Annotated in this window: 53 protein-coding genes (1 of these 53 only partly in view); 28 read left to right on the top strand and 25 right to left on the bottom strand. The window is 60.4% G+C overall.

The window, feature by feature from the left end:
- The first annotated feature begins 65 nt into the window (after positions 1–65).
- From H7847_RS09565 to H7847_RS09545, 5 genes are all read left to right on the top strand, one after another.
- Positions 66–1,073 carry an AAA family ATPase gene (locus H7847_RS09565; RefSeq protein WP_227269251.1) on the top strand — a complete coding sequence of 336 codons (1,008 nt, stop codon included), beginning with the start codon at positions 66–68 and terminating at the stop codon, positions 1,071–1,073.
- A gap of 5 nt (positions 1,074–1,078) precedes the next feature.
- Positions 1,079–1,975: a DUF58 domain-containing protein gene (locus tag H7847_RS09560; RefSeq protein WP_264479530.1), complete on the top strand. Its 897-nt coding sequence runs from the start codon at positions 1,079–1,081 to the stop codon at positions 1,973–1,975.
- On the top strand, positions 1,972–4,749 hold the full coding sequence (locus H7847_RS09555) for a DUF4159 domain-containing protein (RefSeq protein ID WP_227269249.1): 2,778 nt from the start codon (positions 1,972–1,974) through the stop codon (positions 4,747–4,749). Before H7847_RS09560 ends, H7847_RS09555 begins: the two co-directional genes overlap by 4 nt.
- Positions 4,746–6,788: a hypothetical protein gene (locus tag H7847_RS09550; RefSeq protein WP_227269248.1), complete on the top strand. Its 2,043-nt coding sequence runs from the start codon at positions 4,746–4,748 to the stop codon at positions 6,786–6,788. The genes H7847_RS09555 and H7847_RS09550 overlap by 4 nt, the downstream gene beginning before the upstream one ends.
- 117 nt (positions 6,789–6,905) lie before the next feature.
- Positions 6,906–9,152: a response regulator gene (locus tag H7847_RS09545; RefSeq protein WP_227269247.1), complete on the top strand. Its 2,247-nt coding sequence runs from the start codon at positions 6,906–6,908 to the stop codon at positions 9,150–9,152.
- On the opposite strand, the gene yaaA is transcribed toward H7847_RS09545, so the two are convergent.
- The 3 genes from yaaA to H7847_RS09530 all read right to left on the bottom strand — a co-directional run bounded on the left by yaaA (position 9,134) and on the right by H7847_RS09530 (position 12,408).
- Positions 9,134–9,916: a peroxide stress protein YaaA gene (gene yaaA, locus H7847_RS09540; protein ID WP_227269246.1), complete on the bottom strand. Its 783-nt coding sequence runs from the start codon at positions 9,914–9,916 to the stop codon at positions 9,134–9,136. The two genes, H7847_RS09545 and yaaA, sit on opposite strands and share 19 nt — an antisense overlap.
- Positions 9,917–9,967: 51 nt before the next feature.
- Positions 9,968–12,010 (bottom strand): DNA helicase RecQ, encoded by a 2,043-nt coding sequence (gene recQ, locus H7847_RS09535; RefSeq protein ID WP_227269245.1) that lies wholly within the window; start codon positions 12,008–12,010, stop codon positions 9,968–9,970.
- 110 nt (positions 12,011–12,120) lie between these two features.
- On the bottom strand, positions 12,121–12,408 hold the full coding sequence (locus H7847_RS09530; RefSeq protein WP_227269244.1) for a YggT family protein: 288 nt from the start codon (positions 12,406–12,408) through the stop codon (positions 12,121–12,123).
- Between the two features lie 155 nt (positions 12,409–12,563).
- Here H7847_RS09530 and H7847_RS09525 point away from each other — a divergent pair, with 155 nt between their 5' ends.
- From H7847_RS09525 to H7847_RS09465, 13 genes are all read left to right on the top strand, one after another.
- Complete coding sequence (locus H7847_RS09525; protein WP_227269270.1) at positions 12,564–13,928, top strand: MFS transporter; 1,365 nt, start codon at positions 12,564–12,566, stop codon at positions 13,926–13,928.
- Between the two features lie 44 nt (positions 13,929–13,972).
- Positions 13,973–14,854 carry a penicillin-insensitive murein endopeptidase gene (gene mepA / locus H7847_RS09520; RefSeq protein ID WP_227269269.1) on the top strand — a complete coding sequence of 294 codons (882 nt, stop codon included), beginning with the start codon at positions 13,973–13,975 and terminating at the stop codon, positions 14,852–14,854.
- Positions 14,827–15,750, top strand: a complete 924-nt coding sequence (locus tag H7847_RS09515; protein ID WP_227269243.1) for an esterase-like activity of phytase family protein — start codon at positions 14,827–14,829, stop codon at positions 15,748–15,750. Before mepA ends, H7847_RS09515 begins: the two co-directional genes overlap by 28 nt.
- 69 nt (positions 15,751–15,819) lie before the next feature.
- The gene (locus H7847_RS09510) at positions 15,820–16,440 is read left to right on the top strand and encodes a queuosine precursor transporter (RefSeq protein WP_227269242.1); all 621 of its coding nucleotides are present in this window, start codon (positions 15,820–15,822) and stop codon (positions 16,438–16,440) included.
- 274 nt (positions 16,441–16,714) lie between these two features.
- Complete coding sequence (locus tag H7847_RS09505) at positions 16,715–17,071, top strand: VOC family protein (protein WP_227269241.1); 357 nt, start codon at positions 16,715–16,717, stop codon at positions 17,069–17,071.
- Positions 17,072–17,076: 5 nt separating this feature from the next.
- Positions 17,077–17,499: an alternative ribosome rescue aminoacyl-tRNA hydrolase ArfB gene (gene arfB, locus H7847_RS09500; protein ID WP_227269240.1), complete on the top strand. Its 423-nt coding sequence runs from the start codon at positions 17,077–17,079 to the stop codon at positions 17,497–17,499.
- A gap of 219 nt (positions 17,500–17,718) precedes the next feature.
- Positions 17,719–18,333 carry a ribonuclease D gene (locus tag H7847_RS09495; RefSeq protein WP_227269239.1) on the top strand — a complete coding sequence of 205 codons (615 nt, stop codon included), beginning with the start codon at positions 17,719–17,721 and terminating at the stop codon, positions 18,331–18,333.
- Positions 18,330–19,292, top strand: a complete 963-nt coding sequence (locus H7847_RS09490; RefSeq protein WP_227269238.1) for a KpsF/GutQ family sugar-phosphate isomerase — start codon at positions 18,330–18,332, stop codon at positions 19,290–19,292. The genes H7847_RS09495 and H7847_RS09490 overlap by 4 nt, the downstream gene beginning before the upstream one ends.
- Positions 19,293–19,322: 30 nt before the next feature.
- Positions 19,323–19,907: an LPS export ABC transporter periplasmic protein LptC gene (lptC, locus tag H7847_RS09485; RefSeq protein ID WP_227269237.1), complete on the top strand. Its 585-nt coding sequence runs from the start codon at positions 19,323–19,325 to the stop codon at positions 19,905–19,907.
- 3 nt (positions 19,908–19,910) lie between these two features.
- Positions 19,911–20,402, top strand: a complete 492-nt coding sequence (gene lptA / locus H7847_RS09480; RefSeq protein WP_406675980.1) for a lipopolysaccharide transport periplasmic protein LptA — start codon at positions 19,911–19,913, stop codon at positions 20,400–20,402.
- Positions 20,402–21,160, top strand: coding sequence for an LPS export ABC transporter ATP-binding protein (gene lptB, locus H7847_RS09475; protein WP_227269236.1), 759 nt, complete (start codon positions 20,402–20,404; stop codon positions 21,158–21,160). Before lptA ends, lptB begins: the two co-directional genes overlap by 1 nt.
- Positions 21,161–21,408: 248 nt before the next feature.
- Entirely contained in the window at positions 21,409–21,975 is a 567-nt protein-coding gene (hpf, locus tag H7847_RS09470) for a ribosome hibernation-promoting factor, HPF/YfiA family (RefSeq protein ID WP_227269235.1), read from the top strand.
- 38 nt (positions 21,976–22,013) lie between these two features.
- Complete coding sequence (locus H7847_RS09465) at positions 22,014–22,478, top strand: PTS sugar transporter subunit IIA (RefSeq protein WP_227269234.1); 465 nt, start codon at positions 22,014–22,016, stop codon at positions 22,476–22,478.
- A 3-nt stretch (positions 22,479–22,481) separates the two neighbouring features.
- On the opposite strand, the gene H7847_RS09460 is transcribed toward H7847_RS09465, so the two are convergent.
- The 8 genes from H7847_RS09460 to cysQ all read right to left on the bottom strand — a co-directional run bounded on the left by H7847_RS09460 (position 22,482) and on the right by cysQ (position 31,570).
- On the bottom strand, positions 22,482–23,906 hold the full coding sequence (locus H7847_RS09460) for a nodulation protein NodH (protein WP_227269233.1): 1,425 nt from the start codon (positions 23,904–23,906) through the stop codon (positions 22,482–22,484).
- A gap of 3 nt (positions 23,907–23,909) precedes the next feature.
- The gene (locus H7847_RS09455) at positions 23,910–25,610 is read right to left on the bottom strand and encodes a beta-1,6-N-acetylglucosaminyltransferase (protein WP_227269232.1); all 1,701 of its coding nucleotides are present in this window, start codon (positions 25,608–25,610) and stop codon (positions 23,910–23,912) included.
- A complete protein-coding gene (locus tag H7847_RS09450) occupies positions 25,607–26,593 on the bottom strand; it encodes a glycosyltransferase family 2 protein (RefSeq protein WP_227269267.1) in 987 nt (328 codons plus the stop codon). Before H7847_RS09450 ends, H7847_RS09455 begins: the two co-directional genes overlap by 4 nt.
- Before the next feature lie 192 nt (positions 26,594–26,785).
- Entirely contained in the window at positions 26,786–27,808 is a 1,023-nt protein-coding gene (locus H7847_RS09445) for a glycosyltransferase family 2 protein (RefSeq protein ID WP_227269231.1), read from the bottom strand.
- Positions 27,809–27,849: 41 nt separating this feature from the next.
- Positions 27,850–28,833: a UDP-glucose 4-epimerase GalE gene (gene galE, locus H7847_RS09440; protein WP_227269230.1), complete on the bottom strand. Its 984-nt coding sequence runs from the start codon at positions 28,831–28,833 to the stop codon at positions 27,850–27,852.
- Positions 28,834–28,853: 20 nt separating this feature from the next.
- On the bottom strand, positions 28,854–29,747 hold the full coding sequence (galU, locus tag H7847_RS09435; protein ID WP_227269229.1) for a UTP--glucose-1-phosphate uridylyltransferase GalU: 894 nt from the start codon (positions 29,745–29,747) through the stop codon (positions 28,854–28,856).
- 222 nt (positions 29,748–29,969) lie between these two features.
- Positions 29,970–30,770: a 3-deoxy-manno-octulosonate cytidylyltransferase gene (locus H7847_RS09430; protein WP_227269228.1), complete on the bottom strand. Its 801-nt coding sequence runs from the start codon at positions 30,768–30,770 to the stop codon at positions 29,970–29,972.
- Positions 30,770–31,570, bottom strand: a complete 801-nt coding sequence (gene cysQ / locus H7847_RS09425; RefSeq protein ID WP_227269227.1) for a 3'(2'),5'-bisphosphate nucleotidase CysQ — start codon at positions 31,568–31,570, stop codon at positions 30,770–30,772. The genes H7847_RS09430 and cysQ overlap by 1 nt, the downstream gene beginning before the upstream one ends.
- 116 nt (positions 31,571–31,686) lie before the next feature.
- On the opposite strand from cysQ, the gene H7847_RS09420 reads away from it, so the two are divergent.
- Both H7847_RS09420 and H7847_RS09415 read left to right on the top strand, forming a co-directional pair.
- Positions 31,687–32,511 carry an ABC transporter permease gene (locus H7847_RS09420; protein WP_227269226.1) on the top strand — a complete coding sequence of 275 codons (825 nt, stop codon included), beginning with the start codon at positions 31,687–31,689 and terminating at the stop codon, positions 32,509–32,511.
- A 41-nt stretch (positions 32,512–32,552) separates the two neighbouring features.
- Positions 32,553–33,458: a glycosyltransferase gene (locus tag H7847_RS09415; RefSeq protein ID WP_227269225.1), complete on the top strand. Its 906-nt coding sequence runs from the start codon at positions 32,553–32,555 to the stop codon at positions 33,456–33,458.
- A 34-nt stretch (positions 33,459–33,492) separates the two neighbouring features.
- Here H7847_RS09415 and H7847_RS09410 read toward each other — a convergent pair whose 3' ends face one another.
- Positions 33,493–34,095: an alpha-ketoglutarate-dependent dioxygenase AlkB family protein gene (locus tag H7847_RS09410; protein WP_227269224.1), complete on the bottom strand. Its 603-nt coding sequence runs from the start codon at positions 34,093–34,095 to the stop codon at positions 33,493–33,495.
- 207 nt (positions 34,096–34,302) lie between these two features.
- On the opposite strand from H7847_RS09410, the gene dnaK reads away from it, so the two are divergent.
- From dnaK to radC, 3 genes are all read left to right on the top strand, one after another.
- Positions 34,303–36,210 carry a molecular chaperone DnaK gene (gene dnaK, locus H7847_RS09405; protein WP_227269223.1) on the top strand — a complete coding sequence of 636 codons (1,908 nt, stop codon included), beginning with the start codon at positions 34,303–34,305 and terminating at the stop codon, positions 36,208–36,210.
- Between the two features lie 78 nt (positions 36,211–36,288).
- On the top strand, positions 36,289–37,443 hold the full coding sequence (dnaJ, locus tag H7847_RS09400) for a molecular chaperone DnaJ (RefSeq protein WP_227269222.1): 1,155 nt from the start codon (positions 36,289–36,291) through the stop codon (positions 37,441–37,443).
- Positions 37,444–37,581: 138 nt separating this feature from the next.
- The gene (gene radC, locus H7847_RS09395; protein ID WP_227269221.1) at positions 37,582–38,343 is read left to right on the top strand and encodes a RadC family protein; all 762 of its coding nucleotides are present in this window, start codon (positions 37,582–37,584) and stop codon (positions 38,341–38,343) included.
- 4 nt (positions 38,344–38,347) lie between these two features.
- Here radC and H7847_RS09390 read toward each other — a convergent pair whose 3' ends face one another.
- From H7847_RS09390 to secA, 3 genes are all read right to left on the bottom strand, one after another.
- Positions 38,348–39,907, bottom strand: coding sequence for a substrate-binding domain-containing protein (locus H7847_RS09390; RefSeq protein ID WP_227269220.1), 1,560 nt, complete (start codon positions 39,905–39,907; stop codon positions 38,348–38,350).
- 22 nt (positions 39,908–39,929) lie between these two features.
- A complete protein-coding gene (locus H7847_RS09385; protein ID WP_227269219.1) occupies positions 39,930–40,991 on the bottom strand; it encodes a hypothetical protein in 1,062 nt (353 codons plus the stop codon).
- Positions 40,992–41,097: 106 nt separating this feature from the next.
- On the bottom strand, positions 41,098–43,809 hold the full coding sequence (gene secA, locus H7847_RS09380) for a preprotein translocase subunit SecA (RefSeq protein ID WP_227269218.1): 2,712 nt from the start codon (positions 43,807–43,809) through the stop codon (positions 41,098–41,100).
- 173 nt (positions 43,810–43,982) lie between these two features.
- Here secA and H7847_RS09375 point away from each other — a divergent pair, with 173 nt between their 5' ends.
- From H7847_RS09375 to H7847_RS09365, 3 genes are read left to right on the top strand one after another with little or no spacing between them, the layout of a single operon-like run.
- Entirely contained in the window at positions 43,983–44,837 is an 855-nt protein-coding gene (locus tag H7847_RS09375; protein WP_227269217.1) for a peptidylprolyl isomerase, read from the top strand.
- A 6-nt stretch (positions 44,838–44,843) separates the two neighbouring features.
- Positions 44,844–46,070 carry a bifunctional glutamate N-acetyltransferase/amino-acid acetyltransferase ArgJ gene (gene argJ, locus H7847_RS09370; protein WP_227269216.1) on the top strand — a complete coding sequence of 409 codons (1,227 nt, stop codon included), beginning with the start codon at positions 44,844–44,846 and terminating at the stop codon, positions 46,068–46,070.
- A 17-nt stretch (positions 46,071–46,087) separates the two neighbouring features.
- Positions 46,088–46,486, top strand: a complete 399-nt coding sequence (locus tag H7847_RS09365; protein WP_227269215.1) for a (deoxy)nucleoside triphosphate pyrophosphohydrolase — start codon at positions 46,088–46,090, stop codon at positions 46,484–46,486.
- A gap of 333 nt (positions 46,487–46,819) precedes the next feature.
- Here H7847_RS09365 and infB read toward each other — a convergent pair whose 3' ends face one another.
- From infB to pip, 6 genes are all read right to left on the bottom strand, one after another.
- Positions 46,820–49,300, bottom strand: a complete 2,481-nt coding sequence (infB, locus tag H7847_RS09360) for a translation initiation factor IF-2 (RefSeq protein WP_227269214.1) — start codon at positions 49,298–49,300, stop codon at positions 46,820–46,822.
- Between the two features lie 9 nt (positions 49,301–49,309).
- Complete coding sequence (locus H7847_RS09355; protein ID WP_227269213.1) at positions 49,310–49,930, bottom strand: RNA-binding protein; 621 nt, start codon at positions 49,928–49,930, stop codon at positions 49,310–49,312.
- Positions 49,931–49,952: 22 nt separating this feature from the next.
- The gene (gene nusA, locus H7847_RS09350; RefSeq protein WP_227269212.1) at positions 49,953–51,575 is read right to left on the bottom strand and encodes a transcription termination factor NusA; all 1,623 of its coding nucleotides are present in this window, start codon (positions 51,573–51,575) and stop codon (positions 49,953–49,955) included.
- A complete protein-coding gene (rimP, locus tag H7847_RS09345; protein ID WP_227269211.1) occupies positions 51,576–52,166 on the bottom strand; it encodes a ribosome maturation factor RimP in 591 nt (196 codons plus the stop codon).
- A gap of 144 nt (positions 52,167–52,310) precedes the next feature.
- On the bottom strand, positions 52,311–53,204 hold the full coding sequence (locus H7847_RS09340; RefSeq protein WP_227269210.1) for an ABC transporter substrate-binding protein: 894 nt from the start codon (positions 53,202–53,204) through the stop codon (positions 52,311–52,313).
- Positions 53,201–54,172 carry a prolyl aminopeptidase gene (pip, locus tag H7847_RS09335; protein WP_227269209.1) on the bottom strand — a complete coding sequence of 324 codons (972 nt, stop codon included), beginning with the start codon at positions 54,170–54,172 and terminating at the stop codon, positions 53,201–53,203. The genes H7847_RS09340 and pip overlap by 4 nt, the downstream gene beginning before the upstream one ends.
- 48 nt (positions 54,173–54,220) lie before the next feature.
- Between pip and ubiG the strand changes: the two genes are divergently transcribed.
- The gene (gene ubiG / locus H7847_RS09330; RefSeq protein WP_227269208.1) at positions 54,221–54,967 is read left to right on the top strand and encodes a bifunctional 2-polyprenyl-6-hydroxyphenol methylase/3-demethylubiquinol 3-O-methyltransferase UbiG; all 747 of its coding nucleotides are present in this window, start codon (positions 54,221–54,223) and stop codon (positions 54,965–54,967) included.
- Here ubiG and H7847_RS09325 read toward each other — a convergent pair.
- Genes H7847_RS09325 through H7847_RS09310 form a run of 4 tightly spaced genes read right to left on the bottom strand, consistent with a single transcriptional unit; the run spans position 54,964 to position 57,283 of the window.
- Positions 54,964–55,407, bottom strand: a complete 444-nt coding sequence (locus H7847_RS09325) for a MarR family winged helix-turn-helix transcriptional regulator (RefSeq protein ID WP_227269207.1) — start codon at positions 55,405–55,407, stop codon at positions 54,964–54,966. The two genes, ubiG and H7847_RS09325, sit on opposite strands and share 4 nt — an antisense overlap.
- Positions 55,408–56,238: a carbon-nitrogen hydrolase family protein gene (locus H7847_RS09320; RefSeq protein ID WP_227269266.1), complete on the bottom strand. Its 831-nt coding sequence runs from the start codon at positions 56,236–56,238 to the stop codon at positions 55,408–55,410.
- Complete coding sequence (gene grxC, locus H7847_RS09315) at positions 56,238–56,495, bottom strand: glutaredoxin 3 (protein ID WP_227269206.1); 258 nt, start codon at positions 56,493–56,495, stop codon at positions 56,238–56,240. Before grxC ends, H7847_RS09320 begins: the two co-directional genes overlap by 1 nt.
- Positions 56,496–56,533: 38 nt before the next feature.
- Positions 56,534–57,283 carry a ComF family protein gene (locus H7847_RS09310; RefSeq protein ID WP_227269205.1) on the bottom strand — a complete coding sequence of 250 codons (750 nt, stop codon included), beginning with the start codon at positions 57,281–57,283 and terminating at the stop codon, positions 56,534–56,536.
- Here H7847_RS09310 and H7847_RS09305 point away from each other — a divergent pair.
- Positions 57,282–57,671: the start of a methyltransferase domain-containing protein gene (locus H7847_RS09305; protein WP_227269204.1), read on the top strand. 429 nt of this gene lie beyond the right edge of the window; only the first 390 of its 819 coding nucleotides appear in the window; it begins with the start codon at positions 57,282–57,284; its stop codon lies beyond the right edge, outside the window. The genes H7847_RS09310 and H7847_RS09305 overlap by 2 nt on opposite strands.

The following is a 57,671-nucleotide window of genomic DNA, read 5'->3' as shown; positions in this document are numbered from 1 at the left end:
TTTGCCATTCCCTTAGAGCGCGATAGATTTACATTGAAGGATATAAACCATCGGAGTGCATTGTCATGAGTGAAGCAGAGGATATGGTCACAGAGATCGAGGCCCTGGGCGAAAAGCTGTCCGAGGCCAAGGCCTCGATCACCAAACGTTTCATCGGACAGGAGCGCGTGGTGGAGCTGACGCTGACAGCGCTCTTGTGCGGTGGTCACGGCCTGCTGATCGGTCTGCCGGGGCTGGGCAAAACGCGGCTGGTCGAGACGCTCTCGACCGTGATGGGATTGCAGGGCAACCGGGTGCAGTTCACCCCCGACCTGATGCCAGCGGATATCCTCGGCTCCGAGGTGCTGGATACAGCATCAGATGGCAGCCGCGCGTTCCGATTCATTCAGGGCCCGATCTTTTGCCAGCTTCTGATGGCCGACGAGATCAACCGCGCCTCACCCCGGACCCAATCGGCGCTGCTGCAGGCGATGCAGGAAAAGACAGTCACCGTTGCGGGTGAAAACCGCAGTCTTGGGTCACCCTTCCACGTGCTGGCGACACAGAACCCGATCGAACAGGAGGGAACCTATCCGCTGCCCGAAGCGCAGCTTGACCGGTTCCTCGTACAGATCGATGTGCAGTACCCGGACCGCGATACCGAACGCGATATCCTGCTGGCCACGACGGGCGAGGCCGAGGAGTCCTCCACCGGCGTGTTCACCGCCGACGAGCTGCTTGCCGCGCAGACCCTGTTGCGGCGCATGCCCGTGGGCGAAAGCGTGGTGGAGATGATCCTCGACCTTGTCCGCGCCTTCCGCCCCGAAGAGGAGACCGCCAGTCAGCAGGTGCGCGAGACCGTGGCGTGGGGTCCGGGGCCCCGTGCTGCACAGGCGCTGATGCTGACGGTGCGCGCGCGCGCCTTGCTGCAAGGGCGGCTCGCCCCCTCGGCAGAGGACGTGATCGATATGGCCCGCCCGGTGCTCAGCCATCGGATGGCGCTGAACTTTGCTGCCCGCGCGCGGGGCGACAGCCTCACCGATCTGATTGAAAGCACCGCCAACGCCCTGTCCGGAGCGAAGGCCGCCGCGTGAGCCGCTTGTCCGCCCTTCCTGAGCCTGCCCGGCCCACGGCGCTGCGCGCGGATGCCGAGACGCAGGCCGCCAAACTGCCGCCGCTGCTGGCCCGCGCAGAGCATCTGGCCGGCGCGGTGCTGCTGGGCGACCATGGGCGCCGGCGGTCGGGGATGGGCGATGATTTCTGGCAGTACCGCCCGGCGCAACCGGGCGACAGTCGCCGGTTGATCGACCACCGCCGCTCGGCCATGGGCGACATGGAATTCGTGCGCGAACGCGAATGGCAGATTGCGCAATCCGTCATGCTCTGGGTCGATCAGGGGGCCTCGATGCGGTTTTCCAGCACCGATGACCTGCCGCAAAAAGCCGACCGCGCGCGGCTTCTGGCGCTGGCCACGGCGATCCTGCTGGTGCGGGGCGGCGAACGCGTCGGTCTCACCGGCACTACCCTGCCGCCCCGGCGCGGCAACGCACAGATCCTGCGTCTGGCGGAGATGTTCACGGCGGATGCCGAGGAAGACTACGCCCCGCCGGAGCACCGCGCGATGATCCCGTCGGCCCGCGCGCTGTTCATCTCGGACTTCATGGGCGATGTGGACGAGGTCAAACTGGCCCTCACAAAGGCCGCGGATCGCGGCGTGCGCGGTGTGCTCCTGCACCTGCTCGACCCCTCGGAGGAAGAGTTCCCCTTCAAGGGTCGGACGATTTTTCAAAGCGTCGGCGGCACGCTCCGCCACGAGACGCTCAAGGCCAACGATCTGCGCGACAGGTATCTCGACCGGCTCGCCGCCCGCAAGGCCGAGTTGCAGAACCTCTGCAACGTGACCGGCTGGCAATACGGCACCCATCACACCAATGCCTCGGCCCAATCTGCCCTGCTCTGGCTTTACACGGCGCTTGATACCGGGGGGCTCAGATGACGGTTCTGGGAGGCATAGGCTTTACCGCGCCATGGCTGCTGCTGACGCTGCTGGCGCTGCCAGTGCTGTGGCTGATCCTGCGGGCGATCCCGCCTGCCCCGATCCGCAGATTGTTTCCAGGTGTTGCCCTCTTGCTGGGGTTGCAGGATGATGAAAGCGTCTCTGACCGGACACCTTGGTGGCTGCTGCTGCTGCGCATCCTGGCGGTGGCTGCGATCATTCTGGGTCTCGCGGGCCCGGTGCTGAACCCCAACGAAGATCAGGCCGAGGGGAACGGTCCGCTGTTGATCGTGCTGGATGGCAGTTGGGCCGGGGCCACCACCTGGGCCGAACAGACCCAGGCCATCGAGGCGCAGCTGACCCGCGCCAGCCGCGCAGAGCGTACGGTTGCCTTTCTCAACATGGCCAGACCTCAGCCGCCCGTCTTTCAGGCCGCCGACACCTGGCGGAACCGCCTGCCGGGCTTTGCCCCCTCGGCCTGGCAAGCAGATGCGGCCCGAACAGCCGAAGCGGTCTCCATGATCGAGGCGCTGGAGGGGTTCGATACGCTGTGGTTCAGCGACGGGCTGGACTACGCGGGGCGGTCCGAGGCGCTTGCGGCTTTCGAGGCAAAAGGGGTGGTCGAGGTCTACCAGACGGCGGCAAATGTGATCGCCATGGCACCTGCGGGGTTCGACGACGGGGCGGTACAACTGACGGCGCGGCGCGCGGCCCCCGGTCCGGAACGGGAGGTCACGCTGCAGGTGCAAGGGCGCGACCCGGTGGGCAATGCGACCTTGTTGGCTGCCGCGACCGCCACTTTCGAGGAGGGTGCCACCACGGCGGAAACAGCCCTGACCCTGCCCGCGGAATTGCGCGCGCGGATCACACGTTTTGACGTACAGGGTCAACGCTCCGCCGGGGCCACGACGCTGGCGGATGATGCGCTGCAGCGCCGCGAGGTCGCGTTGATCGCGGGACGCGAAGACCGCGAAGGGTTGCAGCTTTTGTCACCGCTTCACTATCTCGAACAGGCCCTGGCCCCCAATGCCGATCTGATAAAGGGCGGGCTGACAGACGTGCTGCCTGCGAACCCGGATGTGATTGTTCTGGCGGATGTGGCGACACTTTCGGAGGCTGAAATGGACGGTCTTGGCGCGTGGATCGACGAAGGTGGCATGCTGGTGCGCTTTGCCGGGCCGCGTGTCGCAGCCAGTGACATCAGCCGGGTCGATCAGGACCCGATGATGCCTGTGCGCTTGCGCAGCGGCGGCCGCACGGTCGGCGGCGCGATGAGCTGGGGGGAGCCGAAATCCCTGGCCCCGTTCCGCGAAAACTCGCCGTTCTTTGGCCTGGAGATTCCACCCGATGTGCAGATCACCAGTCAGGTGATGGCACAGCCCGATCCCACGCTTGCGGCGCGGGTGATCGCGGAACTGACAGACGGCACGCCGCTGGTCACGCGTGTGGCGCGTGAACAGGGGCAGATCGTGCTCTTTCACGTCACGGCCAGCGCGGATTGGTCCACCCTGCCGCTCTCGGGTCTCTTTGTGCAGATGCTGGAGCGTCTCGCCGTCTCCTCCTCCACCAGCCGCCCCGAGGCCACCCAGCTTGAGGGCACCACCTGGACACCCGATCAGGTGATGGATGGTTATGGCACCCTGTCGGATGCGGGCAACCTGCCCGGTGTGCCCGGCCCTGATCTGATAAGCGCCCCGCCCAGTCCCGAGATGCAACCCGGGATCTATGCCTCAGGCGACCGCCGCCTCGCCCGGAATGTGGTGACCGCTGAGACAAGCCTGCAGCCTGCCGTCTGGCCTGCGCGCATTCCCGTCACCGGGTTTTCCGTCCCGCCGGAACAGCCGATCGCCGGCTGGCTGCTGAGCTTTGCCATCGTGGCACTCCTGGCCGACGTTCTGGCGTCGCTGGTGCTGACGGGGCGGCTGATGGGCCAGTCCCGGCGCACCGCTGCGGTGCTGCTTTTCCTCGTGCTTCCGGTTGGGATGCCAACGCCGGGCTCCGCGCAAACCACCGATGACGATGCCTTTGCCCTCGACTCTACGGAGGAGATGGTACTGGCCTATGTGATGACCGGCAACAGCGGCGTGGATGACATCTCTTATGCCGGTCTGTTCGGCCTCTCGCAAACACTGACCTTCCGCACATCGGTGGAACCGGCGCTGCCTGTGGGCGTCGATCTGGAACAGGACGAGCTGGCGTTCTTTCCGATCCTCTACTGGCCGATTACGCCGGATCAGCCGCGCCCCTCCTCCGAGGCCTATGCCAAGCTCAACGCCTACCTGCGCTCCGGTGGTCTGATCCTCTTTGATACACGCGATGCCGATATTGCCCGCTTCGGGGCGGCCAGCCCCAATGGGCGCAAACTCCAGGATCTTGCAGCGTCGCTGGACATCCCACCGCTGGAACCGCTGCCCGCGGACCACGTGCTGACGCGGACATTCTACCTGCTGCAGGACTTTCCGGGCCGCCACATCAGCCGTGATGTCTGGGTCGAGGCCGCCGCCCCCGACGCAGAGCAGGTGGAGGGCATGCCCTTCCGCAACCTCAACGACGGGGTCACGCCGGTGGTCATCGGTGGGAACGACTGGGCCGCGGCCTGGGCCATGGCTGAAAACGGCACCGCCATGGTCCCGATCGGGCGGGGTTTTTCGGGCGAACGGCAGCGTGAGCTGGCGTATCGGTTCGGCGTCAACCTCGTGATGCATGTGCTGACCGGCAACTACAAATCAGATCAGGTCCACGTCCCGGCCCTGCTGGATCGGTTGGGCCAATGACCGGACAGGTGATCTTTGACCCGCTGATCCCGTGGGAAATGCTCGCCCTTGTGGCTGTGATCGCCGTTGCCGGCGTTGTTCTGGCGGTGGCGCGGGGTTTGAGCGGCTGGGCCTTGCGCGGACTGGCTGCCCTCGTGGTGCTTGGCGCGCTGGCCGGACCCAGCTACCAGCAGGAGAACCGCACCCCGCTGAGCGACATCGTCATTCTGCTGGAAGATGAAAGCGCAAGCCAGCGCCTCTCCGACCGGCCCGACCAGACCGGGAGCGCTGCAGACACGCTGGCAGAGCGGATCGCCGCGCGGGCCAACACCGAAGTGCGCCGGGTCACGGTGCCCGATGGCGAAGGGGATGCCGGCACACAGCTGATGACGGCCGTGTCAAAGACGCTGGCCGAAGAGCCACGCGGCCGGGTCGCAGCCATCGTCGCTTTCTCGGACGGGCAGGTGCATGACGCCGATCTGCCGCTCGATCTGCCCGCCCCTTTCCACCTGATGCTGTCAGGCAAAAGCACGGATTGGGATCGGCGGCTCAGCATCCGCAACGCCCCCGCGTTTGCCATCATCGGGGAGCCCGTGACGCTGACACTGCGGGTCGAGGACATGGGGGCTGCCCCCCCCGGTTTCGTGGTTGCGCCGCTGGAAATCTCTATCGATGGCGCCGCGCCGCAGCAATACGAAGTGCCGCTGGGACAGGACATCGAACTGCCCGTCACCCTGCCCCACGGCGGGCGCAACGTGATAGAATTCTCCGTCCCTGCCGAAGAGGGCGAGCTGACAGACCGCAACAACACAGCACTTATTCAAATGAACGGTGTGCGGGATCGCCTGCGCGTCCTGCTGGTCTCGGGAGAGCCCCACCCCGGTGGGCGCACATGGCGTAACCTATTGAAATCAGACAGTTCTGTCGATCTGGTGCATTTCACCATCCTGCGCCCCCCGGAAAAACAGGACGGCGTGCCGGTCAGTGAACTCAGCCTGATCGCCTTTCCCACCCGCGAACTGTTTCTGGAAAAGATTGATGACTTCGACCTGATCATCTTTGACCGGTACAAACGTCGCGGCATCCTGCCGTCGCTCTACCTCGATAATGTTGCCGAATACATCCGTCAGGGCGGGGCCGTTCTGGTGGCCGCCGGACCGGATTTTGCCGGGGCGGACAGCATCTACCGCTCTCCGCTGGGGCCGGTGCTGCCGGCCGCGCCAACCGCGCGGGTGCTGGATCAGCCCTATCGGCCCACCGTCACGGAGATCGGAGAACGCCATCCGGTCTCCACCGATCTGCCGGGCGGCGGCGACTGGGGGCGGTGGCTGCGGCAGATCGATGTCACCCTGCCCACCGGGAATGTAGTGATGTCAGGGATCGATGACAGGCCGCTGCTGGTCCTGAACCGCGAAGGAGAAGGGCGCGTGGCGCTGCTGGCCTCCGACCATGCCTGGCTTTGGAACCGCGGGTACGAGGGCGGCGGCCCACAACTGGAATTGCTGCGCCGTCTGGCTCATTGGATGATGAAAGAGCCCGAGCTGGAAGAAGAAGCGCTCACCGCGCAGGCCACCGGGCAGACCATGCGCATCCAGCGGCGCACATTGGGCGAGGATGTACCGCCTGTCACGATCACGGACCCGTCCGGCAATGTCACCGAACTGCCCCTGAGGCAGATCCGACCGGGCCTTTTCGAAGAGGTGTTCGAAGGACCCGACATCGGCCTTTACCGGCTTGAAAACGGGGATCAGATGGCGGTGATCGGCCTCGGCCCCGCCGCGCCGCGCGAATTCGAGCGCACAATCGCGACGCCAGAGGTTCTGGCGCCGGTGGTATCGAGCCTACGGGGCGGTACGGTGCTGCTCGAAGACGGGTTGCCGCGCCTGCGCGATGTGCGGGTAGGTCGCCCCGCCGCCGGGCGCGGATGGATCGGCCTGACCCCACGCGATGCCTATGAAACCCGGGATGTCCGCCAGATGGCCTTGCTGCCTGGATGGCTGGTGCTGCTGTTGTCTGCAGGTCTGATCACCGCCGCCTGGCTGCGCGAGGGCCGGCGGTAGGAGTGCTGCACGGCAGCGGCACGCCGCCGCTTTACGCATGTCTTAAATTAAACAGATATTCACTCAAATAGTGCATGTTCCTGCGGCAATCGGCGGGATGACCATGCAGGTATTTTGATGAGCTTGGCCAATAAACTGGCCCAGGAAAGGCGCAGCAGGCTGGCTGCGGAACGGCTGCTTGAACTTAAGCAGGCCGAACTTTTTGCCGCCAATCGCAAACTTGGCCAGCACGCCCGGCAACTGTCAGATGAGATCGTCGAAACCCGCGCCGAAGTGGCAAATGTCCGCGACGAAAACCAGCGCGTAAAATCCGATCTGTCCGCGGCACACAAGCAGATCGAACGCGTCGAACGCAGATTGTGGCAATCGATCGAGACGATCAACGACGGGTTTGCCTTTTACTCGCCAGACCTTGAAATGATCATGGCAAACCGATCCTATCTGGCGGTCTTTGATGGGCTGGAGGACATCAAACCCGGCGTCAGCTATGTCACTGTGCTGCAAATTTTGACCGAAGAAGGGATCGTCGACATCGGCGATCTGCAGCCCGCAGCCTGGCGCCAGAAGATGATCGAACGGGTCCAGCTGCCGGAGCCCGAGCCGGTTGTTATCCGGCTCTGGAACGGGGAATACATTCGCATGATCGACCGCCGCGGGCCCGATGGTGATATCATCTCGCTCGGTCTGAACATTACCGAAACGGTCAAATACGAGGAAATGCTGGAAGCCGCCCGTGCAAATGCCGAAGCCGCCAACCGCGCGAAATCGGCCTTTCTTGCCAACATGAGCCACGAGATCCGCACACCGATGAATGGTGTCGTGGGCATGGCTGACGTGCTGATCGACACGACTTTGTCAGAAGAACAGCGGCTTTATGTCGATACCATAAAGAATTCGGCCGAGGCGTTGCTGGTCATCATTAATGATGTGCTCGATTATTCCAAGATCGAAGCCGAGCGCCTCCAACTCCACCCTGAACCCTTCGATCTGGAGAAATCGATCCATGAGGTGCTCAGGCTGTTGCAGTCGACCGCACGCGACAAAGGCATCGCCCTGGCGGTCGATTTTGCCCTGTTCCTCGGGGCGGAATATGTCGGTGACCCGGGCCGGATACGCCAGATTCTCACCAACCTGATCGGCAATGCGGTCAAGTTCACCACGGATGGGTCGGTTACGGTGCACGTCACCGGCCAGCCTGACCCCGATAGCGGCAAAGTAATCCTGCAAGTCACGGTAGAGGATACCGGCATCGGTATTCCGGACGACATGATCAATCACGTCTTTGGCGAGTTCAATCAGGTCGAAAGCGAAAGAAACAGGCAGTTTGACGGTACCGGGCTGGGCCTTGCGATCTCCAAACAACTGGTACAGCTGATGGGTGGTCGCATCTGGCTCACGTCGGAAGAAGGGTCAGGATCCTGCTTTGGCTTTGAAGTGGCCCTCGACCCGTCAGGCCCGTCAGAGTTGCCACATCCGACACTCCATCCGGCGCTGCGCCATGTCCTGGTCATTGATGAGCTGACCCTGAACCGTGATCTTCTGGTGCACGCCCTGGAAAAGCTTGGCCTGAAGGTGACCGCCTGTGCCTCAGCCGCAGCCGGCCTTGCCGCACTGGACGAAGCGGTCGATCTGGTTTTTGTCGATCATCTCATGGACGGTGTGAACGGTTTCGAGTTTGCCAAAACAGCCCGTGACGCCGGGCACGCCCAGCATATCATTCTCCTCAGCGGGAACCATGGGCACGCCATGCACGACCCGTTGAGCGATAAGGTGAATGTGATTGCGCAGCGCCCCTTCATGCGCGGTGATCTCTTCGGCTGGCTCAGCAGCGTCTCACCCCAGATATCGGAGCCCGGAACAGACCCCGACGGGGCAGTTCCTGAAGGCAGTCTCGCGGCAGAGGATGTCGCAGCAGACAAGAGCCCACCAGAGATGCCGCGCAAGATGCGGATACTGGCGGCAGAGGACAATAAAACCAACCGTCTGGTCTTTGGTAAAATGCTCAAGGCGTTGAATGTCGATCTGAAATTTGCCTGTGACGGCCAGGAAGCACTGGAGGCCTACAGCACCTTTAAACCGGACCTCATCTTCATGGATATTTCAATGCCTCGTATGGATGGCAAGCAAGCCACCCGCGCAATTCGTGCGCTGGAAGACGGCACCGACATCCACGTCCCGATTGTTGCCTTGACTGCCCATGCGATGCACGGTGACGACAAGGAAATCCTTGAAGCGGGGCTTGATAAATACCTCACAAAGCCGCTGCGCAAACCGGAAATCGTCGGGCAGATCATGGCCTCTTGTCCCGACGGCGTTGAAGATCCAAATCCCGAAGCCGTACCGGATCAGGCAGCCGCAGGGTAGGGTCGCACGAAGACCGGGCGATCCGGTTCGGATAGCCCCGCCCGAAAACCGTATCCCCCGCTGTCGAAGCCCTGCAGACTTTCAGCGTCACTCAGACGGTTCTGGATCACATAACGCGCCATCGCTCCTCGCGCCTTCTTCGCAAAAAAACTGACGATCTTTGGCCCTTTGCCATCGCCTTTGTCTTCCATGAAGACAGGCGTTATCACACGCAATTTCAGCGCTTTGGGGGCAACAGCCCCAAAATATTCCTGGCTGGCGCAATTTACCAGAATATCCGTGCCCAACCGTGTTGCCTGTGCGTTCAGCGCCTTTGACAGGTCATCCCGCCAATAGTCATAAAGCGACTGCCCCCGGCGCGTCTTGAGCCGGCTGCCCATTTCCAACCGGTAGGGCTGGATGGCGTCAAGCGGTCGCAGCAGACCGTATAGACCCGAAAGGATACGCAGGTGGTCCTGCGCCCAGGCCATTTCTTCGGGATCGAGACTGGTCGCTTCGAGGCCCTGATAGGTATCCCCCGCAAAAGCCAGGGCGGCCGGGCGCGTATCTGCCGCATCCGGGCAGGACACAAAGGCTTTGAACCGGTCCCGGTTCAGCCGCGCGAGATCGTCGCTCAGACCCATCAGGCTTTTCAGATTTCCCAAGGTGAGGTTGCGCGCCGTTTTGACAAGACGTATGGCGTCCTCCTGAAAATCGGGCGCGGTCGCCATCACGTTGCGCTCTTCCCAATCCAGCCTTTTGGCAGGTGAAATCACCACCAGCATACCCTGTCCCCCAGATCACAGTTTTCCGCGACACGCGCCGCTTGCCGCTATCTAGCCTGCCTCTCGCAGGACGTCCAGAAAAGCCGGACCAAATCGTTCAGCGCGCCGGTCTCCCAACAGCTTTTCGAGCGTTTGAGGATCGGCGTGGCGCATCTGCGCAACCTTGGCCAGTTGCGCCGCGGAACAGCTCAGCGGTTTGTCGACCCCCTCTGCCCCGCGCGCCAGCGTCGCCTGCACTTCGAGCAGTTGATCATAGACGGTTCCTGCGGACCGTCCCGCCAGCTTGCGGCGACTGGGATGCATCCGGGCCGCCTCGCCCGCGATCACCTCGAGAAAAGCATCCCCGTAACGTTCCAGTTTTTTGGCCCCGACGCCGCCGATCTGCGCCAGCGCATCAAGGGTCTCGGGGCGTTTCTCCGCCATTTCGATCAGGGTCCGGTCGGTGAAAATGATATACGCCGGCACTTTGGCAGTCTCCGCAAAGGCACGGCGCTTTGCCTTGAGCGCCGACAGCAAGGGCGCGTCCTCTTCGGACACCATCGCCTTGACGGCAGGACGGCGGTTGCTGGCCTTTTTGATGCTGTCGCGACGCAGAGCGATCTTTGCCTGATCGCGCAGAATTGGCAGCGCCGCATCCGTCATGCGCAAAGCGCCGTGCCGCTCGGGATCCGGGCGCACCAGATCATGCCCCATCATCTGCCGAAAGACCGCCTGCCACTGGCGGCGGTCATACTCAGTGCCCACCCCATAGGTCGGCAACTGATCGTGCCCCCTTTGCCGGATTTTATCGGTGGCATTGCCGAGCAGGATGTCGATCAGGTGCCCCGCCCCGAACCATTCCTCGGTGCGCAGAATGGCCGACAGCGCCTTGCGCACGGCGACCGTGCCGTCAAAGACATCTGCGGGGGCATCACAGAGATCACAGTTGCCGCAGTGGATGTCCGTCTCTCCGAAATAACCCAGCAAGGTTGTCCGACGGCAGGACAGCGCCTCGGCCAAACCCAAAAGCGCGTTGAGACGGGCATGATCTGCCGCCCGCCTTTCCGGCGGGGCAAGCCCTTCGTCGATCTGGCTGCGTCTGAGGCGGATATCCTCAGGGCCAAAAAGCGTCAGCGTTTCCGCAGGTGCCCCATCGCGCCCGGCGCGGCCAATCTCCTGATAGTAGGCCTCGATCGATTTCGGCAGGTCCGCATGGGCCACCCAGCGGATGTCAGGCTTGTCGACCCCCATCCCGAAAGCAACCGTCGCCACCACGATCAACCCGTCCTCCTGCTGAAAGCGTCGCTCAGCGATGCGGCGGTCTTCGGCCTCCATGCCCCCGTGGTAGTGCAGCGCGGTATGGCCAGCCTCACGCAGCGCGGCCGCAAGGCCTTCGGTCTTGGCGCGGGTGCCGCAGTAGACAATGCCGGATTGACCTTTTCGCGCGGCGGCGAAATCGAGGATCTGACGACGCGGGCCATCCTTGGCCGCAAAAGCCAAATGAATGTTCGGCCGGTCAAAACCGCGCAGGAACGCGCGCGGTGTGTCCTCCCCGAACAGCTTTTGGATGATCTCGCTTTGCGTTTCCGCATCCGCCGTGGCGGTAAAGGCTGCAAGCGGGACCCCCAGGGCGCGCCGCAGCTCTCCGATCCGCAGGTAATCGGGGCGAAAATCATGACCCCATTGGCTGACGCAATGGGCCTCGTCCACGGCAATCAGCGACACACCGATCCGGCGCAACAGACCCAGCGCGGACCCCGCCGCCAACCTCTCCGGCGCGATGTAAAGCAGTTTGAGCTGCCCCGCATCAAGGGCCTCAAAAACCGCATCCGTCTCTTCGGGGGTGTTGCCGGAAGTGAGCGCACCTGCGGCAACGCCCGCCTCCTGCAGGGCACGCACCTGATCGCGCATCAACGCAATCAGCGGCGATATCACCACCGTCACCCCGTCCCGCATCAAGGCCGGCAATTGGAAACAGAGCGATTTGCCGCCCCCCGTGGGCATGATCGCAAGCACGTTTTCGCCCGCGCTGACGGCTTTGACAATCTCTTCCTGACCCGGCCGAAAGGCATCAAAGCCAAAGACGTCACGAAGCAAAGCGGTCGCGCCAGACATGTTCGTTCCTGTAAAGTTTTCTGCTCTTTTATCAGAATCCCACACTAAGGAATCATGAACAAGCCCTATCGCCCAAAAGCGGTGTAAAACCTTGTGACGGCACAGGCCCGCTAGATAAAGAGCGCGTAGTTATTGACCAGAATGATCCGCAAGGCAGCCACAATCAGCAGGACAGCCAAGGGGGCCAAATCGATGCCGCCCATCTGCGGCAGGACACGCCGAACCGGCGCGTAAAGCGGCTCCAGCAGGCGGTTCAGGCCATACCATATCTGGGCCACAAGCTGCTGACTGGTGTTGAGCACCTGAAAGTTGATGAGCCAGCTCATGATGACATGGGCGATGATGATGAACCACACCACGTTCAGCAGCAGCATCAGAATTTCAAACAACGATTGCATCACAACACCTTTCCTTGTGCCCGTCTCAGTTAAGCAAGCGGACCTCAAAGAGCAAGGCCATGCTGCCGCTCTTGGTTGACCCTGTGGAAACCTTTGCTTGCCTGAGGCGCAAAGGCCTGTTCTACCTGTCGCAGCAGGACAGAGCAGGCACCTTCATGATCACCACGCGCAAACGCATTTGGGGTTGGTACTTCTTTGACTGGGCGAGCCAGCCCTATAACACGTTGCTTCTGACCTTCATATTCGGTCCTTACTTCGCACAGACCGCAACCGAAGCGCTGGTGGCCCAAGGCATGGGGGACGAGGCCGCCCGCGCCCAGGCTCAGGCCTATTGGGGCTACGGGCTGACGGTTGCAGGTCTCGGCATTGCGGTGCTGGCCCCGGTGCTGGGATCCATCGCAGACAGCACCGGCAGACGCATGCCGTGGGTCTGGCTCTTCTCGCTGCTCTATGTCGTGGGGGCCGGGGCCCTGTGGTGGACAGCGCCTGCGGAGTTTTCGATCCTCTGGGCGCTGTTTTTCTTTGGTCTGGGATTGATCGGGATGGAGTTCGCGACGATCTTCACCAATTCCTTCCTGCCGGAACTGCACCCCGACCCCAACGAGCGTGGCCGGATTTCCGGCTCTGGCTGGGCGTTTGGCTATCTGGGCGGTGTGGTTGCACTCGTCGTGATGCTGATGCTGTTTCAGGCAGGTGAGAGCGGGCGCACCATGGCCGGCCTCCCGCCGCTCTTTGGCCTCGATCCGGAAACCGGGGCGGACACGCGGATTGTCGGACCGCTCACCGCCCTGTGGTTCTGTCTCTTTATGATTCCGTTCTTTCTCTATGTCCGCGAAAAAGAGCCGCGAACCGCCACACCCTACCGGTTTGGAGCAGGTCTGCGCGAACTGCTGACCACCCTGAAGGGGCTGCCGCAGCATCCATCGTTGCTGGCCTATCTGGGCTCGTCGATGTTCTACCGCGATGCGCTCAACGGCATGTATACCTTTGGTGGCATCTACGCCCTGGGGGTCCTGAACTGGTCGATCATGGATATCGGCATTTTCGGCATTCTCGCGGCCATCAGCGGTGCTGTCTTCTGCTGGGTCGGCGGGCGGGTCGACCGGCGCATCGGTCCCATGCCCGTTATCGTCTTTTGTTGCGTTGTTTTGATACTGACCGCCGGGCTGATCATATCGCTGACGCGCACGTCGATCCTCGGCATGCCTCTGGCGGCGGGCTCGCCGGTACCCGATATCGCGTTTTACGTCGCTGGCGCGCTGATCGGGGCGGCAGGCGGCGCGCTACAGGCCTCTTCGCGAACCATGATGACGTTTCAGGCCAACCCCGCCCGCATGACCGAAGCCTTCGGTCTTTACGCCTTGTCGGGCAAGGCGACCTCATTTCTCGCCCCCGCGCTGATCGCCCTCGTGTCGGATGTCACCGGCAGCCAGCGTATGGGCATTACACCCATTGCGGGATTGTTCATCCTGGGGCTACTGTTGCTCATCTGGGTCAAACCAAAAGGAGATTTTGCGTGAGGAAACTGCATATTCTGATCGGTATTGCCCTTTGTACGGGCCTCATGGCCTGCGGCCCCGAACCCGACCCGCCAGCATCGGCCGCAGCCCTGCCGACGATCGGCACCTCCGGGCACAAGGATAGCCTCAAACCCGCCAAACAACTCTTTGGCGCGGAACGGGCCGGGTCGCAAAGCACACCCGCCCCCTTCGGAACCTACGCAAAGGGTTGCGTTGCCGGCGCTGCCCGCCTGGCTGAAACCGGACCGACCTGGCAGGTCATGCGTCTGTCGCGCAACCGGAACTGGGGGCATCCGGAAACCATCGATTTCATCGAGGACCTGAGCCGTGTTGCGGCGCGGCAGCCCGGTTGGAATGGTCTCTATGTGGGGGATCTGAGCCAACCGCGGGGCGGGCCGATGCTGACAGGCCACGCGAGCCACCAGATCGGGCTGGACGCAGATATCTGGTTGCGCCCCGCAGATAACCTGTCGCTGACGGCAGGGCAGCGCGAAAACATCTCCTCCATTTCATTGCGTCGCAATCAGGGAGCCTATGTCAACGACAACTGGACGCCTCAGCATGCTGAAATCCTGAAAGCGGCGGCCTCGGACCCACGCGTCGCCCGTATCTTTATCTTCCCCGGGGCCAAGGTGCAGCTGTGTAACACCGCCACCGGCGACCGGTCCTGGTTGCGCAAGATCAGACCCTGGTATGGACACCATTACCATTTCCACGTGCGGCTGGCCTGCCCGAGCGGGACCGAGGGCTGCATCGATCAGACACCGCCACCACCCGGTGACGGCTGCGCCGATGCGCAGGCCTGGGTCAACAACATCCTGAACCCGCCGCCCCCGGACCCCGATGCCAAACCTCGCAAACCCAGGACAGAGATACGCCTTGCGGATCTTCCCGCTCAATGCGCCACCGTCTTGCAGTCGCGCTGATTGCAGCAGTCGGCGCCGGTGCATGGTTCTGGTTCAAGCCGCCCGCGCCGCCGCCCGGCTTGCCAGCGGAGCTGGGTGCGGTCGTCGACATTGCGCATGATGCGGCATGGTTTGGCGGGCTCTCGGGTCTTGAGGTAACACCCGGCGGGTCAGGTTTTTACGCGATTACGGATCGCGGGCATATCCTCAGGGGCAGCCTGACACGGCAGGGTCAGGAGCTTTTGGGCGCGCGCGTTGAGCGCGGGCAACCCTTTGTCGATGCACAGGGTCAGACGCAGGAGTTTCCCTACAGCGATGCCGAAGGGCTGGCGCTCGATGCGACTGGCGGTCTTTACGTTTCGTTCGAGCACGCACACCGGGTTTTGTTCTACCAGACGTGGGAAAGCCCGGCCCAACAATCCGGATACACGCGGGCATGGCGTGCGCTTCCGGAAAACGGCGGTCTGGAGGCTTTGGCCGTTGCCCCGGACGGGCGATTGCTGGCGCTCCCTGAAAAGATCGCGCGTGGGGCCACCGAAGCCCTGATCTACGAGCGTGCGCCGACCGCCACATGGATGCAAAACACCACCCTGCCCGTGGACCCGATGTTCTCGCCGGTCGGGGCGGATTTCGGGCCGGACGGGCGGCTCTACGTGCTGGAGCGCGGGGTCTATCCTTTCGCTTTTTTCAATCGGGTAAGGGCCATGACCCTCACACCCGCCGGCGTCACGGATATCGAGCTGATCCTGCAGACCGGTCTGGGCGACTATGGTAACCTCGAAGGCCTGTCCGTCTGGCAGGATGCGGAAGGTCTGATCCGGCTGACGATGGTTTCGGATGATAACTTTCTGTGGTTCCTGCCCAGTCAGATCGTCGAATACACTTTGCCGGACAGGGTTGCCTTGGCCCCGCAATAGGCCTAAAGACCGCGCGTCGGCCATGATTGCCGACCAAGTGCCGCACCCTTGCCAAAACGGATTTATAAAATGACACGCGTACACCTCCCCGGCATCATTGCCATGGCCGCCATTGTGGTTGCCTCCAACATCCTCGTTCAATTCCTGCTCGGAAACTGGCTGACCTGGGGCGCGTTCACCTATCCGCTTGCCTTTCTCGTCAACGATATCATGAACCGGGTTTACGGCGCACAGGCCGCCCGCCGCGTGGTCTTTGTGGGTTTTATCGTCGGTGTCATCTGTTCGCTCATCGGGACCCAGATCATGGGCGAGTTCGGCCCGCTGGTGACATTGCGCATCGCCATCGGATCCGGCATCGCCTTTCTTGTCGCCCAATTGCTCGATGTCGCGATCTTTTCCGCGCTGCGCGACGGCAGGTGGTGGCGCGCGCCGCTGGCCTCCACGCTGATCGGCAGCACGGTCGATACCGCGCTGTTCTTCACCATCGCCTTTTCCGCAAGCCTGAGCTTTGTCGAGCCGGCAAACGACGTGAGTTGGGCTGGTGATATTCTGCCCATTCTTGGCTTTGGTCCGGCAGCCCCCTTGTGGGTGTCGCTGGCGATTGCCGACTGGGGTGTCAAGCTGAGCCTCGCGCTGCTGGCCCTTGTTCCCTTCCGGGTGATCACCGCCCGGCTCGCGCCCGCGCACTAACAAAAAAACGCTTGGATATTTCCGCAACCTGTGCGACGATTCTGCCAACGTCAACAGATAGGTAAAGGAGGTGATCCAGTGTCAAGAACGGTATTGGAGCGAGGTGTCGGAACAGCTTTGGAGGTCGCCTGCTAGGGCAGCCCTTGGCGGGCAGAATTCCAGAGTGGACGGTCGTCTAACCGACCCCACCTCCGTAAACCATTCGATTGGGCCGCGCCGCAAAAGCGCGGCCCTTTTTAATAAAACCCGGCACAGGGAACGGAAGGTGCATCAGATGACCCCTGCTTTGGGTAGCCTGATCCTCTACACGACAAAAATCGACGAGATGATCGCATTCTACGCAATCCATTTCGGGTATAGCGCACACCGATTGAACGGTGACCGCACTATCGAATTGCGTCCCCCCGAAGGCGCGGTGCATTTGTTGCTATATCCGGCGGCCAAAGGCGTGCGACACGGTCAAGCTGCCGTGAAACTGGTTTTTGCCTGCGACGATGTCGAAGGGTTCTGTACCAAGGCTGCCACCCGCGGGCTGCGCTTTGGAAAACGCCACCGGGCGGATGGATATGTCTTTGCCAATGCCAAGGACCCTGCTGGCAATTCCGTCAGCGTGTCGGGACGGTTTGCATAAAACCCATGTTGCGGATCAATGACCAGATAACCCTGGAAGACTGGGAGTTGACCGAAAGCTTCATGCGCGCCTCGGGGCCTGGCGGGCAAAACGTGAACAAGGTCTCCTCTGCCGTCGAGCTGCGGTTTGAGGCAGCCCGCTCGCCCAATCTGCCGGGTCCTGTGAAGGCGCGCCTCAAAAAGCTGGCCGGGCGGCGCTGGACGACCGATGGCGCACTGGTTCTGCAATGCGACGAAACCCGCAGTCAAGCCCGCAACAGAGATATCGTGCGCAACCGGCTGGCCGAGCTGATCACCAAGGCACTGGTCGCACCAAAGCGCCGGATCGCCACAAAGCCCACGTTCGGATCGAAAAAGCGGCGTCTCAAGGCCAAGAAAGTGCGCGGGGAAGTCAAATCCCTGCGCGGCAAGGTGGACCCGGACACCTGAACGGTTCCAAGTTCACAATCGTTACCGGGCCATCGCTGCATTGCGGCACAATGCCATCCGGCCATTGCTGATTGCAGCAGGCGGATTAATGACTATCTGTCGAGAACGGCAGTACGTCACCGGCAGGGTCGCCCTTGTGTCCGCCCGGCCCGCCCGGTAACGCTGATGCCGCACCGGTAGTGCTTTGCCCCCGGTCCAGCGGCACGATAAAGGAGCCTCATGACACATCACGTTTACAAAAATGATCTGCCCGATGGGCTTGATCTGGGGCCGATGATTGCCATCGACTGCGAGACCATGGGCCTGCAGCCTCACCGCGACCGTCTTTGCGTTGTGCAGCTTTCCGGCGGGGACGGCGTGGCCCATCTGGTGCAGATCGCCAAAGGGCAGACCGAAGCCCCCAACCTGTGCAAGCTGCTGGAAGACCCGGAAGTTCTCAAGCTCTTTCACTTCGGACGCTTTGATATTGCCGCGATGCTGAACACCTTTGGCGCGACCGCAGCGCCGGTCTACTGCACAAAGATCGCCAGCCGCCTGGTGCGCACCTATACCGACCGACACGGGTTGGCGAAACTGCTGCAGGAATTGCTGGGCATCGACATTTCCAAACAACAGCAATCCAGCGATTGGGGGGCCGACACACTGACCGAGGCGCAGATTGAATATGCCGCGTCCGACGTGCTCTACCTGCATCAGCTGCGCGAAGTGCTGAACGGGATGCTGGAGCGTGAAGGGCGGATGGAAACGGCGCAGGCCTGTTTCGACTTCCTGCCGATGCGCGCGAAACTGGATCTGATGGGCTGGCCCGACGCGGACATCTTTGCGCACTCATGAGCAAATCCTTCCTCGATACCGCGCGGCGCGTCATCAAGATCGAAACCGACGCCCTGCACCAGCTCGAAAAGAGTCTCGACGAAAGCTTTGACCGGGCGGTGGGACTTATGCTGGCCGCCACCGGGCGCATTATCGTCTGTGGCATGGGCAAATCGGGCCATATCGCCCGCAAGATCGCCGCCACGCTGGCCAGCACCGGAACACCCGCGCATTTCGTGCATCCGGCAGAGGCCAGCCACGGCGATCTGGGCATGATGGGCTCCGGCGATGTGGTCATCGTGCTGTCGAACTCCGGAGAGACGCCGGAGCTTGCCGATGTGATCGCCTACACACGCCGGTTTTCCATCCCGATGATCGGGGTTGCGAGCCGGGCAGGCTCGACGCTCCTGCGCCAGTCCGATGTCGCCCTTGTGCTGCCCCGGGCCGAGGAAGCCTGTGGCACCGGCATCGTCCCGACCTCTTCGACGACGATGACATTGGCCCTTGGCGACGCGCTGGCCGTGGCCCTGATGGAGCACCGCGCCTTCACACCAGAGCACTTCCGCGACTTTCATCCCGGCGGCAACCTCGGGGCGCAGCTCAGCCGCGTGGCCGATCTGATGCACCAGGGCGATGCGATTCCGCTGGTGGTTGAAGACGCGCCAATGTCCGCCGCCCTGTCGGAGATTGGCGCAAAGGGCTTTGGCGTGGTGGCGGTGACGGACGATGCCGGCACCCTGCGCGGCATTATCACCAATGGCGATATCGGTCGCCACATGGACGGCCTCGCGACGTTCAAGGCGCGCGATGTGATGACCCCATCTCCGATCACGATCGCACCGGACGCGCTGGCGGAAAAAGCGGTCGGCATCATGAATGACCGCAAAGTGACATGCCTGTTGGTCGTGGAGCCGAAAAACCCGCAGATCGTTGCGGGCCTGATCCATATCCACGACTGTCTGCGCGTCGGGTTGGGGTAGGCGGAGATGCAGGCGGATCGTTACTCACGCATGGTTACGTGGCTGAAGGTCGCCTTACCACTGATGGCGCTTGGCCTGCTCTCGACCTTGTTTCTGATCTCGCGGGCGGTTGATCCGCCATCGACCATCCCTTTTGCCGACACCGAAGTACAGGAACGCCTGACCAACCAGCAGGTCACCGGACCCTATTTTTCCGGCACATCGGACCGCGGCGATCAGATCGCTTTTGTTGCCGACACGGTAACCAGCCCCGATGGAAAAACAGGCACGAATACGGCCAAAACCGTGGATGTGCAGGTCGACATGCCCAATGGCACGCGGATTACAGTCACGGCGCATCAGGCTGTGATCGATATCGCAAAGGACCATTCGGAACTGACCGGCGATGTCGAAATCATCACGTCTGAAGGATACATCTTGCGGTCAGACCTGCTTGATATCCGCATGTCTGCACTGGATATCACGTCCCCGGATCAGGTGTTCGCGGTCACGCCGGTGGGGGATATCGAGGCGGGTTCCATGCATCTCTTTGCCGCAGAGGGCAGCAATGACGCCCAATTGGTTTTCACAAACGGCGTTAAGCTGTTATATCAACCTGAAAAGTCGGAAGAATAACCCGTGATACGTTTTACCAGATTTCTCTTGCCTGTCTTGCTTGTCGCTTTTGCGACCGGGGTGTCCGCGCAGGGCACACAGGTTGCCTTTGGATCCATTCAGCAAAACAGCGGTCTGCCGGTTGAGGTGACATCCGAAAACCTGTCCGTTGACCAAGCGGCCGGCACCGCGACGTTCACGGAAAACGTCGTGATCGTGCAGGGCGAGATGCGACTGTCGGCAAACCGGGTTCTGGTGGTTTACGACACCGACGCGCGAGACGTGGAGCGGATCGAGGCGACCGGAGATGTGATCTTGATCTCTGGTGAGGATGCGGCAGAATCGGAACGTGCGGATTACAATGTTGATGATGGCACCATCGTGATGACCGGCAATGTCCTGGTGGTCCAGGGCCCCTCGGCGCTGACCTCGGATCGCATGACCGTGCAGTTGGATGCCGGGACAGCGCAGATGTCCGGTCGTGTCCGAACCGTTTTGCAGACCGGCGATCAATAATGGCCCGCCCCAAGTTAACCGTTGCCGAAGGCTCCGCAGGCTTGCGCGTGTCCAATCTGCGCAAGGCCTACAAGAAAAAGATCGTCATTCGCGACTTTTCGATGGAGCTGGACCGCGGCGAGGTCGTGGCGCTGCTGGGCCCCAACGGATCCGGCAAGACAACCACCTTCTACGCAATCGCGGGCCTTGTTACGCCGGAGGGCGGCAGCGTGCGCATCGACGGGCAGGATATCACGACCTTCCCGATGTACCGCCGCGCGCAACTGGGCATTGGCTATCTGCCGCAGGAGATGAGCATTTTTCGCGGCCTCTCCGTGCAGGACAACATCGCCGCCATTCTGGATATCACCGAAGCCGACAGACACAAGCGCCGCGAACGGCTTGAGGAACTGTTGTCGGAATTCTCCATCGAACATCTCAGGCGTGCCCCGGCGCTGGCACTTTCGGGCGGTGAAAGACGCCGGGTCGAGATTGCACGCTGCCTGGCCGCCAACCCCAAATACCTGTTGTTGGATGAACCCTTTGCCGGGGTCGACCCGATCTCTGTCGATGACATCCGGCAGTTGGTCGCGGACCTGAAAAAACGCGGCATTGGCGTTCTCATCACAGACCACAACGTGCGCGAAACCCTTGAGATTGTCGACCGGGCCTACATCCTGCACGAAGGCCGCGTGCTGATGTCCGGCACACCGGATGAAGTGGTTCAAAACGAAAACGTACGCCGCGTCTATCTGGGCGACAACTTCAGAATTTCTTGACCAAAGGGCAGATTTCTGGTGTGCGCTTTTCTACCCATGCGCGATGCTTTTGTTTGACTCTGGGTCCCATTATCGGGCTCAATACTGGTATGGCATCGATCAGTCCCTGTATCTTTGAGTGTCCGGCAGCTCGTCAGAGCCAGAGCGACAGCAATCTGACCAAAAGCCACCTTCCGTAGCCGCCTGAACTTTGCGCCGTGCCCGTGCACGGCGATTTTCTGGCGGTGTCTGAACTAAGAGGAGAGACTATGCGGTACCAAATCAGCGGCAAACAGATCGACATTGGCGAAGCCCTGCAGACCCACGTCAGAGACGAGTTGAACGATACGGTCAAGAAATATGCCGAACGTCCGACAGAAGCCGTCGTGGTCTTTTCCAAATCGGCACATGAGTTTGTCTGTGAGGCGACCGTACATCTGTCCACCGGCCTAACCGCTCAGGCCAAGGCACATCAGACAGAGATTTACGCGGCCTTCGAGGCCTGCCGTGAAAAAATGGAAAAACAGCTCCGACGATACAAGCGCCGGTTGAAAGATCACCACAAAGATCGGTCAGAACCGGTTGAAATCTACGGAGCGTCCTCATATATCCTCGCTTCAGAAGTCGAGTCGGAAGAGCAGGAGCCAGAGACACTTCAACCCATCATCGTCGCCGAAATGGAGACAAAAATCCCTTCGCTCTCTGTGGGTGAAGCGGTCATGCAGATGGAGTTGGCAGGTGCCCCGGTACTGGTATTTCGCAACGAAGGCAAAGAGGGCGTGAACGTGGTCTACCGTCGGGATGACGGGAACATCGGATGGATCGACCCTCAATAGGTAAACGGCACCACGGGTGCCCTTAAGATGCGGACGACATGGATTTTTCTGAACTCCTCAAGCCGGAGGCCATCAAGGTTCTGACCTCGGCCTCCAGCAAGAAACGTCTTATGCAGAACGTCAGTGATCTGGCTGAGCAGGCCTATGGGCTGGACGGGGATGCGGTGCTTGATGCGCTGCTTGCGCGTGAGGCTCTGGGCCCGACGGGGGTTGGTCACGGCATCGCGCTGCCGCATGCAAGACTGGCAGATATTGATCGTGTCCTGGGGGCCTTTGTACTGTTGGACAAGCCGATTGATTTCGGCTCGGTCGACCGCCAACCTGTTGATATCGCTTTCGCTCTTTTCGCCCCCGAAGACGCGGGGGTAGACCACCTCAAGGCACTGGCGCTGGTTTCTCGGACGCTGCGGGATACCACGGTTTGCGCCAAACTGAGGGCCAACCATAACACTGCAACGCTCTACACCATCCTGACCTCGTATGAGTCTGATCAGGCGGCCTAGGGCTTACCGCCAGCGGTCAAAGCCGAAAATCATGTAGTCGCGTTGGTAGGCGGATGCCGTCAGGGCCTCAATCTCATCATCGTAAACCTGGGATAGCTCAAACGGGCTGTCCGGTGGTGCGCCTGGCACCGGCGGTGGCGTTTCATAACCCATTGCGCGTGCCAAACTTGGCAAGACCTCCGGCAACTCTTCTTCCCGAACGATCAGATCCGGCAAAGCGAATCCGGCAAAGCCCTGGATGACTCGCGACTGGCTACACCAAGCAGGATCAATGCGGACGGCGGTCTGATTGTTCAGGTTGGGTTTGAGAAAGCCCAGAAAGCCGGCAAAACCGGCGCGGTGCTGGACCAGATCGTAGCTTTCATCCGGCCCCTGCGGCGGGATGGGCAGATTGTACCGCTTGGCAAGCATGCGCCGGATGGCGGCGTAGACCCGCGGGCCGCTCCCCAGAACATGGCTGCAATAGGCGTGATGGGCACGCACAACAGGGTGCCGGATCACCGTAAAGCTGCGATGTTGTCTCCGCGCGCGCTTCCAGTGACGCAAATCTTTTTGGGACATTCGCGTCGGCAGACAAGCAGCTTCGACCTGATCCAATGCGGCCATCCAGGCTGTGACCTGCGGGGCGGACCCACCCCGGATCGGCAGATAAAGCAAGGGAGCCTGTACGGCTGTCACATAGGACGGCACAGCCACGGCCCGGCAAGGTTCGAAATCGGGCACATGCTCGACATCCACCTCCCGCTGCGCGGCCAAGGCCGCCTCCATCTCGGCACGGTTGGTGACTTTATCCGCAATCGCGGCGGGGTTTTGCACCTTGAGGCGCTGATCGAGCGTTTCAAGGCGGTCGTAGATCCCAAGAAAGGCGGCCACACCATTTATCACATCAACCGACAAAAGATCTTCGTAACTCAGCCGGAACGCGGTCTGACCCGTGACCTGCAGCCGATGGGTCACCTTGCGATGGAACTCTTTGAGACCGCGCAGGTGGTCGGAGAATTCCTGCGCATCGAAAGCGACACGGGCGTCTTTCCGGCCTTTGAGGTCAGTGAGTTTCCATTGCCCGGTCTCGCGCGCGATCTTCAGGCTGATGTAGCTTCCAAGGGGGTCCCGGGTCAGAATGATCTTTGCACAGCGCGGATTATCGAGCACCGCGTCAAGCACACGCGGATCGTGGTCATGGAAATACCGAAAGCCTGCAAGACCAGGATGATCCCTGATCCGGTCAAGCAAAAGCTCAGGCGCCTCGTCGCGGGCCTCTTGCGTGATGCCCAGCAGCGCTTCTTTTTCGGGATAGCCTATCAGATACGGGTTGAATGCCTCTCCATGGCAGGTGATGCCATCAAGCGCATTGAGGTTGGTTTCGAGGAAATTGGAACCTGTCCGCATCTCTGCAAAAACGACAAAGCTGTCAAACCGCGGCGCCATTCCCTAACGCACCAGATAGGGTTTGGAAGTTTTTTGGGCCTGCGGTGGCGCCGTGCCCCGCTCGACCGGGAAATCCCCCATCAGATGAGGGTGCATGCCCTGGTTTTTCAGGTTCTGCAAAAACAGGCCAAAGCCTGTCAGGTCAACCATGCGGGGCACTTCGGACAGGCGGGGCGGCGCGTTCGAGCCGATCTCATCCAGAATTGCTTGCAAAGGCTCCATCGGGGCCTCGATGAACTCCGCCATGGTCCAGATGCGCACCTTTGCCTTGCTCAGCGGTCCGCGCAGCACAGTCAGATGATCGCTTTCGATCTTTTGCAGTTCGGCGGCCTGGCGGCGCAGATCCGCAAAATCAGCGTTTGAACGGAACAGCGGCACCGCCCATGCACCGGTGATGACGGAAATCTGCGCATTGCGGTCCTGACAGATCCGCGCATTGACCGCCTGGTTGTCCGCGGGCCCGAACTGAAAACACTGGCGTTGTCCGCGCGTATTCCAGATCAGGTTGGCCAAAAACGCATCGGGATTGTGGTCACGCAGGACCGCGCTGTCGCTCAATGCACCGTTCATGGCCGTCTGACCTGCTGCGAATTGCGCGCGGTTCGGGGCAAAGAGATGCCCATGCACCCGCGCGCCGGTGGCTTTGGCGAGCCAAGACTCAAAGTTCTCAAAGAGCTCGGCAAAACCCTGGAACATGGAATAGGGGGCTGCCGTCATCCCCTTTTGCCACTCTGCACGGGGAAACCGGCTTTGCATGTAGAGCCCGGTCCGACCGCGCCTGCGCCGCTCAACAGCCTTGACGAAGACCCGGTCGATTTTCCCCGGATTGGGCTCTTGCCGCCGTAAAGCGCCCGCCTCATCGGTCAGGAAGGCCGTGTACAGCTTTTGCGCCTGCGGCCATATCTTGCGGGCGACAAAACAGTCAGAACGGCGCAGCAGTTGCAGATGATCGTCGTAGAAAATGTAAGGTTTCCCCTGAATGTCGAACTTTGAAAGCGTCAGCGACCGGCTTTCGATATTGGTAGAATACTTTCGGGCCAGCGTCTGAAAATAGCTCTCATCAGGGATCCAGACCCGGCGAAAATACCGGTCATAACGCGCGCGGTCAGGATCCTGCAGCAGCGCCGAAAGCGTTTGCCGCGTCAGGCACCACCACTGTGAGCCAATATGCGGGACCAGTCCCGCGGGCACTTTCCGCTTGAACCTCAGGACACGCTGAAGCCTGACATATCTGTCAAAGAGCCGTCGGTGCCTTTTCCATGAGAAAGGAAAGCGCATCGTAAAACGCTCCGCTTGCAGCCCACCGATGGCCCAGGGTACGTCGGAGGTTGTCGCACTTTCGATAAAATCGACATTTGGCCGCGCATCGAGATAGTCGATCAGTTCCTGGACCGGTCTGAGTGGCAGGCATGACCCAGACGCCAGGAAGACATGCCGGACCTTGGGAAAACCGGCCAGCATCTGCTCGGACGCGGCCTGTGTCGCCCCAACGATCCCCCAGGTGCCCCACTCGCATCGATACCTCTTGGAAAAGCAAATGTCCGGCACATCCGACAGGGCGTTGACAAAAGCGTCGTAGGTGGGGGGCGGCACTGCCCTGTCTACATGGATCACGACGGGACAACCCGACGCCGCCCAGTGGCGTGCGACCTCTTCGGCGCGGTCCAGTGCCATGTGTACCAGCATGACCACCCCCACCGTCATGCCCAGTTCCCCTTGGACATCAGGCCGAGAATTTCCAGTTGCCGCCAGTTGATGTATTTCTCAGACCAGTTGCACCAAAGCTGGGTGTCCGCGCCATGGCGTTCCGCATAGGCACGATACTCATAGCTTTCCGCGTAGTGCTGCTTGCGGGTTATCTCCTCTGCGGCTTTGCTCGCAAATGTATCGAGAAACTTGGCGTGCAAAAGCACGCCCGAGGCTTTCTCACCGTTCGATTGGTCATAGACGAGGTTCAGACCGCGCGGCAGCAGCATGTGGGTGGAATTCACATAAGCGTATCGCCTGTCCCACTTCACCAGCGGAATTTTATTGAGCGCGGGGGCGCGTTCAGGCTCCTTGGCGAAAAAAACCCGCGCGCGCGGTCCCCCTTGAATCCACAGGTTCCAGTATTTTGGGTTCCGCTCTATCGTGTAGTTGCCGCCGTCGAACCAGCAGGCAATGTCCATGGGGTTCATCCCCGACTGATACGGCTGATCCTCAAGCCGACCCTTGGGATACATATCCAGCAGCATCGCACTGAACGCCCGGATCGAGCTGCAATCCAGCCATTCGGTCAGGGCATGAAGCGGACGCGTGTCGCAGAACGGGTAGACAAAGAACTCATCCGGGTCGACCACGAGGCACCAGTGACCATGGCCATAGAAACTCTGCAAATGGTTGAGCCAATCAACCCCGTAGCGCGCGTTCTTGTAGCTCGCCCGCGTGTGCCAGACAGAGGTATCGGACTGCGCGGCCAGATACTCCGCAGAGCCATCTGTGCTGTCGTTGTCGACAAACAGAAAATGCGTGACACCAAGATCCCGGTAGTAGTCGAGAAAGAACGGCAGACGGATTTTTTCGTTCCGCTGGGTGGAAAAAAGCAAGATATCGCCCGGTCTGATCTGACCCGTTCGATCAGAGATGACCCGCAGTTGGTGACGTTTGGTCTGGGCTCGATAGCGAAGACGCTTGCGCGCCCACCGCATCCGGTAAGACCCCAGAATACCCAAGCGTCTGTCCTTTTTACCACCGCCAGATAACCGAAGGTGTTAGCACCTCCATTGGCCGACTTCTATGACGTCTGTTTACGCGAGACTTCTTTATATTTTATTGCTCAAAAAGGGGCTTTTCCGCAACAGATTATCGTCAGGAAAGCAGCTCAATCCTGGATCACCGGCTTACCATGCCCCTCGAAACATCAGCCGCAACCGGACAAGCTGTTCCCACCCCTCGTAGGGCTCGGATGTGGCACACCACAGATCGGGGTTTTTTGCCAGGCAGTCGTAGTAGTCATCATAGAGACTGGCATTGGCAAAATGCTCGCCGCGGGCCTTTTCGGATGCCGCGCGGTCAGCGGCGTCCGGCAGGAATTTGGTATGCAGCAGGACCCCTGTCGGCCTGTCGACAGGACTCCCGTCGTAGATACGATTGAGCCGGGGCGGCAGCGCGTTATGAGTTGAATTGACATAGACATAGGCACGATCCCATCGCACCAGCGGTATCTTGTTCAGCGTTGGTGCGCGCCTTGGATCACTGGGGAAAAAATGCCGTGCCCGCACGCCCCCTTGCAACCATAGGTTGCTCATCTTCTGCTGAAGCTGCGCCCAGTACCCATAGGCGTCAAACCAGCCAAGCACCTCTGTCGGATCTTGACCGGGCTGATATTTCTGCGCCGCGACAGGCCCTTTTGGATAGAGGTCGAGCATCAGGGCACCCAGCGCCGGCATCCCATTGGCGTCCAGCCATTCGGTCAGAACATGCAGATTGCGCGCTTCCCAGTCTGGGTAGATCAGCAGTTCGTCCGCATCGACCGTCACACACCAGTGTCCGGACCCGTAGCGCCAGAGCAAACAGGTCAACCAGTCCATCCCGAAGCGTGACGCCTTGTAGCTGTCAGTCGCGCGCCACAAAGACACATCCGACTGCTCGGCCAGGTAAGCATCCGTGCCATCGGTACTGCTGTTCTCGACAATCAGGAAATGACCCACCCCGAGCCGCCGATAATGCGCCAGAAAATACGGCAGACGGTCCATTTCATTCCGCACTGTCGCAAAGAGCAGGACATCTTTGGCCTTGATAGAGCCTGTTTTGCGCGAAAGAGGCTCTAGTTCACGCCGTTTGAGACCCGCCCGCAAAAGCAGCCGCTTGCGGTGCAGGCGCAGCTTGTAGCGCGCAATAGGTCCATGATGCGGATAAGACATCGGCTGTTCTCTGACCTGAGCCACGAAGGCTCCCCGAGGTCTTATCTGTCATAATGCCCGTTTTGATGCCAGCGCCATGCATCCGCGATCATATCCGACAGGGTCGACCGGTGGGGCTGCCAGCCCAGCTCGGTTGCGGCGCGTGTCGATCCGGACACCAGCTTGGTGCAATCGCCTTCGCGCCGCGGACCTTCGGTAAAAGGCACCTCGCGATTGGTCACGGTCCGGCTGTGATCCATCACCTCGCGGACGGAAAACCCCTGCCCCGTGCCCAGGTTGAACACCCGGCTGGCCTTGCCCTCTTCGAGCCATTTGAGCCCCAGCACATGGGCATCCACCAGATCACAAACATGCACGTAATCCCGGATACAGGTCCCGTCCGGCGTCTCATAGTCGGTCCCGTGGATTGTCAGCCCGTCCCGCTTGCCGTCGATGGCATCGAGAAGCACGGGGATCAGGTGCGTCTCCGGCCGGTGGAATTCGCCGACCTCACCTTGCGGATCGGCGCCCGCCACGTTGAAATACCGAAAGATCACATGCCGCAGACCGAAAGCGGCTTCGAAATCCCGCAGGATCTCTTCGATGGCCCGTTTGCTCGCACCATAGGCGTTGATGGGAAGCTGGGCACTCTCTTCGTCGAGAACCACGTTATCCTGTTCGCCGTAGGTCGCACAGGTCGAGGAGAACACGAAATGCGGACAGCCCGCCGCCACCGCCGCCTCGATCAGGGTCAGCGATCCGGTCACGTTGTTGCGCCAGTAGCGTCCTGGGTCCTGCATGCTCTCGCCCACCTGGCTGAGTGCTGCAAAATGCATCACCGCGACCGGTTGATGCGCGGCAAAAACCGCGTCCAGCCGCGCCCTGTCCAGCAGATCACCCTGTTCGAACGGGCCGAACTTGACCGCCTGCTGCCAGCCGGTCACGAGGTTGTCGAAGGTCACGGGGTGATATCCGGCGGCCTTGAGCGCCTTGCAGGCGTGCGAGCCGATGTAGCCCGCACCGCCCGTAACGAGAACTGTCTTCACTCGGCAACCCTTTGCTGAGGTTATTCGGCGGCTTTGCCCATACCCACAATGTCATGCAGATAGGCCGACAGATCGTCGCGCAAATCGTCACGGGCCAGACCGAAGGCCACTGTCGCCTGCAGAAATCCGGACTTTGACCCGCAGTCAAAACGCTGACCCTGGAACCGGTAGCCGTAGACGCCGTGGTCACTGCCGAGCTCTTTCGCGATGGCGTCGGTCAGTTGAATTTCACCGCCCGCGCCGGTCTTCATATCGTTCAGATGATCAAGAACGCTCGGGGCCAGAATGTAGCGGCCGATGACGGCGAGGTTTGAGGGCGCCTCCTCCGCTTTGGGTTTTTCGACCATACCTTTGACGCGGACCATCGACCCCATGTCATTCTCGATATCCAGCACCCCGTAAGACGACGCCTTGTCCGGCGCCACCTCCATCGCGGCAACCATGTTGCCGCCGGTTTCCTCATAGGCTTCGACCATCTGCTGCAGGCAGGGCTTGTCGCCCGCGATCACATCATCCGGCAGAATCACGGCAAAAGGTTCATCCGCGATCAGCCGCCGCGCGCACCAGACCGCATGGCCCAGCCCCAGCGCCTTGTGCTGGCGGATATAGGCAATCGCACCGCTATCCATGTTAGTGTTCTCAAGCACTTCGAGCAGGTCCGTCTTGCCTTTCTGGCGTAAAGACTGCTCAAGCTGCGGCGCGTGGTCAAAGTAGTCTTCCAACGCCCCTTTGCCGCGCGACGTGACGAAAATGAACTCTTTGATCCCTGCTGCACGCGCCTCGTCGATGGCGTATTGGATCAAGGGACGATCCACGAGTGTCATGATTTCCTTTGGAACTGACTTGGTTGCCGGTAAAAACCGTGTGCCCATGCCAGCGACAGGAAAGATCGCTTTTGTAACCTTGCGTGTCATTAAACCGCCCTCATATTTCAATTACGTACAAACGACGCGATTTCTGTTTCGGTTCCATCGACTCACCGTTCCCACGGTTTTGCATCGCGCGGGAATAAAGCGATTGTCGAGCACAATTAAAGCGTTTGTATGAAACAATACTGCTTATGTTTCAGAAAATAGATCATATGGTAAACTTTTACCATAGAACGTCACAACCATCGGTGGAATTTCGCTCTGGAATCAGTCGAGCGCCATTTCAATCATCATCTTTTCAATTTTGGGCACATCTTCGGGATTGTTGAGCTCCCAGAACTGGCGCCCCCTGGCCTCCACTTCGACACAGAGAACGGAACGTCCGTTTTCCATGAAACGCAGCTGTTCGAGCCCCTCCAGCTGTTCGAGCGGGCCAATCGGCCAGTCCGGATAGGCGGCCAGCGCCGCGGGGCGACAGGCATATATGCCCACATGGTGGAATACGGGTGTTTCAACCTCGGCCCCATAAGTCTGTGACGTAAACGGTATCACTTGCTTTGAAAAATAGAGCGCGTGATTGTGCCGATCAAAGACTGCCGTGGTGCCGCCGACGCGACCCGCCTTGCGGTCCTCCAGAAAGCCGTTCAGCGTCGCACCATCGCAGCGCAACACAGGGGTCGCAATCTCTGCCTGCGGCGCGGCACGCAGCCCGGCGACCAGATCCTCGATGAACCACGCCGGCGTGAGGGGCGCATCCCCCTGCAGGTTCACGACAATATCAAAACCGCCGCCCAGAAGCGCATGCGCCTGGGCGCAACGCTCCGTGCCGTTAACGCAGTCCGGTGATGTCATCACCACCTCCGCTCCGAAAGCTTCGGCGGCTTGTTTTATGCGGGTATCATCGGTCGCGACGATGACCCGATCTATGCCCGCCACCGAGAGTGCCGCTCGCCAGCTGCGCTCGATCAGGCTGCGGGTCTCGCCAGAGGCACCGCGCAACCCGGCCAGGGGTTTGCCCGGATACCGGCTGGACGCAAAACGCGCCGGGATCGCAATCAGAACGGACATCAGCTTTCCTGAAGGTAGACGCCCGGCGCATAGGCGATGAAAAACGGATTGGCATAGTCAGCCTTGCCATAGGTCAGCGGGCTGAGGTCATCAAACCGCACCACATCACCGCCCGCGCCCTTGAGCACCGCATGACCTGCGGCGGTGTCCCACTCCATCGTGCGGCCCAGCCGTGGGTAGAGATCCGCCTCGCCCGTGGCCACCAGACAGAATTTCAACGAACTGCCGGCGCTTTTCATATCGCGGACGTTGTAGAGGTTGATGTAGTCATCCGTCGCCTGATCGCGGTGCGATTTGGAGGCCACAACCATCAAAGCGCTGTTATCCGGGTTAGAGACAGAGATCGGCGTCACCGGCCCGATCTGATCCGGTGACAGTGCGCCCGTCTCCTCGACCGACTGGCCGGTCTCATCGGTAAAAAACATCCTGCCGCGCGCAGGCGCGTAGACAACACCACGGGTGGGGGTGCCGTCTTCGACAAGGGCGATGTTTACCGTGAAATCGCCCCGGCGCTGAATGAACTCCTTGGTGCCATCCAGCGGGTCGACAATCAGAAAGGTACTGCCGGAGGTCTGATGTGTGGCGGCCTGCTCTTCGGTCACGAGCATGATGTCCGGAAACGCCGCCCGAAGCCCCGCTGAAATGATCGCATCCGCCGCTTCATCGGCAGCCGTCACCGGGCTGTCATCGGATTTGACTTTGACGTCAAAATCATCCGCGGCGTAAATCTCCATGATTTTTGCGCCTGCCTGAAGGGAGAGCTTGCGCATCTCTGCTGTCAGGTGTTTGTAATTAAACATTATATCAGCCTGTGCCACGTTTATTGATTATGCCATCGTTGCCCCTTATGGTGCCTGCGTAACGGAACAGCAAGAATTCCATGCAAAAGTGACCACGATCTCAGGGCGCGGCAGTCATGTTTCAGGCAACACGCATACGACAAGGCAGGGTCAGCTCAGCGCTGACCATCTTTGTGCTGATCTACCATTCCGTGGTGCGATCCGTGCGCAAGACCCACAACAACGCGTTTCTGGCCATCGGGATCAACCTGCTGCAGGCGGTGATCTTTGTGGCTGCCTTCTACATCATGTTTTCGCTTCTCGGCCTGCGCGGCGCGGCGATCCGGGGTGACTTCCTGCTCTATATCATGTCAGGCATTTTCATCTTTCTGACCCACACCAAGGCACTGGGTGCCGTGGTTGGATCAGAGGGACCCGCCAGCCCGATGATGCAACACGCGCCAATGAATACGGTCATCGCAATCGCCTCGGCTGCGGTTGGGGCGCTTTACATACAGGTGCTCTCGCTCGCGATTATCCTGTTTGTCTACCATGTCGCCTTTCAGCCCATCGTGATCGAAGAACCCTTTGCCGCCTTTGGCATGCTGCTGCTGTCGTGGTTCGGCGGGGTCGCCTTGGGGGTGGTTTTGCTGGCAGTCAAACCCTGGTTTCCACAGTTCGTCAGCATTTTCACGACGATCTATCAGCGCGCCAACATGATCGCCTCCGGCAAGATGTTCGTTGCAAACACGCTGCCGAGCTTCATGCTGGCGATGTTTGACTGGAATCCGCTGTTTCACTGTATCGATCAGGCCCGCGGGTTTATCTTTATCAACTACAATCCGCGCTATACCGACTGGCATTATGCGGTTTGGGTCGGTCTTGTTCTGTTGATGCTGGGTCTCATGGGGGAATTCTACACCCGGCGTCATGCGTCAATCAGCTGGGGTGCCAGACGCTAGGTGCGTGCGGCTGAACGCCCCCTTCGCCACCAGGCAGAGACATGTCGCAACAAATGAAGATCATTGGACATTGCAGGTTTTCTTGGTTCGGCATTTCTGACACCGGTCGGGCGATCTCGGACATTGAAGCGGCACAAAGCATTCTTTGGCATCCGCACCGCATGGCCATCCGGTTCCACCTGTTTGAAAAGGTGATGCTGCCCGCGATGCAGGCGCAGACCGATCCGGATTTCGAGCTTGTGATACTGATCTCCGACGAACTGCCTCAAACCTATCGCGACAGGCTGGAGCGGCGGATCGCAGGCACTGCAAACATGCGCATCCTCAGCACGACCGAACGGGATATCGGGCGCGCCCTGCGGCCCACGCTTCGGGCGTCGATTGAGGATTCAGAAAAGGCCGTCCATTTCAGGATCGACGATGATGATGCTCTGGCCAGCGACTACATCGGCCGCCTCAGGCACCTGACAAAAAGCGGCAACCCGGATGCAGGCACCGCGATTTCCTTTCCGAAAGGGGTGCTGGCTTTCTTTCATGACGGCGTGCCCAAACATGCGGAATACTTCAAATCCTATGTCGCTGCGGGCTTGGCTTTTGTCGTGGGCGAAAGCTATGTCCGCAACCCTTTTCAGGTCCAGCACAGACAGGTCGGCAAACGTCAGCCAAGCTTTGTCGACCCTACTTTTCATGCCTTTCAGGTCACCTTGCATGCCGTGAACAACACCAAGGGCTATGACACCATCGTGCATGATATCGGCGTTACAAGTCCGGGTGTTGCGCGGGTCTTGCGCAACAATCCCGCATTGGCCGCAGGACAGATCGTCGCACCGGACGTTGACGCAGCGATCGGCCGGGCTTTTGCCCATAGCACCGGGTCGGAACTGAGGGCGCATCTTGCAGCAACGCGTGATCCGGTGGCCTTGGCCGATGCCTACGGATTCATCTGACCGACAGCAGACGTTTGGCCAAAAGCGCAAGGGCTCATGTCACCACCCTCAAGGTGAGATTAAGGCGTCCACCGTTTTCCAAAAGAGAGCAAGAGCCGAACCTGATCCGGTCCACGCCATGATGGGCCAGACGTGCATCCCCTCCCATCACCACCACATCCCCCGAATGCAGCCAGACCGATTGCGTTTTACCCCCGCGCATAGCCCCTCCCATCCGGAACAGGCCATCATCCCCCAGCGAGATCGACAGCACCGGCCAGTCATAACTGGCCTCGTCCCGATCCTGATGCAGGCTCATGCGGGCGCCTTCGCCGTAGAAATTGACCAGGCAGCACTCGGGGTGACGGTCGACCCCGCTCAAGGCGCGCCAAACCGCCAGCACAGGCTCCGGTATCGCAGGCCAAGGCGTTCCCCGTGGATGTTTGGAGGCATAACGGTAGCCCTGCCGGTCGGTGATCCAGCCGTATTGACCCGCAGCGGTCATCTGCACCGACATCGGCTGGCCGCGCGGCGTGACAGGCCGCACCAGCGGCGCATCGCGCACCACATCGCGCACAGCGGTCACCAATCGGTCCTGAGCACCCGAATCGAGGTATCCTTTGTAGATTTCAAAGCCCGCAACGCTCAAATGCGCCATTCAAACCATCCTATCGCGACCATATCAAAAATTACTTGCAGATTCCGTGTGCATAAAGAAGTGAAAGGTTGCAGCACCCCGGCCCCCTCCCTATATACGCTCCGAACCGCATGGGGCGTGATGCTTCATGTGTCACAAATCGGGGTACCGGCGCCATAACGGGCCCACGCTCCGTGTCATCGCCTTGAGATAAAAAGGGATCAGAACATGTCAAAAGTTATTGGTATCGACCTCGGCACCACCAACAGCTGCGTTGCAATCATGGACGGCTCGCAGCCTCGCGTCATCGAAAACTCCGAAGGCGCACGCACCACACCTTCCATTGTTGCCTTCACGGACACAGAGCGGCTGGTAGGTCAGCCCGCGAAACGTCAGGCGGTGACAAACCCCGACAACACGATCTTCGGGGTCAAGCGCCTGATTGGCCGTCGCAATGACGATGCCGATCTTGCCAAAGACAAAAAGAACCTCCCCTTCGCCGTGATCGACGGCGGCAATGGCGACGCCTGGGTCGAAGCCAAGGGTGAGAAGTATTCCCCAAGCCAGATTTCCGCCTTCATCCTCGGCAAGATGAAAGAGACCGCCGAGAGCTATCTGGGCGAGGAGGTGACCCAGGCGGTCATCACCGTGCCGGCCTATTTCAACGACGCCCAGCGTCAGGCCACCAAGGACGCCGGCAAGATTGCGGGTCTCGAAGTGCTGCGGATCATCAACGAGCCGACAGCGGCGGCGCTGGCCTACGGCCTCGACAAGGAACAAACCCAAACCATCGCGGTCTATGACCTTGGCGGCGGCACCTTTGACGTGACCATCCTTGAGATTGACGACGGCCTGTTTGAGGTGAAATCCACCAACGGGGATACTTTCCTGGGCGGTGAAGACTTCGACATGCGCATCGTCAACTACCTCGCGGATGAGTTCAAGAAAGAGCATTCGGTTGATCTGACACAGGATAAAATGGCCCTGCAGCGCCTGAAAGAGGCCGCAGAGAAAGCCAAGATCGAACTGTCGTCGTCTTCCCAGACAGAGATCAACCAGCCGTTCATCTCCATGGGCGCCAACGGTCAGCCGTTGCACATGGTCATGAAGCTCACCCGCTCCAAACTGGAATCGCTGGTGAGTGATCTCATCAAATCCTCGATGAAGCCCTGCCAGGCGGCGCTGAAAGACGCGGGCCTCTCTGCCTCCGACATCGACGAGGTCGTGCTGGTCGGCGGGATGACCCGCATGCCGAAAGTGGTCGAGGAAGTCACAAAGTTCTTTGGCAAGGAGCCGCACAAGGGTGTGAACCCCGATGAGGTTGTCGCCATGGGCGCCGCCATTCAGGCCGGCGTTCTGCAAGGGGACGTCAAGGACGTTGTGCTGCTCGACGTGACACCGCTGTCTCTGGGGATCGAAACCCTGGGGGGCGTGTTCACCCGTCTCATTGACCGCAACACCACGATCCCGACCAAGAAGTCCCAGATCTTCTCCACCGCCGAAGACAACCAGAACGCTGTGACAATCCGCGTCTTCCAGGGGGAGCGCGAGATGGCATCGGACAACAAGATCCTCGGGGCCTTCAACCTTGAAAACATCCCGCCCGCGCCCCGCGGCATGCCGCAGATCGAGGTGACCTTTGACATCGACGCCAACGGCATCGTGTCTGTGGGCGCGCTTGATAAGGGCACGATGAAAGAGCAGAAGATCACGATCCAGGCCTCCGGGGGTCTGTCGGATGAAGACATCGAAAAGATGGTCAAGGATGCCGAAGAGAATGCGGAAGCCGACAAGGCCCGCCGCGAACTCATCGAGGCGAAAAACCAGGCGGAAAGCCTGATCCACTCGACCGAAAAATCGATGGAAGAGCATTCTGACAAGGTTGATCCAACCACGATCGAAGCGATTGAGCTGGCCATCGCCGCGCTCAAGGACGAGCTGGAAACCGAGAACGTGGACAAGATCAAATCCGGTATCCAGAACGTCACAGAGGCTGCCATGAAACTGGGTGAGGCGATCTACAAGGCCGCTCAGGAAGATGGTGAAGATGTCGCGGAAGCTGCTGATGCGCCACACGGTGAGGACGACATCGTCGATGCCGAGTTCGAAGATCTCGACGACGATAAACGCGCCTGATCGGCAGTGCGTAACCCGGAACCACTGACCAGGCCGACCTCCGGGTCGGCCTCTCACGTTCCAGTGAGGGGATAATTCATGGCAAAACGTGACTATTACGACGTGCTTGGCGTCGCCAAAGGGGCCTCGGCCGATGAGATCAAAAAAGGCTACCGCACCAAGGCAAAAGAACTGCATCCGGACCGCAACAAGGATAACCCCGACGCGGAATCCAAATTCAAAGAGGCCAATGAGGCCTACGAAGTCCTAAAGGACGCCGACAAGAAAGCAGCTTATGATCGCTACGGACACGCCGCTTTCGAAGGCGGCATGGGCGGCGGCGGTGGACGACCGGGCGGCGGCTTCGGTGGCGGACAGGGCGATTTCTCATCCGCCTTCTCCGACGTTTTCGACGATCTGTTCGGCAACTTTGCAGGCGGTGGCCAGCGCGGCGGCGGCAACCGGGCGTCCCGCGGCTCTGATTTGCGCTACAACCTGCGCATCAGCCTCGAGGATGCATATGGCGGTCTGCAGAAAACCATCAACGTCCCCACATCGATCAGCTGCGAGAGCTGCAGCGGCTCCGGCGCTGAGGGGGGGTCGGAACCTGCCTCTTGCCCCACCTGCTCCGGCATGGGGAAAGTCAGGGCCCAGCAAGGCTTTTTCACGGTGGAACGCACCTGCCCGACCTGCTCAGGGCTGGGCCAGATCATCAAGAACCCCTGCAAGACCTGTCAGGGTGCCGGACGGGTGGAAAAGGATCGCGCCCTGGCCGTGAATATCCCCGCAGGGGTCGAGACGGGGACCCGGATCAGGCTTGCCGGTGAGGGCGAAGCAGGGATGCGCGGCGGACCATCGGGCGATCTTTATATCTTTATCGAAGTGTCCGAGCACGAGCTTTTCCAGCGCGACGGTGCCAACCTCTTTTGCCGCGTTCCGGTGTCGATGGCCAAGGCCGCACTCGGCGGATCGATCGAGGTGCCGACCATAGATGGCGGGCGCGGTCGGGTGCAAATCCCATCCGGCAGCCAATCCGGTCGCCAGATGCGCCTGCGCGGCAAAGGCATGCCTGCGCTGCGCGGATCGGGATCGGGCGATATGTTTATCGAACTGGCCGTCGAGACGCCGGTGAACCTCACCGCACGCCAGAAAGAGCTCTTGGCCGAATTCGATGACCTGTCAGAGAACAACAACCCGGAGTCCTCCAGCTTCTTTTCATCCGTGAAAAGCTTCTGGGACGGGATGAAGGGCTGATCGCTTTGGCTCTGTGACCGCTCGACAGACGAGAACAACAACTGAAAAGGGGGCCAGACGGCTGCCTTTTTCTTTGCCCGCTGCTGGTCGCAGTGCAAATTAACCGATTGGAAACCATGATGCCTTTAGCGTCTCTGCATGGCACAGGATCCAAACATTTTTGCTGAAGCGACCCTTCCGTTCTTACTGGACGAGGCAGACCCCTTGCCGTTACCCGGCGGCAAACCCCCGTCCTACATCGCGGATCACCGCAAACGGCTCCGCAGCCGTTTTATGGACGGGGGTGCCGCAGCAATGCCGGACTATGAAATGCTGGAACTGGTGCTCTTCCGCGCCATTCCGCGTCGGGATGTGAAACCTCTGGCACGGGCGCTCATGGACAGGTTCGGGGATTTCAACCGGGTGCTGACGGCCGCCCCGGCGCGGTTGCGCGATGTCCCCGGTGTGGGCGACGCTGTGGTCACGGAGCTCAAGATTGTTGAGGCGGCCGCGCACCGCATGGCGCGCGCCCGCATCCTGCAAAGCCATGTGCTCAGCAGTTGGGACGCGCTTTTGGACTACTGCCATACCACAATGGCACACCGTGAAACAGAACAGTTCCGGGTGCTCTACCTGGATCGCAAGAATACCGTTATCGCAGATGAAGAGCAGGCCAAGGGCACCGTTGATCACGTGCCCGTCTACCCCCGAGAGGTTGCGAAAAGGGCCCTGGAACTCAACGCCAGTGCGTTGATTCTGGTACATAATCATCCATCAGGCGATCCGACGCCGTCAAATGCGGACATCGATATGACCGATCAGATCAAAGCCGCATGCGGGGCTCTGGGGCTGACGCTGCATGACCACCTCATCATCGGCAAACCCACCGAGCTGAGCTTTCGCAGCGCAGGCTACCTCTAGCGCATTACCGCACCCAGATCTCGACCCGCCGATTGGCCTGTCTACCCCAGGCGCTGTCATCACAGGCCAGAGGCATCGCCTCGCCGAAAGCGTCGATCTGCAGGTCGACCTGATCCAGATCTGCCGTCTCGGCAACCTGAACCACCGCATCCCGCACGGCCTTAGCACGGGTCAACGCAATCTGACGGTTGCGATCCGCTGGCCCGTCGCCATCGCTGAAACCGATAAAGAAGAGGCGGCGTGCATCATAGCGTCCCTGCTCCAGATCGCGGGCCAGTTGCACGATGTTTGACCGCGACTGCGCATCAAGCCGGGTCTCCCCGGCCTCGAATCGAAAAGACATTGTCACCCGTTTCATCGGGCTGAGCCGGTCCATCATACGTTGCAGCTCGGACAATCCCGTTTCCCGACCTGCCGCCGCAATTGCATTGGCAAAACGGTCGCCCTGCTGGTTGATGGGCACCTCCTCGGGGGCCTGATCCACGAAGCCGGAGCGGCGGATTACAACCTGTGCCGTTGGCCCCCGCACAAAGGCCAGAAACTCACGCGCGATTTTGGGCAGGCGCCGCGCGGGGGTGTAGAGAAACATCGGCGCCGTCAGCGGGTAGTCTTCTGTCTTGATCGACCGTCGCGTCGCGCTCAGGACACGACCGCAGGGGCCCTTGAGAACAAGGGGTTGCGCATTTCCAACCTCGGCATAGCTGGCAATACCCAAGGCGAAGGGGTCGGCCAGAACCGCCTCTGCCAGCGCCTCCCCCCGGGCATGCCGGGTTACATCTCGGGACATCTCCAGCGCAACCGGGCCCAAAATCTGATCCACCGTGGCTTGACCCAGCCCGGACTGTGCGGTCGGCGCATGAAGTGCTATAGGCGCATCCGGCCCGCCAACACCAGACCAGTTCTCGATCTGGCCGGCGTAGATCAGCGCAAGATCTGCGGGCGAGATTTCCTGCACCGGGTTCTGCGGCGACACGATGGGCACCACCGCATCAAGCGCCAGAACCCGCGACCGGTTTGGCCCAGTCATATCGCCCATACCCGCTTCAAAGGCGCGATCCCGTTCTTCTGGCCTGATCTCGCGCAGGGCCATCACGATGTCCGCTTCATTGGCCAGAAGGTCGGCAAACCCTTCGTTCGTATTCGTGACCCGAAACCTGAAAAGAGCCGCCTCTTTACCCGTCTGGCTGTTGGTCAGCGTGTAGGAAAAATGAGTGGCATCCTGATCTGCGCGCCGCACCTCGTACCCGTTTCGTTGGGCAAACCCTTCCAGCAGGGCGGGCATCAGGACCGCCCCCATCGTCGCAGAGCCAGAGATCGACAGATCGGCGACATAGTCCTCCAGGTTGGGACACCCCGGCCCCGCGCATTGCACGCCGCTGCCGTCTATTGTCAGCTCGCCGTAAAGCGTCTCAAGCCGGTAGAACTCGCCATCATACCCCAGCAACGTGCCCGCGATCTCGACATTGCCATCGCGCGAGGTCAGCGTAACGTCCTGCGCACCCGCGAAACCTGCCGCCAGAAACTGTAAAAGTGCAGCACAAAGTGCAGCACAGATCGTTCGCATGGGAGAGTGTCCTGTTCCAGTCTTACTTACTGGCGACTGTCAGGTCTTGGAGCAGATTGTTCAACACCAGAAAGTCGCCAATCGCCCCGCAATTCGGCACAGCCAAGCTCATCCTCTGAGCCGATACCGCCGTGCCGCCACTGATTTCAAAAGTTTGGGCCACCACTTCGGTGCCGCAGTTGGCTGCGGTGACCTCTGTCTCAACGGTAAGGTCAACGGCGCCCTCGGTCGTGCTCAGCGCCGTGGGAAAGGTATACACCTCGGCCAAGAACGCATCCGCCATGGATGCGTCCCCCAAAACCGTCAGAAACCCGCCGCGACCTTGCGCCACCGCCGTGAAATCCCGGGCAGCCCCAGACCAGACATGACCGTCTTCGCCGTAGCTCGCACCGAACTCGCGGGCGTGAATTTGAATGCCGGTCGGGCCCTGCCACTGCACGACCACGCGATCATAGAGAGAGATGGTGTCAACATGCGTCGAAGCGGTCTTGCTGTCACCGCTGGCAAACGCAGCTTCGATGCGCACCTCTTCGGTGAGCGCCGGGATCAGCAGGTCGATCCTGCCCTCGGCTGACAGCATTTCGTGAAACGTCAGCCCCTCATGGGTCAGCAAAACATGCGATCCAGCAAAACAGGGTGCCACCAGCGTATAGGCCACCATGGCGGCGGCTGCAGGTTCTGCCATTGCAAGCGGTGTACATTCGGCAGCACTTTCAGGGTCCTGCGCAAGATCGGCTTGCGGGTTGGCACGGACTTCGGGTTCTGCAATGGGGTCAATCGTCTCGGCGGGGGCCAGCGCCTGAACCACGAAATCACCCACCTCGCGGGGTTCAGGCACATCGATGTCGGCAGATGTCAGGGTGATCGCCTTCATCTCAAGCTGCGCGCTGTCAATGGCGGGCAAGGTTCCGGCCTGCGAGACGGCGGTCGCTGGCTCTCCGACCAAAGGGGCGGTGGTAACCGGTGCTACATTACCTGTCCCATAGCGCAGTTCGACGACGTCGTCGCTTTGCATCACAAAACCGATACCAATCGCACAACCCAGCGTGCCAATCGCTGTGACTACCTCGGTCTTTCGTGACATCGTTCTGATCCCTCATTACCCCTTCGTACACGAGGTTAATGAACGGTAAACGGGGCTCAGATATGACAGCCAAAGGGTCTCATTCGGGCAAGATCAAGGCATCCGCTCAGACGAGCCGACCGTGGCAATGCTTGAATTTTTTGCCGGATCCACAGGGGCATGTCTCATTGCGACCGGGGTTGCCCCAGGTGGATTGATCCTCTTCGACAAAGCCCCCATTGGGTTGACCAGCCTCACCGCCCGCGCCCGCCATCGCCGGGGCAGCCGCCACCGCACCGGCCTGAGCGGCCGCCTGTTGCGCGCGGATTTGCTCGACCATCGCCTGTTGCTCTTCTTCCGTCATGGGGCGGATTTGCGACAGCTTTTGTGTCACGTCCTCGCGCAGACTGTCGAGCATCCCCTCAAAGAGCTGGAACGATTCGTTTTTGTATTCATTCAACGGATCGCGTTGTGCATAGCCGCGAAAACCCACAACAGAGCGCAGATGCTCCAGCGTCAGGAGGTGTTCGCGCCATTTCGCATCGATGGTCTGCAACAGCAACTGCTTTTCGATGTTGCGCATGTTCTCCGCGCCGAACTGCTCTGCCTTGTCCTTCATGTAGGCATCTGTGGAAGCCACGAGCCGGTCCCGGATCGCCTCGTCGTCCACGCCATCCTCTTCGACCCAATCCATGACCGGCACATCAACACCCAACTGTTCCTGAGCCGCCGCATAGAGGCCGTCGGCATCCCACTGGTCCGCATAGGTGTTGGGGGGCAGATACTGGTCGATCAAATCGTCGATCACCTGATGCCGCATGTCCATGGTGATCTCGGAGAGGTCCGAGGCTTCCATGATTTCGCGGCGCTGGCCAAAGATCACCTTGCGCTGTTCGTTCATCACATCGTCGAACTTCAGCAACTGTTTGCGGATGTCAAAGTTCCGGCCCTCGACCTTGGCCTGCGCACGTTCCAGCGACTTGTTGACCCAAGGGTGGATAATCGCCTCGCCTTCCTTGAGGCCAAGCGTCTTGAGGACTTTCTCAAGCCGTTCTGAACCAAAGATACGCATCAGGTCGTCTTCGAGGCTCAGAAAGAAGGACGAGCGCCCCGGGTCCCCTTGACGACCGGAACGGCCGCGCAACTGATTGTCGATCCGCCGGCTTTCATGCCGCTCGGACGCCAGCACGTAAAGTCCGCCCGCTTCCAGCACCTTGGCTTTTTCATCGGCGTGCTTGGCTTCGATCTCGGCCCGCAGGGCGTCAGGGTCGGCCTCCGGATCCTCGGCCAGTGCCGTCATCACTTGCAGATCGACGTTGCCGCCAAGCTGGATATCGGTACCACGTCCGGCCATGTTGGTTGCGATGGTAACCGCCCCCAGCTTGCCCGCATCCGCCACGATCTGCGCTTCCTGCTCGTGTTGACGGGCGTTCAGAACGTTATGTTCGACCCCGGCCGCCTTGAGCATCTCGCTGAGCATTTCGGATTTTTCGATCGAGGTCGTACCCACAAGCACCGGCTGGCCCTTGGCGTGGCTTTCCTTGATCTGCTCCAGCATTGCCTCGTATTTTTCGCGCGCGGTACGGTAGACCTGATCGTCCTCATCCACCCGTGCAATGGGCTTGTTGGTCGGCACTTCGACCACGCCGAGCCCGTAAATCTCCATGAATTCCTCGGCCTCGGTGAGGGCCGTCCCGGTCATACCCGAAAGCTTGTCGTAGAGGCGGAAATAATTCTGAAAGGTCACCGAGGCCAAGGTGATGTTCTCCGGCCGGATGGAGACGTTTTCCTTGGCTTCGATGGCCTGATGCAGACCGTCGGACAGCCGCCGCCCGGCCATCATACGACCGGTGAACTCGTCAATCAGCACGACATTGTCGTCGCGCACGATATAGTCCTTGTCGCGCTGGAACAGCTTGTGCGCCCGCAGACCCTGGTTGATGTGATGCACGACCGTGGTACTTTCGGGATCATACAGCGTCTGCCCTTCTTCGAGCAGCCCGCGGTCATGCAGCAACCCTTCAAGGAACTCGTTGCCTTCGTCGGTGAAGGTCACGTTGCGGGTCTTTTCATCCAGCTCGAAGTGATCTTCCTGCACCTCAGGAATGACCTCGTCGATGGTCTTGTACATCTCGGACCGGTCCTGCGAGGGGCCGGATATGATGAGCGGCGTGCGCGCCTCGTCGATCAGGATGCTGTCGACCTCATCCACGATGGCAAAGTTGTGGTGCTTCTGGAAAATCTGGCTGAGCTCGGGCTTCATGTTGTCGCGCAGATAATCGAACCCAAGCTCGTTGTTGGTGGCGTAGGTGATGTCGCTGTCGTAGGCGGCGCGCTTTTCGTCTTCGGGCATGTCGGAGTAGGCCACGCCGGTGGTCAGCCCCAGCACGCCAAAGACCTTGCCCATCCAGGCCGCATCCCGCTTGGCGAGGTACTCGTTGACGGTGACGATATGCACGCCCTTGCCGGTCAGCGCATTGAGATAGGCCGCAAAGGTCGCCGTCAGGGTTTTCCCTTCACCGGTCTTCTGCTCGGCGATGTTGCCCTGATGCAGGAATATCGCACCCATCAACTGCGTATCGAAGGCCCGCAGACCCAGTGCACGGCGCCCCGCCTCGCGGCAGTTGGCAAAAGCCTCTGGCAAGAGCGCATCAAGGCTTTCCCCATCAAGCGCACGCTTGCGCAGCTCTTCGGTCTTTTCCTTCAGGCCTTCGTCGCTGAGCGTCTCAAACTCCGGCTCCAGGGCATTGATCTGAGCAATCAGTGGTCGCGTTGCTTTTACTTTGCGGTCATTGGGTGAACCAAAGACCTTCTTTGCAATAGTTCCGATGCCCAGCATGCATTCTCCAGCCGATGTAGTAGGGACAGGCGCTGATCTGCTTGCTCGTCCGCGACTCAGCCCATAAGTAGAATAAGGAACGCCACTCTTGCAACGCCACTAGGGCGATGTAAGGGTCACGCCAAACCGTGTCAATGTCGCGCCCTGTCGCGTATGCTTCATAGGACCAATCCATGCAAATACATCTCAGACTTCTGGCCATTTCGCTTTTCGCTCTTGGCCTGTCAGGCCCGGCGAGCGCCCAAGAAGAGAGCACCGCACCCGATGCAGACACCGTCGTGGCCACTGTCAACGGGGAGGATATAACGCTCGGCCACATGATCGCCGCACGCGCCACGCTGGACCAGCGCTATGACCAGTTTCCGCCGCAGGAACTCTGGAACGGCATTCTGCAACAACTCATTCAGCAGACCGCCCTGGCGCAATCCATCGAATCGCTGCCGCCGCTGATTGCCCTCACACTTGAGAACGAGCAGCGCTCTCTCAAGGCCGGGGAAGCCATCGAGCGCCAGCTTGCCGAAGCCGTGACCGAAGAAGACATCCAAGCGGCCTATGATGCCGCCTATGGCAATATCGATCCGGAGGAAGAGTTCAACGCCTCGCACATCCTCGTTGAGACCGAAGAGGAAGCCATCGCCGTCAAGGAAGAGATAGACGGCGGGGCCAATTTCGCCGCCACCGCCCGCGAGAAATCGACCGGACCCTCGGGCCCGAACGGCGGCGAACTGGGATGGTTCGGCACGGGCATGATGGTACCCGCGTTCGAGGCCGCGACCATCGCGCTGGAGGTGGGTGAGGTTTCCGACCCGGTGCAGACCCAGTTTGGCTGGCACATCATTACCCTCAACGACACCCGCCAGGCGGAAATTCCGGCGCTGGAGGATGTACGCACCGAGCTTCAGAACAACCTGACAACCGCCGCCGCGACCGAAATCATCACCAAAGCGGGCGAGCAGGCCGAGGTCGAAATGCCGGAAACGGACGCATTGGACCCGTCGATTTTGACCCAGCGGGACATTCTGGAATAAGCATATATGGCCAAGATTACTGCTGTCTCGCCGCTTGCCCCGGCGCGGTTTCCTGTGCTGCCGGTGATAAAGGGCGCGGCTTTTTCCTCAATCGCCTCCGGGGTGAAGTATCAGGGCCGTACGGATGTCATGTTGGCCAAACTCTGCCCTGGCACGGCAATTGCCGGGGTCTTTACCCGGTCGGCCACACGGGCGGCACCCGTTCTGGATTGTCAGGCCAAACTGGGCAAACCTGCTCAGGCCGGGGCGGCGATCGTGGTGAATTCGGGCAATGCCAACGCCTTCACCGGGCGTCATGGGGCAGAGGCCGTGACTGCTATCACCCAGGCGACCGCCGAGGCCTGTGATGTGCCCGAGGCGCGTGTTTTTACCGGCTCCACCGGTGTGATCGGGGAACCGCTGCCCTTTGACCGCATCACCGCGCATCTGAAGCAGCTGGCCGAAAACCTGGATGAAGGCCGGATCGAGGATGCCGCCCGCGCCATCATGACCACCGATACTTTTCCCAAAGGGGCGCAGGCGCAGGTCGAGGTTGCGGGTCAAACCGTGTCCATTGCCGGTATCGCCAAGGGCTCGGGCATGATCGCGCCTGATATGGCGACGATGCTGGTCTATATCTTCACCGATGGTCTGATTGGGCAGTCTGAATTGCAAAAGCTCGTCTCGGCCCACACCGACAAGACATTCAATTGTATCACCGTGGACAGCGATACCTCGACCTCGGACAGTTTGATCGTGGCGGCCACCGGCGCATCAGGTGTCGATGTCTCAGAGAGCCCAGCCTTTTCCCGGGCGCTGCATCAGGTGATGCTTGAGCTTGCGCATCTGGTTGTGCGGGACGGCGAAGGGGCCACCAAGTTCGTCGAGGTTCAGGTCACCGGGGCCATGTCGGACAAGGATGCCAAGATCCACGGGTTGGCCATCGCAAACTCACCCCTGGTCAAGACCGCTATCGCCGGTGAAGATCCCAATTGGGGACGCGTGGTGATGGCCGTCGGCAAATCGGGGGCAGCCGCAGATCGCGACCGTTTGTCGATCCGTTTCGGTGAGACCGTGGTCGCGGAAAAGGGATGGGTCAGCCCCGACTATAACGAAGCCGACGCGGCCGCGCATATGAAAGGTCAGAACGTACACATCGCAGTGGATGTCGGATTGGGCGATGGGGCTGCCACCGTCTGGACCTGCGACCTGACCCATGGCTACATCGAGATCAACGCGGATTACCGATCCTGAAAGCCGGGGGGCACGGCATGAAAACAATCCTGGTGTCAGCGGTGGCGCTGATTGATATTGACGGGCGGGTCTTGCTGGCACAGCGACCCGAAGGGAAATCCATGGAAGGGCTATGGGAGTTTCCCGGCGGCAAGGTCGAGCCCGGTGAAACGCCCGAGATCGCGTTGATTCGGGAGCTTGAAGAAGAGCTTGGCATCAACACATGGCAATCCTGCCTTGCCCCGCTGAGTTTCGCGAGCCACAGCTACGAGAACTTCCATCTGCTGATGCCGCTTTTTGCCTGCCGTAAATGGGAAGGCACGCCGATATCACGGGAGAATCAGGCGTTGAAATGGGTGCGCGCCAAGGATCTGAAAAACTACCCAATGCCAGAGGCGGACATTCCGCTGATTCCAGTTTTACGAGACCTGCTCTGAATCACTGGCGGATTATCGCCGATGCTGAAATGATCGTTAACACTTTATTATTTTGTTTATGACAATTTGAAACGCACAACTTATATTAGAAACATGTCAATTTCCTGGGGAGGAGAGACATGCTTAGAACGATTACGGTAGGAAGTGCAGTTTCAATCCAAGGCACCTATGTCAGGGCATTACCCGATGGCAGAATCGTGGTGCGCGTGGATAATTCTACCTACGCAGGCATACCGGTCACTCAAGCAGCCTGACACGATGTGAGAGGCGAGTAGCACGGAAAAAAGGGGCAGCAAACACTGCCCCTTTTTTCAATTTAATCAATGGTTTGTACTAGTTCAAGGTCCGCGTAATTTCTTCGCGCTCAAAGATTTCGATCACGTCGTCGGCGCGAATATCATCGTAGTTCTCAAAGGCCATACCGCATTCCTGACCTGACTGCACTTCGGCAACCTCATCCTTGAAACGCTTGAGGGTCTTGAGTGTGCCTTCGTGGATTACGACATTGTCCCGCAGCAACCGGACGCCTGCAGACCGCCTTGCGACGCCTTCGGTGACCAGACAACCGGCGACTTTGCCCACACCTGTGACCTTGAAAACCTCCTTGATGGTCGCGTATCCGATGAAGTTTTCGCGGATTTCCGCCGATAGCAAACCGGAAGCCGCAGCTTTCACATCATCCACCAGATCATAGATCACCGAATAATAGCGAATCTCGACACCCTTCTGATTGGCCGTGTTCCGCGCCGACGCATTTGCCCGCACGTTAAAGCCCATGATCGGCGCATTTGACGCCTCAGCCAGACCCACATCCGTTTCAGTGATCGCGCCAACCCCCGAATGCAACACGCGCACGCGGACCTCGTCGTTGCCGATCTTTTCCATCGCCTGCACGATGGCTTCGGCAGACCCCTGTACATCGGCTTTCACCAGAATGGGCAGCTCGCTGACGTTCTCGTCTGCCTTGGCATTTGCCATCAACTGCTCGAGCGTTGTCGCAGCCCCGGCTGCCGCGCGTTTGTCCTTGGCCGCATTTTCGCGGTAAGACGCAATCTCACGGGCCTGTGCTTCGGTCTCGGTCACGTTCAGGACGTCACCTGCTTCGGGCGTCCCATTCAGGCCAAGCACTTCGACAGGCACCGAGGGCCCGGCCTCTTTCACCCGGTCGCCCTGATCGTTGATGAGCGCACGGACCTTCCCGTATTGCTCCCCCACCACAAAGATATCGCCCTGACGCAAGGTGCCGTTCTGAACCAGAACAGTGGCAACTGGGCCCCGGCCCACATCCAACTGCGCCTCGATCACCGCGCCCTGGGCGGCCCGGTCCGGGTTCGCCTTCAGTTCAAGAATTTCCGCTTGCAGCGCAATGGCTTCAAGCAATTCATCAAGGCCCTGCCCGGTGATTGCAGACACCTCAACATCCTGCACGTCGCCGGACATCTTCTCGACGATCACCTCATGCTGAAGCAGATCGGTACGAACCTTGTCAGGGTCTGCCGCCGGGCGGTCGATCTTGTTGATCGCCACGATCATTGGCACCTCGGCCGCCTTGGCGTGGTTGATCGCCTCGATGGTCTGCGGCATGACCGCGTCATCCGCAGCCACCACCAACACCACGATATCCGTCACCTGCGCCCCGCGGGACCGCATCGACGTAAAGGCCGCGTGACCCGGCGTATCAAGGAAGCTCAACACCTGGCCACTATCAGTTGTCACCTGATAGGCACCAATGTGCTGGGTGATCCCGCCTGCTTCGCCGGCCACAACCTTTGCGTTGCGGATGGCGTCCAAAAGAGAGGTCTTGCCGTGGTCGACGTGCCCCATGATCGTAATGACCGGGGGCCGGGATTTGAGGTCTTTTTCATCGTCCTCGACCTCGTTGATCACATCTTCGACGTCCGCATCGGAGACCCGCACCACCTTGTGGCCAAACTCTTCGATGATGAGCTCGGCAGTGTCGGCATCAATGGTTTCGTTCTGCGTCACCATCAGGCCGTTGTTCATAAGGGCTTTGACGACCTCACCAACGCGTTCCGCCATACGGTTTGCCAGCTCGGAGACGACAATCGCTTCGGGCAATTGCACGTCCCGGACAACCTTTTCGCGCTCAACCGTACCGCCCATGGCTTTCTGACGGGCCCGTTCCTGCTTGCGCTTCATCGCAGCCATCGACCGCTGGCGACCGCCGTCGCGACCAGACAGCGCCTGGTTCAGCGTCAGTTTGCCGGAGCGGCGATTGTCTTCCCCAGACTTGCCGCCACGCTTGTTGTTGTCGCGGTCACGGTCCTGCTGCTTGCGGGGCGCGCTCTCGGGGGCCTTGGTGCTGGTCGGACGGGCGACCACGGGTTCTTCGGCAGGCGCCGCCGCCGCCTTGGCTGCCGCTTCGGCTTCTTCCTTGCGGCGCGCGTCCTCTTCCGCCTTGGCTTTCAGGCTCTCCTCGCGCTCACGCTCTACGCGCTCTTTCTCCTCCTGCTCGGCCCGGCGGCGTTCGCGATCTTCGGCGCGCGCCTTCTCTTCAGCCTCGCGGGCAGCCGCCTCTTCGGTCTCACGTGCTTTGGCAGCCTGAACCGCTTTCAGCCGGCGCTCCATCTCGGCATCGCTGATGCCGGCGGGCCGCTTGGACGGATCCCCGATTGTCGTGCCACCGTTCCCGGCCCCTTTTGCGGCACCCGCTTTGGGCACCACAACGCGCTTGCGTTTGGTCTCAACCACGACGTTTTTGGTCCGCCCGTGGCTAAAGCTCTGCTTTACGTTGCCCGGACGTGGAGCACCGCCGCGTAGACCCAATGTTTTTTTGCCGTCAGTATCGCTCATGAAGCTCGTCTATCCTTTCGGATGGCCCTTGCCACCCTCGTTTACGCGCACGCCTTTAAGTCGTTGGGCTTCCTCTACAACACGTTGCGTGAGTCCACCAGAGGCGAGCGCCCCATGTATCACAGTTTGCCGTCCAAATGCCAAACCCAATTCATCTGCCGTCAACCAGCCAATATATGACCCGTAGTGCGGCGTACTCAATTTCGATTTGCCCCGACCGGAGCCGTCAACCGCCTGAATGAGAACCTCTGCCTCTTCCATCTGCAGCCACGTTTTTACCTTCTCAAAACCAGCAACCGCTTTACCCGCCTTGCGCTGGAGCGAGATCAAATCCACCACCCGGCGGGCAAGCTGTGTCTCGACCTCGTCGATCAGATTGTCTGGCACCTTGACCGGCGATTTCGCTGAGCGCGCAAAAAGACCCTTCCGCGCGGCTTTGTCAATCGCCGCACGATCAGCAGAAACATATATACCACGTCCCGGCAGTTTGCCCAGAATATCCGGCACAATCTGCCTGTCCGGCCCAACCACGAAACGGATGAGCCCATATTTGGGTTGCACCTCGCCTGTGGCAATGCACTTGCGGTCGGGACCGTCACCGCGGTCTTTGGGAGCGCCACCGCGACCCATCCTGAGACCCCGAGGCCTGAAATCAGACCTCGGCTTCCTCCGTCTCTTCGACGTCCGCAGCGTCCTCTGCGGCGTCCGCCTCCAGATCAGCCGGATCGACCCAGCCCAACATCACGCGCGCTGTCATAATCAGGTCCTGCGCTTCCTCCAACGAAACATCAAAGGGTTCCAGAACGCCATCGTCTTTCACCCGCTCACCATCAACGCTTGTCCAGCCACCGGCCAGTTCCCAATCTGCGCAGGTTGCGAAGTCTTCCAGCGTTTTGACGTCATCCTTCGCCAATGCCTCAATCATCTGGGGCGTGAGGCCCTCAAATTCAACCAGGCTGTCTTCAACGCCCATGCTGCGGGCGTTCTCCAGCGCCGCTTTGTTCTGTGCCTCAAGCACGTCGCGGGCGCGGGCCTGAAGCTCATTGGCGGTGTCCTCATCGACACCATCGATGACCAGCAGTTCGTCAATCTCCACGTAGGCCACCTCTTCGAGGTTGGAGAAGCCTTCGGAGACCAGAAGCTGGGCAAAGAACTCATCCAGGTCGAGATTGTCGACAAAGAGCTTGGTGCGCAGTTCGAACTCGGCCTGACGGCGCGCGCTTTCCTGCTCTTCGGTCATGATGTCGATGTCGAGACCGGTCAGCTGGCTGGCCAGCCGCACGTTCTGACCGCGGCGGCCAATCGCGAGGCTGAGCTGCTCTTCCGGCACCACGACCTCGATCTTGCCCGCTTCCTCGTCCAGAACCACCTTGGAGACTTCCGCCGGTTGCAACGCGTTCACAAGGAAGGTCGGCTGGTCTTCGTTCCAGGGGATGATGTCTATCTTTTCGCCCTGCAGCTCGTTCACCACGGCCTGCACGCGAGAGCCGCGCATCCCCACACAGGCGCCCACCGGATCGATGGAGTTATCATAGGAAATCACGGCGATCTTGGCCCGGCTGCCGGGGTCACGGGCAACCGCCTTGATCTCGATAATGCCATCATAGATTTCCGGCACTTCCATCTTGAAAAGCTCAGCCATGAATTCGGGTGCTGTCCGGCTGAGGAAAATCTGCGGGCCACGCTGTTCGCGGCGCACATCCTTGATGTAGACCCGGATACGGTCGTTGGGCCGGTAGCTTTCGCGCCCGATCTTTTCGTTGCGGCGCAGGATCGCTTCGCCCGCGCCCACATCGACGATGACGTTGCCGTATTCCTCGCGCTTGACCTGGCCATTGATGATGGTGCCCGCGCGATCCTTGAATTCCTCGAACTGGCGATCCCGCTCGGCCTCGCGCACTTTTTGCAGAATCACCTGTTTGGCGGATTGCGCGGCGATGCGGCCCATCTCAACCGGGGGGACTTCCTCGACAAAGGTATCGCCCACCTTGGGGTCATCCAGATATTGCTTGGCCTGCTCGACCGTGAACTCGGCCTGATAATTCTCAAGCTCCTCTTCCTCAACCACGGTGCGCACGCGGGTAAATGTAGCGCGGCCGGTCTTGCGGTCGATGTGCACGCGAATGTCCATCTCCGCGCCGTAACGGGACTTGGCCGCGCGGGCGAGTGATTCCTCCATCGCCTCGACCACCAGACCGGGATCGATCATCTTTTCGCGGGCCACAGCCTCGGCGGTTTGCAATAACTCAAGCTGGTTTGCGGACGTAATCGCCATTTACCTATCTCCCTCAGCGGAATGATCCGTGTCTAATTCGTCGGATATTTCGTCAAACTTGGTTTCGTCGATTGCGCCCGCGGCCTTACGCTGGCGCAGCATTTCCTTGATCAGATCATCTGTCAGCACGAGCTTGGCGTCAGACAACCACTCGAATTTCAGCCCGATCGTGCCCTCATCCACATTGATGAGAACCTCATCCTCTTCGATGCCCGCCAGCGCGCCCTTGAAGCGCCGGCGCCCGTCGATCATCTCCGCCGTCTCGATCTTGGCCTCGTAACCTTCGAACATCTCGAAGTCTTTCAGCCGGGTCAGCGGGCGGTCGATGCCGGGGCTGGAAACCTCGAGCGTGTATTCGTCCAGAATCGGGTCTTCGACATCGAGAACCGCCCCAACCGCCTGGCTGATCTCGCCACAATCGTCGACCTCGATGCCGCCGTCGGGCTTGTCCGCCATGATCTGAAGCGTCGTGGACTTGCCCGACATCAGCCGCACACGCACCAGTTCAAACCCCATATCCTCGATCACCGGGGTGATGATCTCGGCCATGCGACGGTCGATGGCAGCTTTGGCAATCAGGTCGTTTGTCATCGGTCTTTCAAGGTTTCCATCAGGCACAAAAAAAACGGGCGCGCGGCCCGTTTGAATTTTCGGTGGGCTTTCGGTTTGGACCCGAGAGCGCCGCTGTTGAAGGTGATATAGCCCTCCGGCACAGTCACCGCAACCCCCCTTGTCTCAGGCCATCCACCACCGTTCTGCCGCGCGCAGGTTATCCATCGGCCAGCGTGATCCGACCTGCGCCGGCAGCGCCAGGCAATCATCCACCGCCGTGGTCATGAAATGCTCTTCCGGCAGAACCGTGATCCCCGCAAGATCCTGTAAATCGGCAGTATGGGTCAGATCGGCGGCATCCACGTAATGCTCACGCAGGGCTTCGGCCCGAACGGCGTCTGACGAAAGAGCCACAAGTTCAACCGTATCGAACCAGCCGGCCTGACCATCCTTGTAGTGATGCTCGACCCGGTGAGCCAGCACCTGCCGTCCCGGCTGGAACCGGTGCAGACGGTAGAGCCCAGTGCCGATCCCGTCAGCCATCGCCTGCGCCATGTTACCCGCCGGGTAGATGACCAGACGCGGGTCAGACAGGCGGTAGGGGAAATCCGGGTCACCCGCATGCAGCACAATTCGCAACCGGTCGGGGCCCTGCGCCTCGTTCTCCGCCACATCCGACAGCAGCGTTGAGCAATGCAGATCGAAGGACGTGACAACATCCCGCGCAGTAAAGCGACGGCCATCGTGGAAATCGACCCCGTCGCGCAGCTGAAAGGTCCAGACGCGGGCATCCGCATTGCCCTGCCAGCCGATGGCAAGCTCGCCGCGCAGGGTCCCGTCCGCGGCCACTTCGGTCAGGGTGTCAAAGATCGTCCCGACCATGGCCACCTGCATAAAGAGCCCGTGATCCTGTGTGACGTCAAAGCGATCCTGCCGCGACGCCCCCGACAACGCCGCCCGCAGGCGTCCGCCGCGTGCGGGACCCGCCTGCGCCGACAGGCCCGTGGCCGCCAGCAGGGCTGCCGCCGCACCCGAAGCAAAAAGCGCCCGGCGGTCGATAAAGGGTCGTCGAGTCATCTTCCCGCAATCCTGTCCATGGTGCGCACCAGCTCTGCGCTGATGCCCGGTTCGGAAAGCGCGTGACCTGCGTTGCGCACCATCTTCAGCTCGCAATTGTCCCACGCGTCCGCCAGCGCATAGGCACTGGTGGGCGGGCAGATCATATCATACCGCCCCTGCACAATCACGCCTGGAATATGCGCAATCCGACCGACATGGGCCATGATCTGGCCATCAAAGCTCAAAAAACCCGCGTTGGAGAAGTAGTGATTCTCCAGCCGCGCAAAGGCCCGGGCGTATTCACCGGGGCTGTCCCCGATGGTGCCGGAGGAATGAATCGACGCCAGCGCATTCTCCCAACCGGACCACGCTTTGGCGTAGCGCGTCTCTTGCGACATATCCCCCGAAAAGAGCCGCTGCCGGTAGGCTTCGATCAGGTCCCCCTGTTCGTCCTCCGGGATCAGCGAGGTAAACCGCTCCCAAACTTCCGGCCAGAATTTTCCGGCCCCGCCGCCGTAGAACCAGTCAAGCTCCGCCTGGGTCATCAGGAAGACACCGCGCAGCACCAGGTGACTGACATGGGCAGGATGCGCCTGTGCATAGATTAGGGCCAGGGTGGCCCCCCAGCTGCCGCCAAAGACGACCCAACTGTCGATCTCCAGCGTGCGGCGGATCAGTTCGATGTCATCGACGAGATGCCAGGTTGTATTATGGGTCACGCTGGCATGGGGCCGCGACCGGCCGCAGCCGCGCTGATCAAAGAGAATCACCCGGTAGACCTCAGGGTCGAAATAGCGCCGCATTGCTGGGCTGCATCCACCCCCCGGACCGCCATGAAAAACAATCACCGGCAGGCCCTCGGGATTGCCGCATTGCTCCATATAGACCCGATGCCCCTGGCCCACGTCGATCATCCGCTGATCGAAAGGATCGATCGGCGGGTAGAGATATTGCACTGCGCGCTTTTGGTCCGGGAACTTGTCCATTACAGGCCTATATAATACGGAAACGCACTTGAGCATATGGAGATCAGAATGCAAGCGCCTCAATCAACCGTTGACCCATCGGAAATCGCTAAATTCGAAGCGATGGCCGCCGAATGGTGGGATGAGAACGGAAAATTCAAGCCTCTGCACATGCTCAACCCCTGTCGGCTGGACTATATCACCAGCCAGATTGCCGGGGAGTTCGACCGGGATTTAACGCAACCGACCCCTTTCAAGGGCCTGCGCATTCTCGACATCGGCTGCGGCGGCGGGCTGCTGGCAGAACCCATGGCCCGGCTTGGCGCGGATGTGGTGGGCGCGGACGCGGCAGAACGCAACATCCCCGTGGCCCGCATCCATGCAGAGCAATCCGGGCTCCAGATCGATTACCGCCACACGACCGCAGAAGCGCTGGCCGAGGCCGGGGAGCAATTCGATGCCGTATTAAATATGGAGGTGGTGGAACATGTGGCCTCGCCCATCGACTACCTCATCGCCTGTCGCAAACTTCTGAAGCCTGGGGGGTTACATGTCTGTTCTACCCTGAACCGGAACCCGAAATCCTACGTGATGGCGATTATCGGGGCCGAGCATGTGATGCGCTGGCTGCCCAAGGGCACACATGAATGGTCAAAGTTCATCACCCCGGATGAGCTGTTCGATCTGCTGCGCGACGCAGGACTCGACCCGGTCGACCGCAAGGGCTTCGTGTTCAATCCGGTGTCGTGGTCCTGGAAGCTGTCGGATCGCGATCTGAGCGTCAATTACGTGACCGCCAGCGTCAAACCCGCCTAGGTATCATCGCCAAGCTGGATGCGCATCTCACGCAGGATGGGGAGCGCGCCACGCACCTGATCGGCCCCCATCTTTTCAACCATCTGCGTGATGACGGGTGTCACGGAGCCCACCGCATGGTCGCGCGCCTGGCGGCCTGCCGGACTGATCGCGACAAACTTGCGCCGGGCGTCATCCCAATCGGGCCGGATATGCACATATCCTGCCCATTCCAGTTTGCTGAGTGTATTCGTCATGGCACCGCGTGTGACGTGGAACGTGTCCGCCAATTGTGCCGGTGTGCGCTCATCTCCGATCCAAGCCAAATGATTCAGCACCGAAAAATGCGAGATTTCCATACCCTTTGGCAGCACCCGGCTGAGCCGCGCACGCACGAGGTGATCCGCCGCCATCACCTCGGTGAACAGCGCAATCGCCAGCGAATTCCTGTCATCATCCATTCAAGGTCCGTCAAAGGGCCGCGCATTTTCAAGGCTGGGCACCTTCCCCCGCGCCGCATCCACTTGTCCCATATCGATGTCCGTCATGTAAACGCCCGCCGCACGGCCTGCGTCCAATTGCACCTCGCCCCATGGGGTCACGACAAGCGAATGCCCATAGGTTGATCGGGTCTTGTGCCGGGTGCTGGCGTGGGTGCCGGTCTGGGCGGGGGCCAGTACAAAGCAGCCGGTTTCGATCGCCCGGGCCCGCAGCAGCGTGTGCCAATGGGCGGCCCCTGTCACCGGCGAAAAGGCCGCCGGCACGGTCAACATGCGCGCGCCGGCCCGCGCCAAGGCCAGATGCAACGCCGCAAACCGCAGGTCGTAGCAGACGGTCATACCCACCGTGCCAAAGTCGGTTGCCGCGGTGACAGCTCGCGCACCGGGGCGATAGCCATCCGATTCGCGGAATGTTTCCTCCGGCGTGACCTGCACGTCGAACATGTGAATTTTATCGTAGCGGGCGACCACCTCACCCTGTGGATCAATCATGAACGAGCGATTGGCAAAGCGGCCATCCGCATCCGTTGTTTTCAAGGCAAGCGATCCGATCAGCAGCCAGATGCCCAAAGCCTCGGCCTCGGCACACAGCGCGGCAAGGGTCGGATCATCCGCTTCGAGATGCAGCACATCCTGCTGATGGGCCCGGCTGGTGGAGAGACAGTTGGTGACTTCGGGCGTCAGGACAAATTCTGCGCCGTCCCGGGCCGCCTGCCGGATGAAAGCCAGCGTAACCGGCAGGTTTTCAGCTGGATCATCGGTGACGTTTAGCTGGATCAGCGCGGTCTTCATCATGCCGCCAGAAGCTTGTCCAGATTGCCACTGCGTTCCAGCTCGTATAGATCGTCACACCCGCCAACATGCACATCACCGACAAAAATCTGCGGCACCGTGCGTCCACCATTGGCGCGCTGGATCATCTCCGGTTTGCGGTCGGGGTTGCTGAGCACATCGAATTCAGCGAAGTCCACGCCCTTTTGCGACAAAAGCCGCTTGGCCGCATGGCAAAACCCGCAAAGAGGCGAGGTGTAGATTTCGACATTTTTCATCGTGGCAGTCCTTTTCAACGCAGGTGTTGAAAAGGCATTTAGGCATTTCTTGTCACGCGCGCTAGGGTTACGACGTAAACCGGCCCTGATCCGGCGGCCAGACAGGCGTCGGTTGCAGAGGATAAGGTCGCCCCCGAGGTCAGCACATCATCCACCAAAAGCACCGGCCTGCCCGCCATCCTGTGACGGCGCCGCGGATGCGCCCGGATCGCGCCCTTGACGGAGGTAAAGCGCACCTCTTTCGTCAGCCCGTCCATCGATTGCGTGCGCCGCTGACGTTGCAAGAGATCAGGACATACCGGCAACCCCGTATGCCGTGCCAGCGCCTGCGCCAGCAGCGCCGACTGGTTGTACCGCCGTTTGAGCAGACGCATCCAATGCAGCGGGATCGGCGCGATGAGCATATTGTCGAGCGGCAGATCTTCGATCACGCGCGCCATCCACAGGGCCGCAGGCTGGGCAATCTCCTGCCGGTCACCGTGTTTCAGGGCCAGCACCAATCGGCGCGCGTTATCCTTGTAGAGCAGGGCGGCCCGCCCCTTGGCCCAGGGCCGCGGCGTGATCATGCAGTCATCGCATTTGAGCACGTCGCCCTCATCATCGCCCGGCAGCGGCGTGCCGCAGGTGTCGCAGATCGACCCGCCGATAAAGGGCGTGTCCCGCCAGCAGGCACCGCAAAGGCCAAAGTCACTTTCGACCTGTCCACCGCATCCGAGACAACGCGGCGGGTAAATCAGTGAAACTGCTGTTTGAAAACCAAGCTCCGCCACGTTATCTGATCCTTCCATGACCACACCGAACCAACTGACCGATACCCGGGCTTTGTCCCTGCACCGCGCGCGGGCAAAGTCGAACGGGCTATTCCTGCAAGAATCGGCAGCTGACGAGATTCAGGATCGGCTGGGCATGGTTAATAGAGCGTTTAAATCGCCCGCGGTTGTGACCCCTTTTGCCGATCTCTGGGCGCGCCGCCTGCCCTCGGCAAAAGTGGTCGAGGACAGCGATACCCTGGCTCTTGAGCCCGGCGCGCATGATCTGGTGATCCATGCGATGTCGCTGCATTGGGCCAATGATCCGGTGGGCCAGCTGATCCAGTGCCGCCGCAGCCTGAAACCCGACGGGCTGCTGATTGCAGCAACGCTGGGCGGCCAGACACTGGAGGAATTGCGGGCCTGC

Origin of the sequence: Roseobacter weihaiensis (assembly GCF_020622345.1) — a bacterium.
In the GTDB taxonomy this organism is placed as follows: Bacteria; Pseudomonadota; Alphaproteobacteria; order Rhodobacterales; family Rhodobacteraceae; genus Roseobacter; species Roseobacter weihaiensis.
This window is presented reverse-complemented; position numbering and strand designations above follow the sequence as displayed.

Coding starts and splice junctions, on each gene's coding strand:
- H7847_RS09565 (WP_227269251.1), top strand. CDS start 66: ATGAGTGAAGCAGAGGATATGGTCACAGAGATCGAGGCCCTGGGCGAA.
- H7847_RS09555 (WP_227269249.1), top strand. CDS start 1,972: ATGACGGTTCTGGGAGGCATAGGCTTTACCGCGCCATGGCTGCTGCTG.
- H7847_RS09550 (WP_227269248.1), top strand. CDS start 4,746: ATGACCGGACAGGTGATCTTTGACCCGCTGATCCCGTGGGAAATGCTC.
- H7847_RS09545 (WP_227269247.1), top strand. CDS start 6,906: ATGAGCTTGGCCAATAAACTGGCCCAGGAAAGGCGCAGCAGGCTGGCT.
- yaaA (WP_227269246.1), bottom strand. CDS start 9,916: ATGCTGGTGGTGATTTCACCTGCCAAAAGGCTGGATTGGGAAGAGCGC.
- recQ (WP_227269245.1), bottom strand. CDS start 12,010: ATGTCTGGCGCGACCGCTTTGCTTCGTGACGTCTTTGGCTTTGATGCC.
- H7847_RS09530 (WP_227269244.1), bottom strand. CDS start 12,408: ATGCAATCGTTGTTTGAAATTCTGATGCTGCTGCTGAACGTGGTGTGG.
- H7847_RS09525 (WP_227269270.1), top strand. CDS start 12,564: ATGATCACCACGCGCAAACGCATTTGGGGTTGGTACTTCTTTGACTGG.
- mepA (WP_227269269.1), top strand. CDS start 13,973: ATGGCCTGCGGCCCCGAACCCGACCCGCCAGCATCGGCCGCAGCCCTG.
- H7847_RS09515 (WP_227269243.1), top strand. CDS start 14,827: ATGCGCCACCGTCTTGCAGTCGCGCTGATTGCAGCAGTCGGCGCCGGT.
- H7847_RS09510 (WP_227269242.1), top strand. CDS start 15,820: ATGACACGCGTACACCTCCCCGGCATCATTGCCATGGCCGCCATTGTG.
- H7847_RS09505 (WP_227269241.1), top strand. CDS start 16,715: ATGACCCCTGCTTTGGGTAGCCTGATCCTCTACACGACAAAAATCGAC.
- arfB (WP_227269240.1), top strand. CDS start 17,077: ATGTTGCGGATCAATGACCAGATAACCCTGGAAGACTGGGAGTTGACC.
- H7847_RS09495 (WP_227269239.1), top strand. CDS start 17,719: ATGACACATCACGTTTACAAAAATGATCTGCCCGATGGGCTTGATCTG.
- H7847_RS09490 (WP_227269238.1), top strand. CDS start 18,330: ATGAGCAAATCCTTCCTCGATACCGCGCGGCGCGTCATCAAGATCGAA.
- lptC (WP_227269237.1), top strand. CDS start 19,323: ATGGTTACGTGGCTGAAGGTCGCCTTACCACTGATGGCGCTTGGCCTG.
- lptB (WP_227269236.1), top strand. CDS start 20,402: ATGGCCCGCCCCAAGTTAACCGTTGCCGAAGGCTCCGCAGGCTTGCGC.
- hpf (WP_227269235.1), top strand. CDS start 21,409: ATGCGGTACCAAATCAGCGGCAAACAGATCGACATTGGCGAAGCCCTG.
- H7847_RS09465 (WP_227269234.1), top strand. CDS start 22,014: ATGGATTTTTCTGAACTCCTCAAGCCGGAGGCCATCAAGGTTCTGACC.
- H7847_RS09460 (WP_227269233.1), bottom strand. CDS start 23,906: ATGGCGCCGCGGTTTGACAGCTTTGTCGTTTTTGCAGAGATGCGGACA.
- H7847_RS09455 (WP_227269232.1), bottom strand. CDS start 25,610: ATGACGGTGGGGGTGGTCATGCTGGTACACATGGCACTGGACCGCGCC.
- H7847_RS09450 (WP_227269267.1), bottom strand. CDS start 26,593: ATGCGGTGGGCGCGCAAGCGTCTTCGCTATCGAGCCCAGACCAAACGT.
- H7847_RS09445 (WP_227269231.1), bottom strand. CDS start 27,808: ATGTCTTATCCGCATCATGGACCTATTGCGCGCTACAAGCTGCGCCTG.
- galU (WP_227269229.1), bottom strand. CDS start 29,747: ATGACACGCAAGGTTACAAAAGCGATCTTTCCTGTCGCTGGCATGGGC.
- H7847_RS09430 (WP_227269228.1), bottom strand. CDS start 30,770: ATGTCCGTTCTGATTGCGATCCCGGCGCGTTTTGCGTCCAGCCGGTAT.
- cysQ (WP_227269227.1), bottom strand. CDS start 31,570: ATGTTTAATTACAAACACCTGACAGCAGAGATGCGCAAGCTCTCCCTT.
- H7847_RS09420 (WP_227269226.1), top strand. CDS start 31,687: ATGTTTCAGGCAACACGCATACGACAAGGCAGGGTCAGCTCAGCGCTG.
- H7847_RS09415 (WP_227269225.1), top strand. CDS start 32,553: ATGTCGCAACAAATGAAGATCATTGGACATTGCAGGTTTTCTTGGTTC.
- H7847_RS09410 (WP_227269224.1), bottom strand. CDS start 34,095: ATGGCGCATTTGAGCGTTGCGGGCTTTGAAATCTACAAAGGATACCTC.
- dnaK (WP_227269223.1), top strand. CDS start 34,303: ATGTCAAAAGTTATTGGTATCGACCTCGGCACCACCAACAGCTGCGTT.
- dnaJ (WP_227269222.1), top strand. CDS start 36,289: ATGGCAAAACGTGACTATTACGACGTGCTTGGCGTCGCCAAAGGGGCC.
- radC (WP_227269221.1), top strand. CDS start 37,582: ATGGCACAGGATCCAAACATTTTTGCTGAAGCGACCCTTCCGTTCTTA.
- H7847_RS09390 (WP_227269220.1), bottom strand. CDS start 39,907: ATGCGAACGATCTGTGCTGCACTTTGTGCTGCACTTTTACAGTTTCTG.
- H7847_RS09385 (WP_227269219.1), bottom strand. CDS start 40,991: ATGTCACGAAAGACCGAGGTAGTCACAGCGATTGGCACGCTGGGTTGT.
- secA (WP_227269218.1), bottom strand. CDS start 43,809: ATGCTGGGCATCGGAACTATTGCAAAGAAGGTCTTTGGTTCACCCAAT.
- H7847_RS09375 (WP_227269217.1), top strand. CDS start 43,983: ATGCAAATACATCTCAGACTTCTGGCCATTTCGCTTTTCGCTCTTGGC.
- argJ (WP_227269216.1), top strand. CDS start 44,844: ATGGCCAAGATTACTGCTGTCTCGCCGCTTGCCCCGGCGCGGTTTCCT.
- H7847_RS09365 (WP_227269215.1), top strand. CDS start 46,088: ATGAAAACAATCCTGGTGTCAGCGGTGGCGCTGATTGATATTGACGGG.
- infB (WP_227269214.1), bottom strand. CDS start 49,300: ATGAGCGATACTGACGGCAAAAAAACATTGGGTCTACGCGGCGGTGCT.
- H7847_RS09355 (WP_227269213.1), bottom strand. CDS start 49,930: ATGGGTCGCGGTGGCGCTCCCAAAGACCGCGGTGACGGTCCCGACCGC.
- nusA (WP_227269212.1), bottom strand. CDS start 51,575: ATGGCGATTACGTCCGCAAACCAGCTTGAGTTATTGCAAACCGCCGAG.
- rimP (WP_227269211.1), bottom strand. CDS start 52,166: ATGACAAACGACCTGATTGCCAAAGCTGCCATCGACCGTCGCATGGCC.
- H7847_RS09340 (WP_227269210.1), bottom strand. CDS start 53,204: ATGACTCGACGACCCTTTATCGACCGCCGGGCGCTTTTTGCTTCGGGT.
- pip (WP_227269209.1), bottom strand. CDS start 54,172: ATGGACAAGTTCCCGGACCAAAAGCGCGCAGTGCAATATCTCTACCCG.
- ubiG (WP_227269208.1), top strand. CDS start 54,221: ATGCAAGCGCCTCAATCAACCGTTGACCCATCGGAAATCGCTAAATTC.
- H7847_RS09325 (WP_227269207.1), bottom strand. CDS start 55,407: ATGGATGATGACAGGAATTCGCTGGCGATTGCGCTGTTCACCGAGGTG.
- H7847_RS09320 (WP_227269266.1), bottom strand. CDS start 56,238: ATGAAGACCGCGCTGATCCAGCTAAACGTCACCGATGATCCAGCTGAA.
- grxC (WP_227269206.1), bottom strand. CDS start 56,495: ATGAAAAATGTCGAAATCTACACCTCGCCTCTTTGCGGGTTTTGCCAT.
- H7847_RS09310 (WP_227269205.1), bottom strand. CDS start 57,283: ATGGAAGGATCAGATAACGTGGCGGAGCTTGGTTTTCAAACAGCAGTT.